The sequence below is a fragment of the Actinomadura kijaniata NBRC 14229 genome (genome assembly GCF_001552175.1).
In the GTDB taxonomy this organism is placed as follows: domain Bacteria; phylum Actinomycetota; class Actinomycetes; order Streptosporangiales; family Streptosporangiaceae; genus Spirillospora; species Spirillospora kijaniata.
In genome coordinates this window covers 1-46419 of the sequence record NZ_BCQR01000094.1, presented here as the reverse complement: position 1 = coordinate 46419, position 46419 = coordinate 1, and the positions used below count along the sequence as shown (strand labels likewise).

Sequence of the window (46419 nt, the reverse complement as noted above, 5' to 3'; positions counted from 1 at the left end):
GCGCCCGGGTCCGCGCCGGTCGCCGACAGGCCCGCGGCGGCGGCCACCGCCAGCAGCGCCACGGCCCCGGTCCCGGCCCCGGCCGCCATGAGCCTGCGCCGCCCGGCCTCCCCCGGCGACGCATTCTTGACCCACCGGTTCCAGCGGGCGGTGATTCCGGACGACGGCTTGGCGTGCCTGCCTCGGGCGTGTTTGGGGGGAGCTGAGGTCACGGCCAGCACTTTACTGCGCCTTTGCCGTACGTTAGCCCCAGTTCGGACAACCGGAACCCGCCGGGCCAGCGCCCCCATCCCGGGACGGCGGTGGCACTCTCACCATCAGGGGAGGTTCGCGACGAGCTCCGCGACGGGCAGGCGGCGCCCGGTGTAGAAGGGGACCTCCTCGCGGACGTGCCGCCGGGCCTCCGAGCCCCGCAGGTGCCGCATCAGGTCCACGATCCGGTGCAGCTCGTCGGCCTCGAACGCCAGCATCCACTCGTAGTCGCCCAGCGCGAACGACGCGACGGTGTTGGCCCGCACGTCGGGGTAGTCGCGCGCCATGTACCCGTGCTCGGCGAGCATCTTGCGGCGCTCCTCGTCGGGCAGCAGGTACCAGTCGTAGGACCGCACGAACGGGTACACGCACACGTACCCGCGCGCCTCCTCCTCGGCCAGGAACGCCGGGATGTGGCTCTTGTTGAACTCGGCGGGCCGGTGCAGCGCCATCTGCGACCACACCGGCTCGCTGGCGCGGCCCACGGCCGTGCGGCGGAACCGGCTGTAGGCGTCCTGCAGGTCGTCGGAGCTCGGCGCGTGCCACCAGACCATGTAGTCGGCGTCGGCGCGCAGGCCCTGCACGTCGTACACGCCGCGGACGACGACGTCCTTCTCGGCCACCTGGTGGAACAGGTCCTGGACCTCGGCCGCGTCCCCCTCGGTGATCCGCCCGGTGTCCCGCACCCGGAACACCGACCACATCGTGTAGCGGATGACCTGGTTGAGGTCGCGGGCCTTCGGCCGCTGCTTGTCAGCCGCCGGCTTCCCGGCGGGCTTCTCCGTCGCTCCCATGCCTCAATTCTCCCCGACCCCCCAGGTGGTCCAGCACCCGGGTGGCCGCGGCGCGCGCCGAGGCGATACAGGCCGGGACGCCGAGGCCGTCGTAGGCGGCCCCGGCGACGGTCAGGCCGGGCTGCGCGGCGACGGCGGCGCGGACGCGGGCGACGCGGTCGGCGTGGCCCACGTTGTACTGCGGCAGGCCGCCGCCCCAGCGCGTCACGCGGGTCTCCACCGGCAGTTCGGCGACGCGGGCGGTCACGGCCAGCTCGGTCATGGCGGCGGCCGTCAGCTCCTCGTCGGAGCGCTGGAGGGTGTGCTCCTCGCCGTAGCGGCCGATCGAGCAGCGCACCGCCAGCAGCTCCGGGGCGCGGTCGCGCAGGTGTGGCCACTTCACCGAGCTGAACGTGACCGCCTTCACGTCCCGGCCCTCCACGGCGGGCACCAGGTAGCCGCTGCCGCGCGGCAGGCGCGGGAAGGCGGTGGCCGGGTACACCAGCGTGACGATCGCCATGCTGGCGTAGTCGATGCGGGCCAGCTCGCGGGCGGCGGCGGGGACCTCCTCCGACAGCAGCCGGGCGGCGGGCGCGGCGGGCACCGCGACGACCACGGCGTCGGCGTCGACGTGTTCGGGGTCGCGGGCCGAGCCGACCGTCAGCCGCCAGCCGTCCGGGGTGCGGCGCAGCTCGCGGACCGTCGCGCCGGTCCGCACGGCGCCCCCGGCGGCCTCGACGTCGGCGGCGACCAGGTGCGGCAGCGTGCCGAGGCCGCCCGGCAGGGTCGCGAACACCGGCCCGGGGTCGGCGGGCGCGGCGGCGCGGATGCCCCGCACGGCGTTGATCAGCGACCGGTGGCCGCGCGCGGCGGTCGCCACGGCGGGCAGCGTCGCCTCGAACGAGAGCTGTTCGGCCCGCCCGGCGTACACGCCGCCCAGCAGCGGCTCGACCAAGCGGTCCACGACCTCGCGGCCCATCCGCGCGCCGATGAAGTCGGCCACCGACACGTCCGCGCCGCGCCGGGTCTCGGGCAGCACCAGGTCCAGCGGGACGCGGGCGAGCCCGGCCGGGGACAGCACCTGCGCGGAGGCCAGCGCCCGCAGGTCCGACGGCACGCCCATGACCTGCCCGGACGGCAGCCTGCGCAGCGCGCCGTGGCTGAGGATCGCCGAGGAGGTGGTGCCGGGGTTGACCAGGTCGTCGCCGTGGCCCAGCTCGCGGACCAGGTCCAGGGCCTCGGGGCGGCGGGCCAGCATCGACTCGGCGCCCTCGTCCACCGGCAGCCCGCCGACCTCGCTGACCTGGAGTTTCCCTCCGACGCGCGGCGACCCCTCCAGCACCGTCACCCGTACCCCGCCGCGGGCCAGCAGCCGCGCGGCGGCCAGCCCGGCGATGCCGCCGCCGATCACGACGACGTGGCCGGAGGCGTGCGGGGAGGTGGGTGGGAAGGTGGGCGCGGAGGTCATGCCTCCACCATGGCAGACGGGTCCCCCGGACCGGTAAACGGGTCGCCGTGACCCGTCCGCGCCCCTACCGTGCCCGGATCGCGACCGGCGCCCAGGAACGGTGACCTGCGCCACACCGTCGAACCGCCATGCGGACCGCGACCAAGACCATGACCATCCCGGGTGTGCTGCTGGCCCTGCTGCTGGCGGCCCTGCTGGCCGCGTGCAGCGGCGGCGGGGACTCGGCCTCCTCCGGGGCCCGGGCCCGCCCCGAGGCCCCGCGGACGGACGGCGGCGGGGCCGCGACCGGGCGGCCGGCGGCCGCGCCGGCGCGTTCGATCATCCACCGGGCCCAGCTCCGGGTCCGCGCCCCCGACGTGGACGCCGCCTCCGCCCGGGCCAAGCAGCTCACCGCGGCGGCGGGCGGCTACGTGGCCGACGAGCGGACCTCCACCCGCCCGGCGTCGGCGACCCTCACCCTCAGGATCCCCTCCGACCGGTATCCGGCGACCCTCGACCAGCTCGCCGCGCAGCTCGGCACCCGGCTGTCGCTGAGCCGGCAGTCCGAGGACGTCACCGGCGAGGTCGCCGACGTCGACAGCCGGGTGCGGTCGGCGCGCTCCACGCTCGACTCGTTCCGCAGGCTGCTCGGCCGGGCCGGCTCGATCGACGAGGTGATCAGGGTCGAGAAGGAGATCGCCGAACGCCAGGCCGACCTGGAGGCGCTCCAGGCCCGGCAGAAGGCGCTGCGGCAGGGCACCGGCCACGCCACCGTGACCGTCGAGATCGGCACGCCGCCCAGCACGCCGGTCGCCGAGCCCGACCGCAGGGGCTTCGTCGGCGGGCTGACGACCGGCTGGAACGCGTTCACCGCGTTCGTGTCGGCGGCGGCGACCGTGCTGGGCGTGCTGCTGCCGTTCCTGCTGCCGGTCGCGGTGGTCGGCGTCCCGGCGCGGATCCTGTGGCGGCGGACGCGGGCCCGGCGGTCGGCCGGGCCCGGGCGGGACGGCTAGCGGGCGCTCGCCTCGTGGACGAAGTCGGCGAGGCGGGCCAGCATGTCGGGGTCGGTGGAGGGCAGCACGCCGTGGCCGAGGTTGAACACGTGGCCCTCGGCGGTGCGTCCCCGGTCCAGCACGTCGCGGGCGCGGCGCTCCACGACCTCCCACGGCGCGAACAGCACCGCCGGGTCCAGGTTGCCCTGCAGGGCCTTGCCCGGCGGGACGCGCCGCACGGCCTCGTCCAGCGGCACCCGCCAGTCCACGCCGACCACGTCCGCGCCCGCCTCGCCCATCAGGCCCAGCAGCTCGCCGGTGCCGACGCCGAAGTGGATCCGCGGCACGCCCAGGTCGGCGACCTCGTCGAAGATGCGGCCGGTGTGCGGCAGCACCGACTCGCGGTAGTCCTGCGGGGCGACCGCGCCCACCCAGGAGTCGAACAGCTGGACCGCGCTGGCCCCGGCGGCGACCTGCACCTTCAGGAACGCGATCGTGATGTCGGCCAGCCGCTCCATCAGCGCGTGCCACAGCTCCGGCTCCCCGTACATGAGGGCCTTGGTGTGGTCGTGGTTCTTGGAGGGGCCGCCCTCGATCAGGTAGGAGGCCAGGGTGAACGGCGCGCCCGCGAACCCGATCAGCGGGGTGGACCCGAGCTCGCCCACCAGCCCGCCGACCGCCTCGGTGACGTAGGGCACGTCGTCCGGCTCCAGCGGGCGCAGCGTCGCCAGCCCGGCGGCGTCGCGGATCGGGTCGGCGATCACCGGGCCGACGCCGGGCTTGATGTCCAGGTCGATCCCGATCGCCTTGAGCGGCACCATGATGTCGCTGAAGAAGATCGCCGCGTCGACCGCGTACCGCCGCACCGGCTGCATCGTGATCTCGACGATCATGTCGGGCCGGGTGCAGGACTCCAGCATCGCCACGCCCTCGCGGACCCGCAGGTACTCCGGCAGCGACCGGCCCGCCTGCCGCATGAACCACACCGGGGTGTGCGGCACCGGCTGCCGCCGGCACGCGCGCAGGAACGGACTCCCGGCGAGTCCGGCGGATTCGTCTCGGCCCACGGTCGGCCCCTCAGCGTCAACAGCCACCCCACGATGGTCCCACGGTCACCCCCGTGGGGCGCACCGGCCCGGCCGGAGCGGCGGCGGAACGGGGCCGCCCCGCGTTTCCGAGAGTTCCCGAGTTCCGGACACGCCGAGCGAAGTCCCGCATTCTGTCACCGTCGCGTGCCAACGTGATCCGTGTCATAGCCGAGGGAGGTTCCGTGTACTGCTCCGCCTGCGGCGACGAACGCGTCTTCGAGCGGCCGCCCTGCCCCGACGGGCACGGCGCCGACTGCCCGGAGTGGATCTGCACCGACTGCGGCGCCGCCGTCCTGGTCGACCAGGGACCGGTGCGCGCCGCCTCCTCCCCTCGCCCGTCCCTGCCCACCACCCCCGCGTCCGGCCGGACCGCCGCCCGGCGGCCCCTCGCCTGACCGGCCGGATCTTGAGACGAAACCCTGTGCTGTGCCTGCATCCCCGCCCCCTCCCCCCGTCCTCGCGACCCGCCCGCCCCGCGCCCCGCGCCCTCCGGCCGGGCCGCCGATGATCCCCGAGCCGTTCGCGCGCGCCCGCGACACGCTGCGCGCCATCCTCGACGGCCCTCCGCTGCGCCCCGAGCTGGAGCTGGAGGACATGCCCGCGCCGCAGCGGCTGGCGCCCTACGCCGCCGCGCTGTCGGCCACCGTCTACCGCGAGGGGACCGGGCCGGGCGGCGACGGCACCGAGGAGACCGAGGTCGCCTCCGGGCGGCTGATCGTGCTCTACGACCCCGAGGGCCGGTCCGGCTGGACCGGCGGTTTCCGGATCGTCGCCTACATCCGCGCCGACCTGGACCCCGAGATCGCCGCCGATGAGCTGATCGGCTCGGTGGCCTGGTCCTGGCTGCTGGAGGCGCTGGAGCCCGCCGGGTACACCGGCGAGTCCGGGACGATCACCCGCGCGGTGTCGGAGTCGTTCGGCGACAAGGCCGGCGAGCCGCCCTCCACCGAGCTGGAGCTGCGCGCCTCCTGGTCCCCCGCCGCCGACGACCCGGCCGCCACGATCGCCGGGCACGTGGCCGCGTGGTGCGAGGTCATGGCCAGCACGGCGGGGCTCCCGCCGGTCGGCGTCAGCGTGCTGCCGGACCGCCCCGGCGGCGCCGGCCGCTGAGCGACGTACGGTAGGGAGCGTGGGTAGCACAGCGAAGGCGGCAGGGGAGAGCGCGCAGAACGTGGAAGTGTCCGACACGGCGGACCCGCCGCAGGAGGCCCCGCCACAGGGGGCCCCGGGGCAGGAGGTCCCGCAGCAGGAGGCGGCGTCCGCCGCGACGCCGTTGCTGGAACCGAGGGAGGGCGTGCCTCCGGTCGTGACGACGCCCGCGGAGCTGGACCGGGTGGTCGCCGCGTTCGCCGCGGGCACCGGCCCGGTCGCTGTGGACGCCGAGCGCGCCTCGGGCTACCGGTACGGGCAGCGCGCCTACCTGATCCAGTTGCGCCGGGCGGGCGCGGGCACCGCGTTGATCGACCCGGTGGCGGTGCCGGACCTGGCGGGGCTGGGCGCGGCGCTGGCCGACACCGAGATGGTGCTGCACGCCGCCAACCAGGACCTGCCCTGCCTGGCCGAGGTCGGGATCGTTCCACGCCGGCTGTTCGACACCGAGCTGGCGGGGCGGCTGCTGGGCTACCCGCGGGTGGGGCTCGGCTCGATGGTCGAGAACATCCTCGGGTTCTCCCTGGAGAAGGGCCACTCGGCGGCCGACTGGTCGACCCGGCCGCTGCCGGAGGACTGGCTGAAGTACGCGGCGCTGGACGTCGAGCTGCTGGTGGAGCTGCGCGACGCGCTCCACGAGAAGCTGGTGGAGACCGGCAAGCTGGACTGGGCGCTGGAGGAGTTCGCGGCGATCCTGGCGACGCCGCCCAAGCCGCCGCGCGCCGACCCGTGGCGGCGCACCTCGGGCATCCACCGCGTCCGCAACCGGCGCGGCCTGGCGGTCGTCCGGGAGCTCTGGCTGACCCGCGACCGCATCGCCCGGGAACGCGACCTGTCCCCCGGCCGGGTCCTCCAGGACGCCGCGATCGTGGAGCTGGCGGTCCGGCAGCCCCGCTCCCCGGCCGACCTGACCGAGATCCCCGCCATGCGCAACCGGGGCGCGCGGCGGCACCAGACCGCCTGGCTGAAGGCCGTCGCGCGGGCCCGCGCGCTGCCCGACCGGGCGCTGCCGGAGGCGAACCTGCCCGGCGACGGCCCGCCGCCCGCGCACCGCTGGGCCGAGCGCGACCCCGCCGCCGCCGAACGCCTCAAGGCCGCCCGCGCGGTCGTCGCGGCGCTGGCCGACGAGCACTCGCTGCCGACCGAGAACCTGATGCAGCCCGACTCGGTGCGGCGGCTGGCCTGGTCGCCGCCGCCGGAGGTGTCGGCGGCCGCGGTCGGCGCGGCCCTGCGGGAGATGGGCGCGCGGCCCTGGCAGGTGGCGCTGGTGGCGACGCCGATCGCCAAGGCGTTCCTGCGGCTGGAGAGCAAGGACCTGGGCTGAGGACGGTCCGCCCGCGCCCCTCTGCCGGGCCTGTGGAGCCCTACAGGTCCGGCAGGGGGTCGCGCGGCAGGCTGTCGCGGTCGAAGACCTCGGCGTCGGCGGCGTTGACCACCGCGACGTACTCGTCGTCGATCTCGAAGCTCGCCCCGGCGAACTCGAACGACGCGCCGCCGCCGGTCTCCACCGGACCCAGCCGGGTCCCGCGCCGGTAGCTGCCCCAGACCGTCTTGGGACGGCTGCGGCTCAGCGAGCCGGTGGACAGCACCGTGATCTGGTCGTCGGTGACGACGAACAGGAAACCCGAACCGCCGCCGTAGGTGGTCGCGGGGAAGAGGTAACGGATCTCGTCCTCTAGCCCGAGGAACTCGCGGACCCGGTCGCGCACCGGACGTGGCACCGGCATGGTGTGGGGCACCTCCCCCGGAGGATTCGGTCAGCTTCGACCGAACCAATCATGCCCCGACCGGTCAGACCGTGACCAGTCCGTCAGACCGCCGCCAGCGCCACGGTCGGCGCCAGCCGCGCCGCCCGCACCGCCGGGTACAGCCCCGCCACCACGCCGATCGCGACGGTCGCGGCGAGCGCCCCGCCGGGGGCCCACGGCGGCACGACCGGCGGCCACCCCCGGTACACCGCGAACGCGACGGTCACCGCCGCGCCGAGCAGCACCCCGGCGATGCCGCCGAGCCCCGACAGCAGCAGCGACTCGGCCAGGAACTGCGTGCGGACCTGGCCCCGCGTCGCGCCCAGGGCCCGGCGCAGCCCGATCTCCCGGCGGCGTTCCAGCACCGACACGACCATGGTGTTGGCGACGCCGACGCCGCCGACCAGCAGCGCGACCGCGCCCAGCCCGAGCAGCAGGCCGGTGAACGCGCCCGCCGCCGCGGCCTTGGCCGCCAGCGCGTCCGACGGCCGGGACACCTCGACCTCCTGGGGGTTCTCGGGGTTGACGGTGGCGGCCAGCACCGCGCGCACGTCCTCGACGGCGTCGTCGGCGGACCGTTCGTAGATGGTCGTGGGATGGCCCTCGAACCCCAGGTACCTCTTGGCGGCCTCCCAGCCGACCAGCGCGGACCGGTCGATCTCGGGGGCGAGCTCGGCGGTGCCGAGGACGCCGAGGACGGTGAACCAGCGCCCGCCGAGCCACACCTGGGTCCCGGGACGTTCCACGCCGAGCCGCCTGGCGGCCTCCGCGCCCAGCACGACGCCGGGGTGGCGGGAGTTGGCGGCGTTCAGCCAGGTGCCGTTGCGCATGCCGACGCCCAGCGTGCGGGGCAGGTCCTCGGTCGCGGCCTGGACGGCGATCCCGCCGGTGACGGACGCGGGGATGCGGTCGGTGCGCCGGACGGTCGCCTCGACGCTCCCGGTCGCGCCGACCGCCGTGACCGGCCCGATCCGGGCGACCATGGCCGGGGCCTTCTCGGGCAGCTTGGCGTCCTCCCCGAACAGGGTGTCGCCCGGCTTGACGGTCAGCAGGTTGGTGCCGAGCCGGTCCAGCCGCCGCAGCAGGTCGGCCTCGCTGGAGGAGGAGATCCCGATGACCGCGACCATGGTGGCGATGCCGATCGCGATCCCCAGCGCCGACAGCAGCGCCCGGGTGGGGCGCGCCCGCAGGCCCGCCAGCCCGACCCGCAGCACGTCGCGCCAGGTCATCCGTGCGGGGTTCATCGCGCCCCCACCTCCGTCCGGTCGCCGGCCCGCTCGTCGGCGACGATCAGTCCGTCGCGCACCCGGACCCGGCGCGGCGCGTGCGCGGCGACCTCGCCGTCATGGGTGATGATCGCGACGGTGGTGCCGGCCGCGTGCAGGTCGTCCAGCAGCCCGAGCACCTCGGCCCCCGACGCGCTGTCGAGGTTGCCGGTGGGCTCGTCGGCCAGCAGGAGGTCGGGTTCCCCGACCACGGCCCGCGCGACGGCGACGCGCTGCTGCTCGCCGCCGGACATCTGGTGGGGCCGGTGCCCCTTGCGGTGGCCGAGGCCGACCCGCTCCAGCGCCGCCGCCGCGCGTTCCCGGCGCTCCCGCGGCGGAACGCCCGCGTACAGCAGCCCGTCGGCGACGTTGTCCAGGGCGCTGACCCCGACGGCCAGGTGGAACTGCTGGAACACGAACCCGATGTGCCGGGCCCGCAGCGCCGACAGGGCCCGGTCGCCGAGCGCCCCGCCGGTCCCGTCGGCCACGGTGTGCCCGGCGATCCGCACGACGCCCGAGGTGGGCCGGTCCAGGGTGCCCACGATGTGCAGCAGCGTGGACTTGCCCGATCCCGACGGCCCCACGATCGCGACCATCTCCCCGGCCCGCACCGCCAGGTCCACCCCGCGCAGCGCCTCGACGCCCCCGTAGCTGCGGGTCACCCCGGCCAGTTCGACGATGCCGTCCTTCATTCCGCGGGCACCCCGACCTTCATGCCCTCGCGGAGGTCGCCTCCGCTGACCTCCACCCGTCCGCCGCCGAACACGCCGGTGGTGACGGGCACGATCCGCTTGGCCGCGCCCTCGACGACCTCGACGCCGAAGCCTCCCTCGCGCAGCGCGAGCAGCGCCTCCAGCGGCACCGACAGCACGTTCCGGCGGCGTTCGCTCTCCATGGTCACGCTCACCGGGGCCTGGTCGAGGTTCCCGGTCCGCGCGTTGCGGTCGAGGGTGATCTCGACGTCGATCGTGGTGGACTGGTCCTGCTGGTCGCCGCTCTTCTCGGCGACCGTCCCGATCTCGCTGATCCGCCCCTTGACGGTCCGGCCGCCGGGCAGCTCCACGGTGACCGGCGCACCCTTGCGGGCCATCTGCTGCTTGTCGGCGTCGAGGTCGACGTGCACCTGCCGCCGCGTTCCGCTGACGGTCAGGACGGGCTGCCCGGCCCCCGTGCGGGCGCCCTCGGGGGCCTTGACGGTCTTGACCCGCACGGCGCCCGGCAGGAACACGACCTGCGCGGGCGTGACGGCGCCGGTCTCCGCCAGGCCCCGGTCGTCCTGCCACTCCCGGACGGCGTCGGCGGTGACGGCGGTGAACTCGTCGTCCACCGTCAGGTCCTCGCCGTACCCGAGCGCGGCGAGGTTCTTCTCCAGCTGCCGCACGTCGGCGCCCTCCACCCCCTCCCGGAGGGTCCGGTACATGGGGGTGGAGCCGTACATCAGCGTGACGGGCTTGCCGTCGACCTTCAGCAGGGTCCTCCCCCGCGCGATGGCGTCGCCCTTGTCCGGCGCGGCGGTCACGGTCCCCGACGCGCCGGTGCGCACCTCGCTCTCCCCGTGGTAAGTGAGGGTGCCGTCCACGCTCTCGGTGTCGACGAGGTCCCCGCGTTCCACGGCCGCGGTCCCGGTCCGCATGGGCGCCTTGGCCTGCGGTTTCTCCCCGTCCCCCGCGAACGCGAACGCGGCCCCGCCCCCGGCGACGACGACCACGGCCGCCCCCACGACCACCGCGCGCCTCACCTCATCCGCCCGGGGGCCAGGTGCTGGCACGCCTTCTGCGCCTTCTCGGCGGTCGCGGGGTTGTCGCCGCGCTTCATCCGCAGCCGCATCCCCTCCCCCGGTTTGGGGTCGGGCATGTCGACGCCGTTCTGGCGCATGCACTGCGCGAACCTGACCATCTGGTCGTGCATCTTGGGGTCGTTGATGTCCGGCATCTCCCCGCCGGCCTTGAGGATCGGCTGGCACTTCTTCATGGCCGCCTCGGTCTTCCCCTCGTCCCCCTTCCGGCTCTTGATCTGCACGCCCCGCTCGCCGCTGGGGTCGGGCATGTCGACACCGTTCTGGCGCATGCACTGGGCGAACTTCAGCCGCGCGTCCTCCGGCTTGAGCGACGGCGACGCCGAGGCCCCCTTGCCCGGCCCCCCGGCACTGGCGACCCCGTCGCCGTCCTTCTTCCCACCACAGGCGGCGACCGAGGCCAACGCCACGACCCCCACGATCAACATCCGAACTCTCATGCGTCCCTCTCCGCCGAGACGGGTGCCCCGGCGAGAGCCATGAGATCCCCGGAGGGGTTAAACCTTGATTAGCTCGTGGCCCTGCCGGGCCGGAGGGTGGTCGCCAGGGGCCAGATCAGGCTGTAGACGAGGATCTTGGTGAGCGGGTTGAGCCAGACCAGGAGCGGGGCGCCCCGGTCAGGGCCGCCGACCAGCGCCACCAGGCCGAAGATCATGCCGGCGCTCACGGCGTAGGCCAGCAGGAACCGGAGCCAGGAGGTCCAGGCGTCCACCACGGCCGCGCGGCCGTGCGGGGCGGGGCGCGGCGCCGGTGCGGCCGCGCCGAAGCGGCGGGCGAACCTGGCGTCGGCCCAGCGGACGGTGCGGTGGCCGTAGACCACGGTGAGGCCGAGGTAGGCCGCCGACAGGCCGTGCCAGACGGTCGGCTCGGCGCCGTCCCTGATGCTCAGGACGGTGGCCCCCAGCAGGACGAGGTCGGTGAGCGGCACGCACGCCAGCAGCACGCCGCCCAGCGTCCGCCGGCCGGCGGCGTAGCGCGCGGCCAGGCCGCCGGCGAGGAAGACCCAGAACAGCACATCACAGGCGAGGATGACGGAGAGGATGGCGACGGCTCCCGGTGCGGCGGCTTGATCACCGTGATTCTGCACCGCCACCGGTGCCGCCCGTATCCGCCGCCGGGACCGGACCCTCGTACTGCTTTCGTAGGACCGTCCCCCACGGTCTAGGGGTGGTCGAGGCTCAGGGTGACGCCGAAGGTGGTCGGGGTGTTCTCGGTGGTGGTCAGGGGACGGGTGATCCTGGCGGTCTCCACGCAGACGAACCCGGTGTGGCCGTCGTCGGGCACGTCGGCCATCTCGGCGGAGAGCTTCGCGCCCGGGTTCCAGGCGACGGCGTCGCTGGCGTCGTGGTGGCGCACCCCGATGGTCCGGCCGAGGACCGGGTCGCGGACGAGGGCGACGTCCTGCGGGCGGGTGTAGATGCGGTCGACGTGGCCCGGGAACGTCAGGTCGCCCCGCTGGACGCCCTCCGCGCCGTCCCGCACCTTGTCGATGTAGTGGTCGCCCAGGCCGGAGACGCTCACCTGGCCGGCGGCCCCGACGCGGAAGTAGGAGTGCAGGGCGGCGGTGCTGGTGTGGTCGCCCTCGGCCGTCAGGGTGATCTCGCACTTTCGTCCCAGGGCGAAGCGGGCCGTCAGGGTGAAGTCGTGCGGCCACAGTTCGCGTGTCCGATCGTCGCTCCGCAGGGTGAGGGTCAGGTGGACGGCCTCGGCGGTCTCCTCGTGGGCGTCGAGCGTCCACGTGGTGATCCGGGCGAAGCCGTGGGACGGGCTGCTCACCGGGCCGAACCACGGCCAGCAGATCGGGACGCCGCCGCGCACGGCCTTCCCCGCGTGGAACGCGGAGGCGCCGCTCAGCCACAGCACGGGCTGCTCGCCCGCCGGCTGCCACGCGATGAGCTGGGCCCCCTGCAGGGTGAGGGCGGCTCTCGCCTCGGGGTGCTCGACCACGACCACCGGCAGGTCCGCCAGGCGGCGCAGGGTGAGGGAGGAGGACAGGCGCTCAAGGACCGGCAGGGAGAAGGCGTCCACGGTGTTTTCGGTCATCCGATGATTCTCCGCAGTCGGACGGGTCCGCGTCGAGCGAGGGTGGCGCGGCGTGGTGCAGAACTGCCAACTCCGGCGCCGTTCTCATGGTGATCAGTGCCGAAATTCACGGGGTTCGACGGTGGTTCGGCACGCGAGCTGGGCTGGTCCTCCCGGGGCGGGCCGACGGGGGGTTGCCGGGGGCCTGAACGCTGGCTTACCGTGTTCTCAATTTATAGGAAACCTTACTAATAGTTTCCGCTCGCGACTGACTCGGGGTTCGGGGGAGCACCACCGGTTTTCCCTACGCGCCACTGGAGTGGGTTTGCGCCGCCATCTCGCCCTCGCCCTTCTCGCCGTCCTGCTGTCCGCCCTCCTCGCGCCGGCCGGCGCCCGCGCCGACGCCGCGCCGACCGCGACGTTCACCAAGCCCACCGACTGGGGTTCGGGCTGGGAGGGCCGGTTCACCCTCACCAACGGGTCCGCCACCGCGATCAACGGCTGGCGGATCGAGTTCACCCTCCCGGCCGGGACCACCCTGGGCTCCTCCTGGGACGCCCAGCTCACCTCCGCCCCGCCCCGGTACACCTTCCGCAACCAGGGCTACAACGGCACGATCCCGCCCGGCGGCTCGGTCACGTTCGGGTTCCTGGGGAACGGGCCGGGCAGCCCGCAGGACTGCACCTTCAACGGCGCCCCCTGCACGGGTGCGCCCGGAGGGCTCGGCGCTCCCGGCGCTCCCACGGTCACCGCGCGGACGGACGCGTCGCTGACGCTGTCATGGACGGCGGGCAGCGGCTCCCCCAGCGGGTACCGCGTCTACGAGGGCTCCACGCTCCGGGCCACCGTCGGCGGCACCACCGCCACCCTGTCCGGGCTCGCGAAGTGCTCGACCCACACCTACACCGTCCGGGCCTACGACGCCGACGGCGAGTCCCCCGCAAGCACGGCCGTCACCGGCACCACCTCCGGCTGCGCGACCGGGCCGCTGCCCAGGCACTTCCTCACCGGCTACTGGCACAACTTCGAGAACGCCGCCCGCGAGCTGCGGTTGTCGGAGGTGCCGAACGAGTACGACCTGGTCGCCGTGTCGTTCGGCGAGGCCACCGCCAGGGCGGGCGAGGTCTCCTTCCGCGTCGACCCCGGCCTGTCGACCGCGCTCGGCGGCTACACCGACGCCCGGTTCAAGGCCGACGTGGCCGCGCTCAAGGCCAGGGGCAAGAAGGTCATCCTGTCGGTCGGCGGGGAGAAGGGCGCCATCCGGGTCGCCGACGCCGCCGCCGCGACGGCGTTCTCCACCAGCGTCCACGCGCTGATGGACGAGTACGGCTTCGACGGCGTCGACATCGACCTGGAGAACGGCCTCAACCCCACGTACATGGAACAGGCCCTGCGCCAGCTCCACGCCAGGACCGGGACCGGCCTCATCATCACGATGGCGCCGCAGACGATCGACATGCAGTCCACCGGCGGGTCCTACTTCCAGCTCGCGCTGAAGATCAAGGACATCCTCACCGTCGTCCACATGCAGTACTACAACTCCGGCGCGATGCTCGGCTGCGACCAGAAGGTGTACTCCCAGGGCAGCGTCGACTTCATGACCGCGCTGGCCTGCGTCCAGCTGGAGAACGGTCTGCGCCCCGACCAGGTGGCGCTGGGACTGCCCGCCGGGCCCGGGGCCGCCGGAGGCGGCGTCGTCGCGCCGTCGCTGGTCAACAACGCGCTGGACTGCCTGGCCAAGGGCACCTCGTGCGGCTCCTTCAAGCCCGCGCGCACCTATCCCGACATCCGCGGGGCGATGACGTGGTCCATCAACTGGGACGTCACCAACGGCGGCGGGTTCGCCCGCGCCGTCCGCCCGCACCTGGACACCCTGCCGTAGAGGAGCCGGTCATGCGCAGAATCTGGGTCCTGGCGGTCCTGGTCGCCGGGCTGCTGGTGGCGACCGGCCCGGCGCACGCGGAGAACGTGCTGTCCAACGGCGGGTTCGAGACCGGGTCGCTGTCCGGGTGGAGCTGCTCGGGCGGGTCGGTGGTGTCCTCGCCGGTGCGCACCGGATCGCACGCCCTCGCCGGAGGCGTCACCTCCGGCGACAACGCCAAGTGCACGCAGACGGTGAACGTGAAGCCCGGCACCGCCTACACGCTGTCGGCGTGGGTGCGCGGCAACTACGTCTACCTGGGCGTGACCGGCGGCTCGTCCACCTGGACGCCGTCGGCCGCCTCCTACACCAAGCTCACGCTCTCCTTCACCACCGCCGCCAACCAGACCTCGGCGCAGGTGTTCCTGCACGGCTGGTACGGCGCGGGCACCTACCACGCCGACGACGTCGAGCTGGACGGCCCCGGCGGCGGCCCCCAGCCGGGCGTCCCCGGCAAGCCCGGCACACCCCGCGCCACCACCGTCACCGACGACTCGGTCGCGTTGGCCTGGACGGCCGCGACCGGGACCGTGACCGGCTACCGCGTGTACGAGGGCTCCGGCGTCAAGGCCACGGTCACCGGCGCCAACGCCACGTTGTCGGGCCTGGCGGCGTGCAGCACCCACACCTACGCCGTCGCCGCCTACAACGACGCGGGCGAGTCGCCCAGGTCCGAACCCCTCACCGTCACCACCACCGGCTGCACCGACAGCGGCCTGCCCAAGCACGCCCTCATCGGCTACCTGCACGCCAGCTTCGCCAACGGCTCGGGCTACGTGCGGATGGCCGACGTTCCCCCGGCCTGGGACATCATCAACCTGGCGTTCGGCGAACCCACCTCGCCGACCTCCGGCGACATCCGCTTCGCGCCGTGCCCGGCGAGCGAGTGCCCGAACGTGGAGAGCGAGGCCGACCTCATCGCCGCGATCCGCGCCAAGCAGGCCCAGGGCAAGAAGGTCCTGATCTCGATCGGCGGCCAGAACGGGCAGGTGCGGCTCACCACCGCGGCCGCGCGCGACGCGTTCGTCCGGTCCGTCTCGTCGATCATCGACCGGTACGGGCTGGACGGCCTGGACGTGGACTTCGAGGGCCACTCGCTGTCGCTGGACCCCGGCGACACCGACTTCCGCAACCCCACCACCCCCGTCGTCGTCAACCTGATCTCGGCGTTGAGGACGCTCAAGGCCAGATACGGCGCGAAGTTCGTGCTGACGATGGCGCCCGAGACGTTCTTCGTCCAGGTCGGGCACCAGTTCTACGGCGGCGCCGGGGGCGGCGACCCGCGCACCGGCGCGTACCTGCCGGTGATCCACGCGATGCGCGACGCCCTGACGGTGCTGCACGTCCAGGACTACAACTCCGGCCCGGTGATGGGGCTGGACGGCCAGTACCACCAGATGGGCGGCGCGGACTTCCACATCGCGATGACCGACATGGTGAAGGCCGGGTTCCCGGTGGCGAACACCGGGCACACGTTCCCCGGCCTGCGCCCCGAGCAGATCGCGTTCGGCCTGCCCGCCGCCGTCAGCGCGGGCAACGGCCACACCCCGCCCGCGCAGGTGCACCAGGCCCTCAACTGCCTGGTCAAGGGACAGCAGTGCGGCTCCTACACCCTGCGCGGCGGCCCCTCCCCCGCGCTGCGCGGCCTGATGACCTGGTCCATCAACTGGGACCGCTACCACGGCTGGGAGTTCATGAACAGCCACGAGCCGTTCCTCAACGCCCTCCCCTGACCCCCGCCTCGCTCCCCCGAAGTAGGTGTTCGGCATGCGCCGACTGATCGGAGTCCTGCTCACCCTCGTCGTCGTCACGTCCCTCGCCACCGCTCCCGCCCGGGCCGCCGACCGGCTCACCGCCGTGTTCTCGCTGTCCGGCACCACCGGCAAGTACGTGGTCGGCAACCCCGGCACCGCCGCCGTCAGCGGCTGGACGCTCGTGTTCGAGCTGCCCGCCGGGGTGACCGCGGGCAACGCCCAGCACGCCGCCCTCACCCAGAACGGGACGCGGGTCACCCTCACCCCGGCCCACTACATCGACACCGTCCGCGCGGGCGGCAGCACCGAGCCCTACAGCCCGACGTTCTCGCTGAGCTCGGCCGTCCAGCCCACCAAGTGCACGCTGAACGGCGCCAACTGCGACGGCACCGGCGAACCGCCGCCCTCCTCGGCCGGGGTCACCGCCACCTACTCGGTCAGCGGCACGCGCGCCAGGTTCGTGGTCTCCAACAAGACCACCGCCGCGCTCAACGGCTGGTCGATCGTGTTCGACCTGCCCGACGGGGTCACCGCCTCCCAGGCCGACCACGGCTCCCTCACCCAGAGCGGACGCACCGTCACCCTCACGCCCGCCCACTACAACACCACCGTCGGCGCGGGAAGGACCACCGAGCCCTACAGCCCGACGTTCACCGTCAGCCGTTCCGGAGCCGAGCCCACGAGCTGCCGCGTCAACGACGCCAACTGCGACGGCTCCGCCGACAGGGCCCCCGGCGCGCCCACCGACCTGCGCTCCCCCGTGAAGACGACCAGAACGGTGTCCCTGACCTGGACCGCGGCCACCCCCGGCAGCCTCCCCGTCACCGCCTACGAGGTCTACAACGGTTCCGCCCTGGCCACCACCGTGCCCGAGACCGGCGCCACCGTCACCGGCCTGTCCCCGAACACCGAGTACACGTTCACGGTGAAGGCCCGCGACCGCAAGGGCGCCCTCTCCCCCGCCAGCGAACCCCTCAGGGTCAGGACCAACGACCCGGCCGACGACGCCCAGGCGCCCTCGGTCCCCGGCGGCCTGCGCGTCACCGGCAAGGACGCCTCCAGCGTCAAGCTCGCCTGGAACGCCTCCACCGACAACACCGGCGTGGCCAACTACGACGTCCTGCTGGACGGCAAGGTCGCCGCCACCGTCACCGGCACCACCGCGACGGTCGCGGGGCTGTCGCCCTCCACCGCCTACTCGTTCGCCGTCCGGGCCCGCGACCTGTACGACAACCTCTCGGCCGCCTCCCCGGCGGTCAGGGTGACCACCGACGACATCGTCACCGGCCACGCCCGCGTCGGATACTTCGTCCAGTGGGGCATCTACGGCCGCCAGTACTTCGTCCGCAACCTCGACACCACCGGGAACGCCGCCCGGCTGACCCACATCAACTACGCGTTCGGCAACATCCACCCGACCGAGCTGACCTGTCTCCAGGGCGTCACCAAGGGAACGACCTCCGACCCGCAGGATCCGAACCAGGGTGACGGGGCCGGGGACGCCGAGGCCGACTACGGGCGGCCGTTCAGCGCCGCCCAGTCGGTGGACGGGCAGGCCGACACCGGCTGGGAGAAGCTGCGCGGCAACTTCAACCAGCTCAGGAAGCTCAAGGCCAAGCACCCGCACCTGAAGGTGCTGATCTCCCTGGGCGGCTGGACCTACTCCAAGTACTTCTCCGACGTGGCCGCCACCGACGCCGCCCGCAAGAAGTTCGTCAGCTCCTGCATCGACGTCTACATCAAGGGCAACCTGCCGGTCTACAACGGCGCGGGCGGGCCGGGCTCGGCCGCCGGGGTCTTCGACGGCATCGACCTCGACTGGGAGTGGCCCGGCGCCGAGGGCCACCCGGGCAACCACGTCGGCCCGAACGACAAGGCCAACAACACCCTGCTGATCGCCGAGTTCCGCCGCCAGCTCGACGCGCTGACCAGGGAGACCGGCAGGCGCTACCAGCTCACCGCGTTCACCCCCGCCGACCCGGCGAAGATCGCCGCCGGCTGGGACCTGCCCCGGGTCGCCGAGCACCTGGACATCTTCAACGTCCAGGGCTACGACTTCCACGGCGCGGGCAGCGACAACTCCTGGGAGCCGAACCGCACCGGCCACCAGGGCAACCTGCACGCCGACGCCGACGACCCCTACCCGTTCCACTTCAGCGTCGAGAGCGCCGTGCGGACCTACCTGGACGCCGGCGTCCACCCCCGCAAGATCACCATCGGGCTGGCCTACTACGGGCGCGGCTGGCAGAACGTGGCCGACGGCGGCAGACGCGGCGAATGGCAGAGCGCGCGCGGCGCGGCCCCCGGCCAGTTCGCCGAGGAAGCCGGAACGCGCGGCTACGCCAACCTGCTGTCCGGCGTGCCCGGCTGCACGGTGGCGCACGACGAGCAGGCCGTCGCCACCTTCTGCTTCACCGGCGACAACGGCCAGTGGTGGAGCTTCGACGACCCCTGGTCGATCGGGAAGAAGACCGCCTGGCTGCGGAGCAAGGGCCTGCTCGGCGCCATGATCTGGGAGATGTCGGGCGACCCCGGCGTCCTCACCAGGGCCCTGGACGACGGGCTGCGGTAGCCCTCCCCGCGCGGGGCCGGTGCCAACCCGCCCACTCCCCGGCACCGGCCCCGTCCCCCTCGGCCATGGCCGAGGAGGACGGCGCCGCGGAGGTCACCGGGTCCTATCCCCGGCGCGGCTCGTAGGCGCGGGGCAGCCTCAGGTGGTTGGCGGCCATGACCCGGCGCAGGCGGTCGGGGTAGTCGGTGATGAGGCCGTCCACGCCGTCGTCGATGAGCTTCTGCATGGTGGGCTCGTCGTTCACGGTCCAGGGGATGACCTTCAGGCCCAGGCGGTGGGCGTCGGCGACCATCCTCCGCGTCACGTAGGGGCGGTAGCCGGGGTCGGTGACCTTGCCGTTCTGCGGGAAGCCGTGGACGGGCGAGAACGCGTCGGCCCCGAAGCCGCGGACCGCCTTCAGCGGGTCGCCGCCGAAGTCGTCGATGTCCAGGCCGCCGAGCCAGGGCGACGCGCCCGGCTGGCCGGTCTGCAGGAAGTCGTAGTTGGTGAGGGCGACCAGGGGCAGGCGCGGCTCCACCCGGCGCATCAGCATGAGCGCGCCCCAGTCGAAACTCTGGATCGTCACCTGGCGCAGCAGCCGGGCGCGGCGGACCTCCCCGGCCGTGACGCGGACGAACTGCTCGCGCGGCGCGGTCTCGTGCGGCGCCCCGGCCTCGACCTTGGTCTCGACGTTGAGCCTCACCCCGTACGCCCGGTACCGGTGGACCAGCCCGAACACCTCGCGCAGCAGCGGCATCCGCGCGCCCGGCGCCGCCCTCTGCCCGGGGTACTCGGCCAGCGTCTGCGAGCCGCAGTCCATCGTGCGCACCTGCGCCAGCGTCAGGGTGTTGATGTACTTGCCGACGTAGGGGAACTCGGGGTCGCCCGGCGTGGCCGGGGCGGTGTCCCGGCACTTGCGCGGATTGATCCGGCGGTCGTGGGTGACCACGGCCTGCCGGTCCTCGGTGATCTGCACGTCGAGCTCCAGCGTGCTGACGCCGAGCTCCAGCGCGTTGGCGAACGCGGGCAGGGTGCTCTCCACCACCAGCCCGAGCCCGCCCCGGTGCGCCTGGAGGTCGAAGGAACGCCGGTGCGCCGCGCTCGCCCCGTCCGCCGCGTGCGCCGGGACCGCCGCCATGACGGCCGTTCCCGCGAGCGCCGCGGCGACGGCCTGACGCCATCCGCTCATGAGGGGTACCCGCCCTTCCGTGATCGTTGCCCGGGCCACGATCCCGGCGGAAGGTGAGCCGCGGGCGAACCTCACGTGATCGTCCCCGGAACGGCCGCCGGACGCCGAGGGCGGAACGGCCTTCGGCCGCTTCCGGCCGCCGGGGCGTCAGGCCGCGCCGGAGTACAGGGCCGCCAGGAAGCGGACCAGCAGCGCCTCGCGGGTCTCGGGGGGCAGGGCGTCCAGGATCGCGTTGACGACGGCCATCTCCGGGTCGCCGCCGCCCGCCGGGTCCACGCCGACACCGGCGAGCAGCGCGGCGAAGTCGGCGTCGCCCATGGCGTCCAGGTCCATGGTGGCCAGCGCGTCGACCAGGTCGGCCGGGACGTCGGGCGGCCCGGCGGCGCGGGCGGCCGCGGCGGCGCCGGCCAGGGCCTCCAGCAGCGCGTCGATGTCGGTGACGCCGGTGAGGGTGAAGTGGAGGCTGGCGGGGACGCCCCGGTGGCTCGGCTGCGCCTGGAAGAACCAGCCCCGGGCGCGCGCCTGGTCGGCCAGCACGAACACGTCCAGCGCGGGGTCGTCGGAGGCGACGGCGACCAGCGGCACGGCGGGCTCGCCCAGCACGCGCAGCCCGGGGATGCCCGCCACCCCCGCGACCAGCGCGTCGGCGCAGCGCATCGCGGTCGCGGCCAGGTCCCGGTACCCCCGCGCGCCGACCGCGTTGAGGGTCGCCCAGGCCGCGGCCAGCGGGCCCGCGCTGCGGCTGCTCTGGACGGTCGCGTTGATGACGGGGTAGCCGGGCCACTCCGCCGAGGCGAAGTAGGCGTGCCGCCGCAGCGCCTCGTCGGCGTAGAGGACGACCGAGGCGCCCTTGGGGGCGTAGCCGTACTTGTGCAGGTCGCAGGAGATCGAGGTGACGCCGGGCACCGACAGGTCGAACGGCGGCACCGCGCGTCCGGTCTCGCGCAGCCACGGCAGGACCCAGCCGCCGACGCAGGCGTCCACATGGCACGGGACGCCGGCCTCGGCGGCGACGGCGGCGATCTCCGGGACCGGGTCGATGACGCCCTGGGGGTAGGACGGGGCCGAGGCGACGACCAGCGCGGTCCGGGGCGTCAGGGCGGCGCGCACCGCCTCCGGGCCCGCCCGGAACGTCACCGGGTCGACCGGGACGGGCACGGTCTCCAGGCCCAGGTAGTGCGCGGCCTTGTGGAACGCCGGGTGCGCCGTCACCGGCAGGACGAGCTGGGGCCTGCCGTCCACCGGGCGGACGTCGCGGGCGGACTTGACCGCCAGCATGATCGATTCGGTGCCGCCGCTGGTGAAGATGCCGGGGGTGGCCGGTCCGCCGCCCAGGCGTTCGGCGACGGCGGCGACGACCCGCCGTTCCAGCGCGACGATGCTGGGGAAGGCCGTGGGGTCCAGGCAGTTGACCTCCAGCATCTCCAGCTGGGCGGCGGCGGCCAGGTCGTGCACGGCGGCCCGCCCGGTGTCGTAGACGTAGGCGGTGACCCGGCCGCCGCGCACGGGCAGGTCCGCCTCGCGCAGGCGGGCCAGGTCGGCGAGGACGTCCGCGGCGGGGCGCCCCTGTTCGGGCAGCGCGTGTTCAGGTGGCATGGCGGCGGTGCTCTCCCGTGGGTCGGTGGGCGGCGAGGCGGCGGTAGGCCAGCAGCGGGGGAACGCTCAGCAGCAGGAGCGCGGCGGGCACGAGGGTGAACCCGGCGGTGAGACCGGCCAGGGCCGTGTCCGGCTGCCGCACGGGGGTGTCCAGGTCGGAGGAGCGGAACGACGTCACCGCCAGGACCAGCGCGAACACGCCGGGCCCGAGGGCCATCGCGCCGGTCTCGGCGGCCGTCCACAGCCCGGTGAACGCGCCGGACTGCGCGTGCCCGGTGCGGGCGGCGTCGGCGTGCACGGTCTCGGGCAGCAGCGACAGCGGCAGCAGCTGGACCGCCGCGTAGCAGACGCCGACCAGCGCGGTCAGCGCCAGCACCGGGACGACGGCCCCGGCGGTGACGGCGGGCCACAGCGCGGCGTCCGCCGCGGCGAACGCCGCCACCGCCGCCAGGTAGCAGCGGACCTGGCCGTGGCGGCGCGCCAGCATCCGCCACAGCGGGACGGCGACCGCGCTCGGCCCGACCAGGCACACGAACATCACCGAGGTCAGGCCGGGATCGTCCAGCCGGTAGGCCGCCGCGTAGGGCGCGCCGGCCAGCATGACCGCCACGGCCAGCGACTGCGCGGTGAACGCGCCGAGCAGCGCGAAGAACGGGCGGTTGCCGCGGGCGGTGCGCCACGCGGCGGCCGGGCCGAGCGGCCGCGGTCCCGGCCGCGACGGGATCCAGCGGGTGGCCAGCGCGGCGGCGGCCATCGCCGCGCCCATGACGAGGCCGACGACCACGCCCATCAGCGCGTATCCGGCGCGTCCTCCCCCGGCGGCGGCCGCCAGGGCGGGCGCCAGGCCGCCCGCCAGCAGGATGCCGGCGGTCAGGCAGACGACGCGCCACGCCATCGCGCGGCCGCGCTCGCCCGGCTCGTCGGAGATCTCGGCGGGCAGCGCCACGTACGGCACCTGGAAGCACGCGAACGCGGTCGCCGCCAGCAGGAACGTCACCCCCGCCCAGCCCGCCGCGAACCCCGGCGCGTCGACCGGGACGGCGAACATGGCGGCGAACGGCACCGGCAGCGCCACGGCCCCGGCCAGCAGCAGCCGGGTGCGCCGCCCGGTCCGCACCGCCTCCCGGTCGCTGACCGCGCCGACCAGCGGGTTCAGCAGCACGTCCCACGCCTTGGGCACGACGAGCACGGCGCCCGCGACGGCGGCGGAGACCCCCATGACGTCGGTGAGGTAGTAGAGGAGCAGCAGGCCGGGGACGGTCGAGAACACGCCGGTGCCGACCGAGCCGACGCCGTACCCCAGCAGCCGGCGGCGCGGCAGGGCCGCCGTCGCCCCGCCCGCCGTCACTCCACCGCCCCGTCCAGCCGCAGCCCGGCGGCGACCATGCGGCGCAGGTGGGAACGGAACCGGACCAGCGCGGCGGGGTCGTCGATCCGGCGCCGCCGCCCCGCGGCGTCCAGGACGCCGCCGCGGCAGAAGCCGTGGGTGCACCAGATGACGCTCCACACGACGTACTCCACGTCCACCTCGCCGCCGACCACCCCGCCGACCGCCTCGGTGACCAGGTCCATCAGGGACCGCACGTAGCGGCCCTCCAGGTCGGCGATGTCGGCGGCGTCCGACAGCCAGCGGCGCATCCACAGCGCGGGGATCTCGGGGTGGGCGACGCAGAAGTCGATGTAGCGGTCCAGGAGCCGCAGCACGCCGTCGGCGTCGGGGGTCAGCTCGGCGACGGCCGCCTCCAGCGCGGAGCGCTCCCGCTGGTGGGCGCGTTCCATGACGGCCAGGTACAGGTCGCGCTTGCCGCCCACGTGGTAGGCGACGGTGGCGATGTTGAGCCCGGCGGCCTCGGCGATCAGGCGGGTGGAGGCCCCGTCGTACCCCAGGTCGGCGAACAGCCGGGTGGCCGCGTCGAGGATGCGCTCGCGGCCGGAGTCGCTGGTCATGAAGGAACGCTAGAACGCCGTTCGATCATCCGTCAATCGTTTGATGGAGAAGATCGAAAACACTGTCCGGAGGCGTCGGCTCCGGCGTGGAACGGGTGTCAGCCGCTCAGGTACAGGTGGCCGTCGGTCACCTCGGCCATGCGCAGGGCCATGCGCAGGATGTTCATCCGGGTCAGCAGGTGGTCCAGCAGAGGGGTCTCGTAGTGGCGCCTCCCGGCGATGACCGGGATCACCCCGTCGTCGGGGACCGAGGTCTGCCAGTCGCGGGCCAGGGCGTTCAGCTCCTCGGCGAACGCCGCCAGCTCGTGGTGCCCCACCGTCAGCTCCCCGTCGGACAGGCGCGCCAGGAGGGGCAGGCCGAGGCGTTCGGCGGGCTCCACCCAGTGGCGCATCACCGTGCCGTGGGCTCCCAGCGGATGCTCGTAAAGCTCTGTCTCCCGTTGGCCGGGGCCGCGGGGAGTGCCGTGAACAGCCAGGTCGAACGACATGCCGGACAGGCTAGGGCGTGCCGGAATCCGGGCGCGACGCGTTTTCCGGGCGGGAGGGGGCCGACGCGTCGCGGCGCGTGCGCGCGTGGAGCAGGCGTGTGCGCAGGACGGCCATCGCGCCGACGCGGTTGCGGTGGGTCGTTCCCTGGTCCTCGCAGACCACGACGGTCCCCGTGGGCAGGTGGGTGATCCGCACGGTGCGGTTCCCCCCGGGGTCCGGCACGCCGCAGCCGCGCAGCCGGAGGAACTCCTCGACCCGCACGTCCTCGTCCGGGACGCGGACGGGATCGAAGGACAGCGCCATCGGCAGCACCTCCACCCGCACCCCCGGACCGGACGGGCGGGAGCCGTCCTCGCCCGCCAGCCACCCGAACGCGCCGGGCCCGCCGATCCGCATCGTCACGGAGCGGACGGCCCACTCCCCCATCCCCCGGTCGTAGGTGCGCGCCGGTCGGCCCGCCCGTCTCGCGCGTTCCAGGTAGTCCTGCCAGAGCTCGTACGCCCGGCGCTCGCTCTCGCCGGGGTCCGCCGTGACGGTCACGAGCGCCTCGCGTTCGGCGTACTCGCCGGGCGCCTCGCCGGGCAGGGCGCGGAGGCGTTCCTCCAGCGCCGCCAGCTCCGCGCGGCACTCGGCCGCCAGCGCCTCGCCCTCGGCCAGCTCCAGCAGCTCGGTGAGCTCGGCCCTCTCCGCGCGCAGCCCGTCGAACTCGTCCAGGAGCGCCCGGACGCGCCGCAGCCGGAACGCGACGATCTCGGCGGCGCTTCAATGCGCGGGATCGGACAGCAATCCCGCCAGCCGGGCGGCCTCCGCGCGCAGAAGTCCGTCGTCCATGCCCCCACCCTAGAAGGTCGTTCGCGCCACCCGCGTGAACGGGCCGGGGAACGGAACTCTTAGCAGCCAAGGAACAATCGCCCGTCCGGTTTGGTGGCCCGGATGCGTGGCGGCGGGCTGGAGCGCGCTCCATGATCCTCCCCATGAAGCCCCTCCCCCGCCTCGCACTGGCCGCCCTGCCGCTCCTCGCCCTGCCCGGCGCCCCTCCCCTGCCCGCCCGGGCGGACGCGCCCCCGCCCCCCGGCACCCACACCCGCACCATCGCCATGGGCCGGTGGCAACGTCCCTACCTGCTGCACGTCCCCGAGGGCCGTCCGGCGCGGGGGCGGCTTCCGCTGGTGGTCGCGCTGCACGGCGGGCTCAACGACGCCGCGTACCTGACACGGCAGAGCCGCCTGAACGACCAGGCCGACCGGCACGGATTCGCCGTGGCCTATCCCAACGGGCTGCTGGGCACCTGGAACGCGGGCGGCTGCTGCTCGGTCGCGCGCGTGGCCGGGGTGGACGACGTCGGCTACCTCGACCGGCTCCTCGACACGCTCGTCCGGGAGGGGCTGGCCGACCCGCGCCGGGTGTACCTGACCGGGTTCTCCAACGGCGGCGGCATGGCCTACCGGTACGCCTGCGAGCGCCCCGGGCGCGTCGCCGCCGTCGGCGTGGTGTCCGGGTCGCTGGCCAGCCACTGCCGTCCGCGTGAGCGGGTGTCGGTGCTGGCCTTCCACGGCACCGCCGACTTCTCGGTCCCCTACCACGGCGGCGGCAACCTCGACTTCGACGTCAGGGTCCCGTTCCTGCCGGTGCGGTGGGTCATGGACATCTGGCGGCGGCTCAACGGCCTGCCCGCGCTGGCGCGCCCCTACCTGGACCGGGGGCGCACCCGCTGCCGGACCACCGGCCGTGGCCCGGACGGGACCGAGGTCGCGCTGTGCACCGTGGACGGCGGCGGCCACGAGTGGCCCACGGCCACCGGCCGGGCGGGTGTCGACGGCAGCGCCGTCCTGTGGCGCTTCTTCCGCGCCCACCCCCGGCCGCCCGCCGCGCCCGGCGGCTGAGCGGCCGCGCGGCCCCGCATGATCGTGGAGGGGTCGCCGGCGGTCTCTGGAGTCCGGTGACAAAACCCGGCGGGCGGTTTCGCCGTCGCGCCCAGAGACCGCCGGGGCGGGCGTCACGATAATTCGTGCGGTGCCCGATCCCCCTTCGCACCCCGAGGACGCCCGGCTCGTCGACGCGTTGCGGGCGCGGCGGCCCGAGGCCGTCGGACAGGTCTACAACGTGCACGGGCCGCCGTTGATCGGTTACGCCGACGCGCTGCTCGGCGACCGGGACGCGGCGGTGGAGGCCGTGCGGGCCGCGCTGCTGCGGGCCGGCGCCGCGCCGCGGGCCGTTCCCGAAGCCGGTGAGCTGCGCGAATGGCTGCACGACCTGGTCCGGCGCGAGTCGCTCGAACGCGTCCTCGGCGGCGCGCCCCCTCCCCCGCCGCCTCCGCCCGTGGCTCCGGTGGACGCACCCACGCTGGCCGACCTCGCCGGGCCCGGCCCGGAGCCGCCGCACCCCGGGCCCGCTCGGCGCGGACGGCGACGTCTGGGGCTGGTCGGCGCGGCCGCGGCCGCGGCGCTGGTGACGTGCGCCGCGTTCCTGCTGCTTTTCGACGCGTCCGCGCCCCGGCGGCCACCGGCCGGGGACAGGGCCCTGACGCCGCCGACACCGGTCGTCACCACGCCCGCGCCCTCCCCCACCGCGACGGCCTCCCCCTCGGCCTCCCTGGCTCCCAAGCCCTCGGCCATCCCCTCGAAGCGGCCGGGCAGGCCCCGCGACGAGCGGCGCCGCGCCCCGCGCGGACGGCTCGCGGTCGGCGACGCCGGATGCCGGGGGATCGGGGTCGCGGGCCTGCCCCGCACCTGCCGGATCACGCTCACCGCGCGCGGCGGGCCCGTCCGCTGGTCCGTCTCCTCGGTGTCGGGGCGGGTCTCCGCCTCCGGCGGCGGGCGGCTGGGCGGCGGCGACTCCGCGTCCGTGCGCGTCACCGTATGGCCCTCGGTCCGCTGCTACGTCGGCGGCCGGGGCTCCGGCGCCGTGCGGTTCTCCCCCGGCGGGACCGCCCGGATCTCCTACACCTGCTGGCGGCGCTGACATGCTGGCATCCTGTTCCGCATGGGTGTGCGTGATCAGTGGCGGGAGAGCCGGGAGCGGGCGGCGGCCGAGGCCGAGGAGAGGAGACGGCTGGAAGGCCAGGCCGAGGGCGTCTACCTGTCGACGCTGCCGACGGGCCCGCACGCCTTCGAGGAGATCGGCGTCATGTGGGGCGAACGCGCCGACGAGCCGGACGCCGCCCTGCGGGAGCTGCGGCTGACCGCTTTGGGCCAGGACTGCGACGGCGTGCTCGGCGTCGGGCTCTGCGGGGTCACCGAGCCCGATCCGTACAACAGCCATTTCACCCGCGGGCGCTTCGTCGCCTACGGCACCGGGGTCCGCTGGATCGACGGCTGACGTCCCGCCTTACCTCCGTTTAACGCCCCCACCGCCATGCTCACGCCCATGCGGGTGCTGGTGGTTGAGGATGAACGGGTGCTGGCCGACGCCATCGCCGAGGGACTGCGCGAGGAGGCGATGGCGGTCGACGTCGTCTACGACGGGGACGCGGCGCTGGAGCGGGCCTCCCACACCGGCTACGACGTGATCGTGCTGGACCGGGACCTGCCGGTCGTGCACGGCGACGAGGTGTGCCGGGAGCTGGCCGCCCGGAGCGAGCCCGGACGGATCCTGATGCTGACGGCCGCCGGGGACGTCAGCGACCGGGTGGACGGGCTGGCGCTGGGCGCCGACGACTACCTGCCCAAGCCGTTCGTGTTCGGGGAGCTGGTGGCGCGGGTGCGGGCGCTCGGGCGGCGGTCCCGGCCCCCGGTGCCGCCGGTGCTGGAGCGCTCCGGGATCCGCCTGGACCCGCACCGCCGGACCGTGACGCGCGACGGGGCCGAGGTGCGGCTCACCCGCAAGGAGTTCGCGGTGCTGGAGGAGCTGCTGCGCGCCGAGGGCGGGGTCGTCAGCGCCGAACGCCTCCTGGAACGCGCCTGGGACGAGCATCTGGACCCGTTCAGCAACATCGTCCGGGTGACGATGGCGACGCTGCGCCGCAAGCTCGGCGAGCCACCGGTGATCGAGACCGTCACCGGGGCGGGGTACCGGCTGTGACGCGGCCGACGGTGAACCGGCTGAGCGTGCGGACCCGGCTGACCCTGGTCTACGGGTCGCTGTTCCTGGCCACCGCCGGCGTGCTCGTCGCGGTGACGTACCTGCTGACCAGGCGGACGCTGGACAAGCATTTCGCGCCGAAGGCGGTCCGGATCAGCGCCCGGGAGATCGGGCCGCTGCCCCCGACCCCCGAGCAGGTGGAGGTCCTGCGGGAACAGGCCGAGCAGCAGATCGCCGAGCAGAAGGCCCAGGCGCTCCAGCAGATCCTGCACAGCTCGCTGGCGGTGATGGTGGTGCTCTGCCTGTCGGCCCTGCTGATCGGATACCTCGTCGCGGGGCGGCTGCTGCGGCCGCTGCACACCGTGACCGCCACCGCGCGGCGGCTGTCGGAGAGCACCCTGCACGAGCGGATCGCGCTGGACGGCCCGCAGGACGAGATCAAGGACCTGGCCGACACGTTCGACCGGATGCTGGACCGGCTGCACCGGGCGTTCGACGCGCAGCGCCGGTTCGTCGCCAACGCCTCGCACGAGCTGCGCACCCCCCTGACGATCAACCGGACGGTGCTGGAGGTCGCGCTGGCCAGCTCCAAGAACCCGCCCGAGACCAAGGCCCTGGCGGACGTGCTGCTGGGCAACACCGCCCGCCACGAACGCCTCATCGAGGGCCTGCTGCTGCTCGCCCGCTCCGAGCGCGAGCCGCGGGACGTGACCGACACCGCCCTGCCCGACGTCGCCCGCAGCGCCCTCGACCAGGTCGAGCACCTGGCCGACGGCGTGGAGGTGAGCACGCGGCTGGGCGAGGCCACCGTCTTGGGCGACCCGGTGCTGCTGGAGCGCTGCGCCGTCAACCTGCTGGAGAACGCCCTCAAGTACAACCTGCCCGAGGACGGGCGCGTCTGGCTGTCCACCGGCCGGGAGAACGGCGCGGCCGTGCTGCGCGTGGCCAACACCGGGCGGCCCGTGCCCGCCTACGAGATCGGGACGCTCTTCGAGCCGTTCCGGCGGCTGCGCGGCGACCGGGTCCGGTCCGCCGAGGGCGCGGGATTGGGCCTGTCGATCGTGCGGGCGGTCGCGCACGCGCACGGCGGGACGGTCGAGGCGGTCCCGCGCGCCGACGGCGGCCTGGAGGTCACCGTCCGTCTGCCCGCGCGGTGAGCAGCCGGGGCACGATCTTGCCGACGGCGTTGCGCGGCAGCTCGGCCAGGAAGTGGACGTCGCGGGGCACCGCGTGGCGGGCCAGGGCCGCCTGGACGTGGGCGCGGACGGTGTCGGCGTCCAGGTCCGCGCCGGGGCGCGGCACGACGAACGCCGCCGGGCGCTGCCCCCACGCGGGGTCGGGGACGCCGACCACCGCGACCTCGTGCACGCCGGGCAGCCGCAGGATGGCGTCCTCCACGTCGCGGGGCACGACGTTCTCCCCGCCCGAGACGATCATCCCGTCCCGGCGGCCGTCCACGAACAGCAGGCCCCGGTGGTCGACGTGGCCGAGGTCGCCGGTCGCCAGCAGGCCGTCGCGGACCTCCACCGGATCGCCGCCGGTGTACCCCTCGAAGATCATTTCGTTGGCGGCGTGGATGTGCCCGATGGTGGACCGCCCCACCGGGCGGCCCGCCGCGTCCAGGATCGCGAGGGTGGTGTTGCGCGGCGGGCGGCCCGCCGTGCGCGGGTCCCGCCGCAGGTCGCGCGGGGTGGCGATCGACACCCAGGACGCCTCGGTGGAGCCGTAGACGTTGTAGACGACGTCGCCGAACGCGTCCATGAACCGCGTGGCCAGGTCGCCGGGCAGCGGGCCGCCGCTCAGCGCCATGATCCGCAGTCCGGAGGCGTCGTGGGCGGCGCGGACCTCCGCGGGCAGGTCCAGCAGGCGCCGGGCCATCACCGGGACGGCGAACACGGCCGCCTCGCGGGCGGCGGCGACGGCGCGCAGGGTCCGTTCGGGGTCGAAGCGGCGGTGCAGCACCACCGGGCAGCGCAGCGCCCACGCCATCTGCAGCGCCGCGTAGCCCCAGGTGTGGAACAGCGGGGCCTCGATGACCGCCGTGTGCCGGGTGCGCAGCGGGAGCCGCGAGGTCATCGAGGCCAGCGGCCGGATGCCGGGCCGGGCCGGGCGGCGCGCGCCCTTCGGGCGGCCGGTCGTGCCCGAGCTGAGCATCACCGTGCGCGACAGCACCGGCGGCGGGTCGAGCCGCGCCCGCGGAACGGCCCGCACGATCTGCTCCAGGGTCGGCGCGCCGGGGGCGGGCGGCCGGTCGGCCCACACCACCGCGCGCCGCAGCGCGACCGGCACCTCCGCCAGCACCGGGGCGAACTCGGCGTCGGCGACCAGCAGGCCCGGGCGCATCTCGCCGAGCACCGCCCGGGTGCGCTCCCCGCCGAAGCCGGTGTTGAGCAGCACGACCTCCACGCCGCGCTTGCTGCACGCCACCAGCGTCTCGGCCATGCCCCGGTGGTTGCGGCACAGCACGGCGACGCGGGGCCGGGGGCCGGTCAGCGGCAGCCCGGCGGCCAGCCGGGCGGTGCGGTCGTCGAGTTCGGCGAACGTCAGCGCGCCCGCGTCGTCGACGAGCGCGGTCCGGTCCGGGTCGCGGGCGGCGGCCGCCGCGACGGTCCCGGCCAGGGTGGTCCCCCAGCGGCGCAGTTCGCCCAGGTGGGCGGGGATCCGCCGGCGCGGGCCCGCCAGCACCAGGCCGCTGCGCAGCAGCAGCGACGCCAGATCGCGGGCATGGCCGGCCCGTCGTCGGGGTCCCGGGCGGTAGACGGGTCGCGCGTGCGCCACCTTGCCTCCTGGGGAGACTCCTCCGGAGCGTTGCGCACACGGTACTTACGTGACCGTAGGTTCACAAGGGCGTGGCGCGTCCCGGCCCGATGTCAGTGGTTACTGACGAGTAGTATTTCCGGTTACCAGCGAGTAGCATCCTGCTCGTGGGTACTCGTGCCGTCCGCACCGCTCGGGCGGCACGGGGCTCAACACCACCGACCACCCCAGAGGGAGGACGACCCGTGCCTCGCACCGCACGTGACGTCGTGTTCGTCGACGGCGTCCGCACGCCGTTCGGCAAGGCGGGCCCCAAGGGCCTGTACGCCGAGACCCGCGCCGATGACCTGGTCGTGCGGGCCATCCGCGAGCTGATGCGCCGCAACCCGTCCCTCCCGCCGGAGCGGGTGGACGAGGTCGCGGTGGCCGCCACCACCCAGACCGGCGACCAGGGCCTGACCATCGGCCGCTCCGCCGCCGTGCTGGCCGGGCTGCCCAAGTCCGTCCCCGGCTACGCCATCGACCGCATGTGCGCCGGCGCGATGACCGCCGTCACCACCACCGCCGCCGGGATCTCGTTCGGCTCCTACGACGTGGTGATCGCCGGTGGTGTCGAGCACATGGGCCGCCACCCGATGGGCGAGGGCGTCGACCCCAACCCGCGCTTCCTGGCCGACCGGCTCGTGGACCCGACCGCGCTGGTGATGGGCTCGACCGCCGAGAACCTGCACGACCGGTTCCCGCAGATCACCAAGGACCGCGCCGACGCCTACGCGGTGCGCAGCCAGCAGAAGGTCGCCGCCGCCTACGCCGCCGGGAAGATCCAGCCGGACCTGGTGCCGACCGCGATCCGGTCCGCCGAGAAGGGCTGGGGCCTGGCCACCGAGGACGAGCCGCCGCGGCCGGGCACCACCCTGGAGGACCTGGCCAAGCTGAAGACCCCGTTCCGCGTGGCGGGCAACGTCACCGCCGGCAACGCCGCGGGCCTGAACGACGGCGCGACCGCGTGCCTGCTGGCCGCCGAGGACGTCGCCGCCGAGCTCGGCCTGACCCCGAAGATGCGCCTGGTGGACTTCTCGTTCGCCGGCGTCGAGCCGGAGGTCATGGGCGTCGGCCCCGTCCCGGCCACCGAGAAGCTCCTGGCCCGCAACTCGCTGACCATGGACGACATCGGCCTCATCGAGATCAACGAGGCGTTCGCCGTCCAGGTGCTGGCCTTCCTGGAGCACTTCAAGATCGCCGACGACGACCCGCGCGTGAACCCCTGGGGCGGCGCCATCGCCCTCGGCCACCCGCTGGCCTCCTCCGGCGTCCGGCTGATGAACCAGCTCTCTCGCCTGTTCGAGGAGCGCACCGACGTCCGTTACGGCCTGACCACCATGTGCGTCGGCATGGGCATGGGCGGCACCGTGCTGTGGGAGAACGTGAACTGGGAGGGTGCCAAGTGAGCACCGACATCAAGAGCATCTTCGCCGGCGAGGTGGCCACCCACGCTCGCGTACGCGACGTGAAGCTGCCCCACGGCGCGGGCACCCTGGCCCTCATCACCCTCGACAACGGCCACGACCACACCAAGCCGAACACCTTCGGCCCGGGCGGCCTGACCGAGCTGAACGAGGCCATCGACGCGATCGCCGGGCGCGACGACATCGTGGCCGTCGGCGTCACCGGCAAGCCGTTCATCTTCGCGGTCGGCGCGGACCTCAAGGGCGTCCCGCTCGTCCGGCGGCGCGAGGACGCCCTCGCGATCGGCAGGCTCGGCCACGACGTGTTCCGCCGCCTGGGCGAGCTGAAGGTCCCCTCCTTCGCCTACGTCAACGGCGCGGCCATGGGCGGCGGCGTGGAGATCGCCCTCCACTGCACCTACCGCACCATCTCCGCCGGCGTCCCGGCGCTGTCGCTGCCGGAGGCGTTCCTCGGCCTGGTCCCGGGCTGGGGCGGCACCTACCTGCTGCCGAACCTGATCGGCGCCGAGAAGGCCCTCAAGGTCATCATCGAGAACCCGCTCGCCCAGAACCGGCAGCTGAAGGGCAAGCAGGCGTTCGAGCTGGGCATCGCCGACGCGATCTTCGACTCGGCCGACTTCCTGGAGGAGTCCCTGGCCTGGACCGCCCGCGTCCTCAAGGGCGAGATCGAGGTCGTGCGGCCCGCGGTCGACAAGGGCGAGGCGTGGGACAACGCCGTCAACATGGCCCGCTGGACCGTGGACGGCAAGCTGCACGGCGCCGCCCCGTCCTACGTGCGCGCCATCGAGCTGGTCGCCGCCGCCAAGGACCGCTCGCGCGACGAGGGCTTCGCCGCCGAGGACGAGGCGCTGGCCGACCTCATCATGGGCGACGAGCTGCGCGCCGGGCTGTACGCGTTCGACCTCACCCAGAAGCGCGCCAAGCGCCCCGCCGGCGCGCCGGACAAGGCCCTGGCCCGCAAGGTCACCAAGGTCGGCGTCGTCGGCGCGGGCCTGATGGCCTCGCAGCTGGCGCTGCTGTTCGCCCGCCGCCTGGAGGTCCCGGTCGTGCTGACCGACCTGGACCAGGAGCGCCTGGACAAGGGCGTCGGCTACGCGCACGGCGAGATCGACAAGCTGCTGTCCAAGGGCCGGGTCTCCCCCGACAAGGCCAACCGCCTCAAGGCCCTCATCTCCGGCTCGCTGACCAAGGACGCGTTCGCCGACGCCGACTTCGTCATCGAGGCCGTCTTCGAGGAGATGAGCGTCAAGCAGAAGGTGTTCGCCGAGCTGGAGGAGCACGTCTCCCCCGAGTGCGTCCTGGCGACCAACACCTCCTCGCTGTCGGTCAGCGAGATGGCGTCCGAGCTCAGGCACCCCGAGCGGGTCGTGGGCTTCCACTTCTTCAACCCGGTCGCGGTGCTGCCGCTGCTGGAGATCGTCCGCGGCGAGCGGACCGACGACGCGGCGCTGGCCACCGCGTTCGCGGTCGGCAAGCAGCTGAAGAAGTCCTGCGTGCTGGTCAAGGACGCCCCGGCGTTCGTGGTCAACCGCATCCTGCTGCGCCTGATGGCCGAGATCATCCAGACGGTGGACGAGGGCACCCCGATCGAGGTGGCCGAGCGCGCCGCCGCGCCGCTGGGCCTGCCGATGCCGCCGTTCGTGCTGATGGGCCTGGTCGGCCCGGCGATCGCGCTGCACGTCAACGAGACGCTGCACGGCGCGTTCCCCGACCGCTTCCCGCTGTCGGAGAAGTTCGCCAAGTTCGTCGCGGCCGACAAGCGGGGCGTCTACCTGCCCGACTTCACCCTCGACCCCGAGGCCGTGGAGCTGTTCGGCGGAGGCGACCGGCCCTCCACCGAGGAGCAGGTCCTGGAGCGGGCGCTGAACGCGCTCGCCCAGGAGATCGGGCTCATGCTCGACGAGGGCGTGGTGTCGGCTCCGCAGGACATCGACCTGTGCATGATCCTGGGCGCGGGCTGGCCGTTCCACCTGGGCGGCATCACCCCGTACCTGGACCGCGCGGGTGTCAGCGAGCGGGTCAACGGCTCCCGCTTCCTGGAGCCCGGCGTCGCGTCGCTGGCGAGGTGACGCGGCGCGCCGTGAGGTGACGCGGCACCAGCCGTCCGCGCGGGGACCCGGCAGCCCGCCTTCGGGCCCGCGCGGCACCAACTCCCCCGGTCATGCGGGGTGGCGGTGAGGGGAAGGGGGCGTCCCGGATTTCCGGGGCGCCCCCTTTCGGCCTTAGGGTCTGTTTTTGGTCACGGCCGGGTTTCGGCTGCTCCACCGAGGGTGATCATTCACCCGTCGTCGTCGTTCCCGGAAGTGACCACGTTCCGCAGTCAACCCGCCACCCCCGAGGAGCCAGAGGTGAACCTGTTCCGGACCAAATCGGTCGAGCAGTCGATCCAGGACACGGAGGAACCGGAGCACAGGCTGCGCCGGGACCTCTCGGCCCTCGACCTGACCGTCTTCGGCGTCGGCGTCATCATCGGCACCGGCATCTTCGTGCTCACCGGGCAGGTCGCCAGGGACAAGGCCGGGCCCGCCGTGGCCCTGTCGTTCGTCCTCGCCGCGGTCGTCTGCGGCCTGGCGGCCCTGTGCTACGCCGAGTTCTCCTCGACCGTCCCGGTCGCGGGCTCGGCCTACACCTTCTCCTACGCCACGCTCGGCGAGTTCCCCGCCTGGATCATCGGCTGGGACCTGATCCTGGAACTGGCGCTCGGCGCGGCGGTGGTGTCGGTCGGCTGGTCGGGCTACTTCGTCTCCATGCTCGACAACGTGGGGATCACGGTGCCGCCGGCGCTGGCCAATCCACCGGGCGTCGAGAACGGGATCGTCAACATCCCCGCGATCGTGCTGGTGCTGCTGGTCACCGGCCTGCTGATCCTCGGCGTGAAGGTCTCCTCGCGGTTCAACGCCGTCATCGTCACCGTCAAGCTCGCGGTCGTCCTGCTGGTCATCGTCGCGGGCCTGTTCTTCGTCAAGGGCGCCAACTACACGCCGTTCATCCCCGAGGCGAAGTCCAGCCCATCGGTGCAGGGCGTCGCCGCCCCGCTGATGCAGGAGCTGTTCGGCATCACCCCGGTCAGCTACGGCTGGCTCGGCGTCTTCGCCGCCGTCGCGATCGTCTTCTTCGCCTACATCGGTTTCGACATCGTCGCCACGGCCGCCGAGGAGGCCCGCCGACCGCAGCGCGACCTGCCCATCGGCCTGATCGGCTCGCTGGTCATCACCGCGATCCTGTACGCGGCGGTGTCCCTGGTCGTGGTCGGCATGCAGCACTACACCCAGCTCAGCAGCGCCGCGCCGCTGGCCGACGCGTTCAAGGCGGTCGGGCAGCCGGTGTTCGCCACGATCATCAGCGTGGGCGCCGTCGCCGGTCTCACCACCGTCGTGCTGATCCTGCTGCTGGGCCAGAGCCGGGTGTTCTTCGCGATGAGCCGCGACGGGCTGCTGCCGTCCTGGCTGGCCGCCGTGCACCCCAGGTACGGGACGCCGTACCGCTCGACCCTGATCATGGGCACGATCGTGGCGGTGCTCGCCGGGTTCATCCCGCTGGCCAAGCTCGCCGAACTGGTCAACATCGGCACGCTGTTCGCGTTCCTGGTCGTGTCGGTCGGCGTGGTCATCCTGCGCCGCACCCGGCCCGACCTGCCCCGCGCGTTCCGCACCCCGCTGGTCCCGCTGGTGCCGATCCTGTCGGTGCTGGCCTGCCTGTTCGTCATGCTGAACCTGCCGGTCGAGACCTGGCTGCGGTTCCTGGCCTGGATGGCCCTGGGCGCGATCCTGTACTTCGCCTACGGCGCCCGCAACAGCCGCCTCCGCGACCGGCCCACCGGGCACGTCCCCTTCACCAAGGGCTGACGGCCACCGGGGCGGCACGCCGATGAAAGGGCACTGTGACCTCGCTCACAGTGCCCTTTCCGTCATGACGTGGGCACAATGGCGCGCATGACAGCCCCTGTGCGCGTCGCGGTGATCGGCTCGGGTCCGGCGGGGCTGTACGCCGCCGAGGCCCTCGTCAAACAGGCCGACGGGAACGTCCGCGTCGACGTGCTCGACCGGCTGCCGACGCCCTACGGGCTGGTCCGGTACGGGGTCGCGCCCGACCACCCCTCCATCAAGTCCATCGCCCGCTACCTGCAGAAGGTGCTGGAGCATCCGGCCGTCCGGTTCTTCGGGGGCGTGGAGCTCGGGCGGGACGTCACCCGCGAGGAGCTGCTCGACTGCTACGACGCGGTGGTCTACGCGACCGGCGCGATGGTGGACCGGCGGATGGGGATCCCCGGCGAGGACCTGCCGGGCAGCGTCGCCGCGACCGACTTCGTCAACTGGTACTGCGGCCACCCCGACGCCGCCGACCACGTCTTCGACCTGTCGGCCGAGGAGGTCGCGGTCATCGGCGTGGGGAACGTCGCCGTGGACGTCGTGCGGATCCTCGCCCGCACACCCGAGGAGCTGCGGCACACCGACGTCCCCGAGCACGTGCTGGAGGCGCTGGGACGCAGCCGGGTCCGGCGCGTCCACATGATCGGGCGGCGGGGCCCTGCGCAGGCCAAGTTCACCACCAAGGAGCTGCGGGAGCTCGGCGCCCTGCCCAACTCCGAGATCCATGTGCGCCCCGAGGACATGGAGCTGGACCCGGCCGGCGCGGCGGTCGCCGAGAGCGACCGGCACGTGCGCGGCAACATCAAGGTGCTGCGGGAGTGGACCGGCCCGCCCGCCGGGGACCGGCCCCGCCGCATCGACGTGCGGTTCTGGCGGGCCCCCGCCGAGATCCTCGGCTCCACCCGCGTCGAGGGCCTGCGGCTGGAGGTCACCCGGCTCGGCGAGGACGGGCGGCTCGTCAGGACCGGGGAGTCCGAGACCCTGCCCGTCGGGCTGGTGCTGCGGTCGGTCGGCTACCAGAGCGTGCCGCTGGCGGGGGTGCCGTTCGACGAGCGCGCCCACGTCGTCCCCAACGCCGGCGGCCGCGTCCTCGGCCCGGACGGCGCGCCGGTCCCCCGCGAGTACGTCGCCGGATGGATCAAGCGGGGCCCGACCGGGGTCGTCGGCACCAACAAGTCCGACGCCGCCGAGACCGTCCGCCACCTGCTGGAGGACCACGCCGCCGGGACCTGGCCCGAGCCCGACCGCAAGATCGAGGAGCTGTTCGAGGCGCGCTGCCTGCCCGTGGTGACCTACGCCGACTGGCTCAACCTGGACGCCGCCGAGATCGCCCTGGCCCGCTCCCTGGACCGCGGCGAACGCGTCAAGCTCGCCCGCTGGGAGGCCATGCGCCGCGCCTGCCACCCTTCGTGACCGCGCCCGCCCGCCGTGACAGGCCGTACGAAACCACCGAAGAGACGGCGTGGCCCGGCGCTTCCCTCCGAATCGGCGTGACCTTCCAGGCCGTATCCGGCAAACGGCCGGGCCCACCGGGACCAGCCGCCGGGAAACCATGACGCGACGGTGACCGGAGCGCTACGGTGCGCGTGTGACCGGCGGTCCAGAGCTGTACGGATTCCCCCCGCCCGGCCTGCTGCCCGATCTCAGGTGGCTCGGCCCGGACTACGTCTCCGTACTCGTCTACGACCTGACGCAGGGCTTGCTGCGCCAGGACCCCGGCACGCACGTGATGGGCGTGCGGTGCGAAGGCGAGCCGGAGATGCAGGCGACGGTCGACCCGGCCGGGGTGATCCGCGCCCACGACGCGACCTTCCCGCTCCAGCTGTTCGTCCAGGACGGCGCCGGGCGGCCCTGGCGGCTACGCGGACGCTGGACCTACTCGGGCCGCGACCTGGGCACCCCCGCGGCGTCCATCACCCACTTCTGGCACCTGCTGTCCGCCGAGGGAGTGTGAGTGCCCGCGCGGGACGCGCGGGCACCCGACGGCTCGCTACTCGGTGGGCGCGGGGGTCCTGGGCGCGGCGTGCGGGGCGACCTTCAGCACGGCGGCGGTGATGTCGCGGGCCAGGCCCTGCGGCGTCAGGCCCAGGTCCTCCAGGATCATCGCGCGCTTGGCGTGGTCCAGGAACTCCTGCGGGATGCCGTAGGTGCGGACCGGGACGTCGGTCTCGCCGTCGCGCAGCAGGCGCGCGACCGCGTCGCCGACCGCGCCGACGCGGCCGTTGTCCTCCACGACCGCGACCAGCGAGTGCTGGGCGGCCAGGTCCACCAGCGCCGGGTCCAGCGGCTTGACGAAGCGCGGGTCCACGACGGTGACGCCGATGCCCTGCGCGGCGATCAGCTCGGCCGCGGCGACCGCCGGGGTCGCCATCGCGCCGGCGGCCACCAGCAGCACGCGGGTGCCGTTGGAGCCGTCGTGGCGGGCCAGCACGTCCATCGCGCCGACCTTGTCGATCGCCTCGATGTCCTCGGCGACCGGGCCCTTGGGGAAGCGCAGCGCGGTCGGCCCGTCCTTGATCGACACGCACTCGCGCAGCAGCTCGGCGACGCGGGCGCCGTCGCGCGGGACGGCGACGCGCATGCCCGGCACCAGCGACAGGATCGACAGGTCCCACATGCCGTTGTGGCTGGCGCCGTCGTCGCCGGTGACCCCGGCGCGGTCCAGCACGAACGTCACCGCCTGGCCGTGCAGCGCCACGTCCATCAGGACCTGGTCGAACGCCCGGTTCAGGAACGTGGCGTAGATCGCCACGACCGGGTGCAGGCCGCCCATCGCCAGCCCGGCGGCGGAGGTGACGGCGTGCTGCTCGGCGATGCCGACGTCGTAGATCCGGTCGGGGTGGGCCGCGGCGAACTCGGCCAGGCCCACCGGGTGCAGCATGGCGGCGGTGATGCCGACCACGTCGGGGCGCTCGGCGCCGATCCGGACCATCTCCTCGGAGAACACGTTGGTCCAGATGCGGCCCTTGGGCTTCTGCACGCCGGTCGCGCGGTCGTAGGGGCCGGGCGAGTGGAACTGCTCCTCGTCGTCCTGCTCGGCCGGGGTGTAGCCGCAGCCCTTGCGGGTGATGCAGTGCACGATCACCGGGCCGCCGAAGTCGTGGGCCTTGCGCAGCGCGTGCTCGACCGCCTGCTCGTCGTGGCCGTCGATCGGGCCGACGTACTTCAGGCCGAGGTCCTCGAACATCGCCTGGGGCTGGAGGATGTCCTTCAGGCCCTTCTTGATGCCGTGCAGCGCCTCGTAGGCGACGTTGCCGACGACCGGGGTCTTCGGCAGGTTCCGCTTGACCAGTTCGAGGGCGTGCTCGTAGGTCGGGGTCACCCGCAGGCCGGCCAGGTGGCTGGCCAGGCCGCCGATGGTCGGCGAGTAGGAGCGGCCGTTGTCGTTGACGACGATGATGACGCGACGGTCCTTGCCGTCGGCGATGTTGTTGAGGGCCTCCCAGCACATGCCGCCGGTCAGCGCGCCGTCACCGACCACCGGGACGACCACCCGGTCGCCCTCGCCGTTCAGCTCGAACGCCTTGGCCAGCCCGTCGGCGTAGGACAGGGCCGTGGAGGCGTGCGAGTTCTCGATGACGTCGTGCTCGGACTCGGCCCGGCTGGGGTAGCCGGAGATGCCGCCGCGCTGCTTGAGCAGGCTGAAGTCCTGCCGCCCGGTCAGCAGCTTGTGCACGTAGGCCTGGTGCCCCGTGTCGAAGAGGATCTTGTCGCGCGGCGAGTCGAAGACCCGGTGCAGCGCGATGGTCAGCTCGACCACGCCGAGGTTGGGGCCGAGGTGCCCACCGGTCTTGGCGACCGCGTCCACCAGGAATTCCCTGATCTCGTCCGCGAGCTGCGGCAGTTGCGCGGCGTCCAGTCGTTTGAGGTCCTCCGGCCCCTTGAGCGACTTCAGCAGGCTCACGCGTTTCAACTCCTCCATCGGGGGCCCGGTACCCCCGCTCGTCGGACCGCTCCGAGTTTAGTCCCGGTTTGCCCGCGCCGTGCCGGGGCTCGCGGGCCTCCGCCGACCCGCACGACATTCCCGTACCGTCCCCACACCGTCCGCACATCGTGTTCGACAGACAGGAGGCGCATGAGCGTCGAGGAGATCGTGCTGCTCAACGAGGCCGATGAGGCGATCGGCACCGCTCCCAAACTCTCCAGCCATCATGCCCACACCCCCTACCACTTGGCCTTTTCCTCCTACGTGGTCAATCCGGAAGGCAAGGTGCTCATCACCCGCAGGGCACTGAGCAAGCGGACGTTCCCCGGCGTGTGGACGGGGAGCTGCTGCGGCCATCCCGGCCCCGGCGAGGGGCTGCGCGACGCGGTGGCGCGGCGGCTGCGCGACGAGCTGGGTGTGACGGTGGACACGATCACCTCCGTCCTGCCCGGGTTCCGGTACCGCGCCACGGCCGCCGACGGGACGGTGGAGCACGAACGCTGCCCCGTGGTCCGCGCCACGACCTCCCGGACCTCCCTGGCCCTCGACCCCGACGAGGTCGAGGAGGCGCGGTGGTGGACGTGGGAGGAGTGCGTGGCGCTGGTGGACCACCCCGACTCCTCCCCCTGGTACCGCCTCCAGATGGCCGAGCTGGTCCCGCTGGGACCGCCGCTGGAGTGGCCCGACGCGGGCGTGGCGGATCTGCCCCCGGCGCTCACCTGGTGAACGCGGCCGGGCCACGGCGGGGCGCGCTCCCCCGCCGCGGCCCGGCGCCCGCGCCCCGCAGACCTTCGTAACCTCCAGATCTCGGTTCCTTATGGCCTGTTGACCGCCGCAACGGATGAACGGACGCTTGTTTCTCACGGGCACCGAAGGGACGGGCGATGCTTGGACGTGCAACCGGACGACGGGCGGTCGCGGCCGTCGCCGCCGTGCTCCTGGGCGGGACGCTGGGCCTGGCGGCCTGCGGCGGAGGCGACGACGGCGGCGGCAAGGGCGGCGGCGACGCCTCCAGGGTCGAGGTGTTCTCCTGGTGGACCGGTCCCGGTGAGGCCGACGGGCTCGCCGCCATGATCGAGGAGTTCAAGCGCAGGAACCCCGGCACCCAGGTCGTCAACGCCGCCATCGCGGGCGGCTCGGGGACCCAGGCGCAGGCGGTGCTGGCCAGCCGCCTGCAGAACCGCAAGCCGCCGGACTCGTTCCAGGGCCACGCGGGCGCCGAGCTGCTCGACTACATCAAGGCCGGGCAGATCGAGCCGCTGGACTCCTTCTACGACGAGAACAACCTGCGGTCGACCTACCCGCAGCAGCTCCTCCAGCAGATCACCTACCAGGGCAGGATCTACTCGGTGCCGGTGAACATCCACCGCTCCAACATCCTCTGGTACAACCCGGGGATCCTGAAGGACGCGGGGCTGTCCGGGCCGCCGAAGACGATCGCCGAGTTCAAGACCGCGCTGAAGACGGTCAAGGACAGGACCGGGAAGGTGCCGCTGTCGCTGGGCGCGCAGTGGACCGCCGACCACCTGCTGGAGAACGTGCTGCTCGGCGTCCTCGGCGCCGACGCCTACAACGCGCTGTGGAAGCCGGGCGCGGACTGGTCCAGCCCGACGGTCACCGCCGCCCTCAACGACTTCGCCGAGATCATGAAGTACACCACCGCCGAGGCCGCCTCCACCGACTGGCAGGGCGCCTCCAAGGCCGTGGTGGACGGCAAGGCCGCGTTCAACATCATGGGCGACTGGGCCTACGGCTACTACGTCAACCCCGCCCCGAACGGCCTCGGCAAGAAGGTCGACACCGACTTCGGGTACGCTCCCGCGCCCGGCACCGACGGCACCTACATGTGGCTGTCGGACAGCTTCACCCTCCCCAAGGGCGCGCCGCACCGCGGCGGGGCGCTGGCCTGGCTGAAGGTCGCCGCCAGCAAGGAAGGCCAGGACCTGTTCAACCCCAAGAAGGGCTCGATCCCGGCGCGCAAGGACGCCGACAGGTCCCTCTACAAGGGGTACCTGGAATACGCGTTCAACGAGTGGAACAAGCCCGGCGTCAAGCTGGCCGGATCGTTCTGGCACGGCGTGTACGCCAGCAAGAAGTGGCACACCGACATCGACACCGCGGTGGGCCTGTTCCTCCAGAGCAAGGACGTCGGCAAACTCCAGTCCGCCCTGGTGAACGCGGCGAAGAACAACGCCCAGTAATGGCGCGCGGGAACGCGGGGGTGCGGCGGCTTCCGGGCGGACGGGCGCCGCGGTGGCTGCCCGGGCTGCTGCTGGTCGCGCCCTCGATCCTGGCGATCGGCCTGTTCGTGTACGGGCTGATCTTCTGGAACCTGCGGGTGGCGGTCAGCGGCAGGCACGACGAGGTGACCCCGTACGGGTTCGACAGGGGGCGCAACTTCGTCGACCTGTGGGACGACCCGAGCTGGCCGCCCGCCGTGCGGCACGCCCTGCTGTTCACGGTGGTGTTCGTGGGCGGGGCGCTGCTGCTGGGGGCGCTGCTGGCTTTCCTGATGGAGAAGGGCATCGCCGCCGAGGCCGGGTTCCGGGCGGTGTACCTGTTCCCGATGGCGATCTCGTTCATCGCCGCCGGGGTGGTGTGGCGGTGGCTGATGAACCCCGCACCGCCCGAACGCGCCGTCGGCCTCAACCAGCTCTTCGGCGACCTCGGCCTGGACGCCTTGGCCAACGACTGGTGGCAGAACCCCACCTGGGGCATGGCCGCGATGGCGATCCCGGCGATCTGGCAGATGTCGGGGTACGTGATGGCGCTGTACCTGGCCGGGTTCCGAGGCGTCCCGGACGAGCTGCGGGAGGCGGCCCGGGTGGACGGGGCCTCGGAGTGGCAGGTCTACCGGTACGTGGTGTTCCCGCAGCTGCGGCCGGTGACGCTGTCGGCGCTGATCATCCTGGGGCACATCTCGCTGAAGGTGTTCGACCTGATCATGGCGATCGCGGGCAAGCAGATCATCACCTATGTCCCGGCGATCGCGACCTACGTGGAGGTGTTCGACCGGCATGACCCGGCCAACGGCGCCACCATCGCGACCTACCTGCTGCTGGCGGTGGCGCTGCTGGTGATCCCCTACCTCGTCTGGTCCGTGCGGGCGGAGCGCGTCCGGTGAGGGCCTCCCCGGTGGGGCGGACGGTCCGGTTCGCGGTGCTGCTGGCGTTCCTGGTCGTGTTCCTGATCCCGGTGTACGTGCTGGTGGTGACCAGCTTCAAGCCGCTGGACGAGGCCGACCCGGCGGCGGCGTGGGAGCTGCCGTCGAACTGGAGCCTGGACGGCTGGAGCGGCGCGTGGGAGACGTTGCGGCCGGGGCTGGCCAACAGCTTCAAGATCGCGGTGACGGGGTCGCTGATCGCGGCGGCGCTGGGGTCGCTGAACGGCTACGTGCTGTCCAAGTGGCGCTTCCCCGGCTCGGACGCGGTGTTCACGCTGTTCCTGTTCGGGATGTTCATCCCCTACCAGGCCGTCATGATCCCGCTGGCCGGGCTGCTGACGCGGATGGAGCTGGCCGGGACCATCCGGGGGCTCGTGCTGGCGCACGTGGTGTACGGCATCCCGATCTGCACGCTGATCTTCCGGAACTACTACGTGACCATCCCGAACGAGCTGATCGAGGCGGCGCGGGTGGACGGCGCGGGCCTGCTGCGCACCTACTCCTCGATCGTGCTGCCGGTGTCGGGCCCGGCGTTCGCGGTCACGCTGATCTGGCAGTTCACCTCGCTGTGGAACGACTTCCTGTTCGCGGTGTTCCTCGGCGCGCCCGACTCCTGGCCGGTCACGGTGATGCTGAACAACACCGCCGGGTCGGGCGCGGTCGCGGTGCAGTACAACCAGCAGATGGCGGCGGCGCTGCTGGCGTCGCTGCCCACGCTGGTGGTGTACCTGCTGCTGGGCCGGTTCTTCATGCGGGGGCTGATGGCCGGGGCGCTCAAGGGGTGACCGGCCCCGGATAAGCGGGCGCTGACTTTTTTCGGCCGAACCCCTTCACCGCCGGATGCGTGATCACTACACTGCGCGATGGGAGCACCACGTTCCCCGCCGCCCCCGCCCGTCACGGCGGCCCCGTTGTCCCGACCACTCCGGTACCGGACGTCAACCCCGGTGCCGCCTCGGACGTCACACCGGTGACCGAGGTATCCGCGCCACCCCCCGGCAAGGAGCCACATGGGCATCAGACGACTCGCCGCCCTCGGCGCCGTCTCCGGCGCCACGCTGCTCGGGGCCGCCGCCCCGGCCACGGCGGCTCCCCACCCCCCGCAGAACGGCCCGGGCGACCAGCCGGTCGGCCCGCCGCGCATCAAGGCGCAGCCGAACCCGTTCCGGCCCGGCGACAACCTCAACCTCCAGGTCACCGGCTGCGAGGAGGAGCCGAAGGCCAACGGCCCCCGCAACGAGATCTTCTTCAAGGGCGAGCCGGCCTCGTTCGACGACGAGGGCGGCGGCGTGTGGACCGCCATCGCCTCCACCCGCACCGACCTGAAGCCGGGCCGCGCCTACGTCACCGAGTTCTTCTGCGTGACCCCCAAGGGACCGGCGGGCTTCACGCTGCGCGCCACCGTCGCGGGCAAGCCCAAGCCGCCGGACGACGGGCCGCCCGGGGACGGCGACGGCCCCGGCGGGCCGCCCGCCGACCCCCGCTTCCGCTTCGACCACGGCGACGTGCGGCTGACGACCCGCCGCGCCGAGCCCGGCCGGACCGTCGGGATCCGGGTGACCTGCCCGAGCAGGGTGCGCGCGTACTCGGCGTCGTTCAGCAGCCAGCCGCGCATGGAGTGGGTCCAGAAGAACAGGTGGGAGGGCGTCGGCCGGTACAGGACGCACCTGCCGTCGATCGTGCGGCTGACGGTGGAGTGCGTCGGGTACGGCAAGGTGTCGTTCAGCACCGAGCCGGGCCGCCCCGAAGTGGACGACGGCGGGCCCACCATCCCGCGCGGCGCGCCCGACACCGGCGACGGCAGCACCCTGTCCCGTTCCGGCGGCGGGTCCGCCGACGCCGCCGGACCGCTGGCGGCCTCACTGGTCGCGCTGGCCGGCGCGGGCCTGGCGCTGCGCCGCCGCACCGCCCGGGAGGACGGCTGATGGTGGCCGCGGGCCGTCGCGCGGCGGCCTGCGGTCTGCTGCTGGCCCTGCTCGCCGGAGCGACCGCCGCGTGCGGCGGAGAGGACTACGACGGCGGCCCGATCGACCCGGGCGGGCCGGCCGCCGCCGCGCCCGCCGCCGCCGTCCGGCCGCTCCCCCGGTCGCTGCCCGAACGCATCGAGATCCCCCGGCTCGGCGTCTCCGCGCCCGTCAGCGAACTCGGCCTGAAACCCGACGGCCGGATCGAGGAGCCGCCGCTCAGCCGGCCGAACCTGACCGGCTGGTGGAAGAAGGGACCCACCCCCGGCGAGGGCGGCCCCTCGGTGATCCTCGGACATGTCGACGCGATGCGGAAACCCGCCGTCTTCCACCGGCTCAAGGAGCTGAAGCGAGGCGACCGCGTGAAGGTGACGCGCCGGGACCGGACGACGGCGACGTTCGCGGTCGAACGCGTCGAACAGGTGGCGAAATCGTCGTTCCCCGGCGAGAAGGTGTATGCCGAGGACATCGACTACGCGGCGCTGCGTCTGGTGACGTGCGGCGGGTCGTTCGACGCGGGTACGGGCCACTATCGCGACAATGTCATCGTCTATTCCCGTATGGTGGCCAACTGACCGTGCCGCACCGGACGTTCCGGCGCGGCCGACTGACGCGCGGGTGGAGCCGGCGCCGGGAACCGGACGTCGCCCCTCACGCGTTGCGGTCACGAGGGAGACCCATGGCGAGCACGGGAGGTGACGGCGTGCAGGCGATCAGTGTTCAGCAGCCCTGGGCCTTCGCGATCGCCAGGGGCGGCAAGAGCGTCTGCAACCAGCCCCTGCCCACCGCCTACCGCGGCCCGGTCCTGATCCACGCCTCGATGCGGGTCGACCTCAAGGCGTGCGACTCGCCCCTGGTGCAGCGGGCGGGCTGGAACCCGCGCGACCCCCTGGCCACGCTCGGCGCGGTGATCGCCGTGGCGGAGGTCGTGGACGTGTGCTCCGCCCCGGCGACCAACGGCTCCTGCGACTGCGGCCCGTGGGCCGAGCCCGGGACCTACCACTGGAAGCTGGCGGAGGTCCTGCCGTTGCCGCGCCCGGTGGTGGCGCTGGGACGGCCGGGGCTGTGGGAGCCACAGCCGACCCTGGTCACCGAGGTCCGCACGATGCTGGCCGCCACCGCGGCCCTGCACCGCTCTTAGGGCGCTTCTGATGGATCACCAGGATCATCCCGCAGGTCCCGTGGCAGCGCCGCGGATCGTCGCTCGCGGATCCGCTGTCACGCCGGTCACGGCAGTGCCGTCCGCCGGGACCTCTCAAGATTCATCGGAAACGCCC

Annotated in this window: 43 protein-coding genes; 24 read left to right on the top strand and 19 right to left on the bottom strand. The window is 73.7% G+C overall.

Annotated features, from left to right (window positions below):
• From AKI01S_RS50895 to hemG, 3 genes are all read right to left on the bottom strand, one after another.
• A partial coding sequence (locus AKI01S_RS50895) for a hypothetical protein (protein WP_157420184.1) occupies window positions 1-212 on the bottom strand: 212 nt, incomplete at its 3' end.
• A gap of 105 nt (window positions 213-317) precedes the next feature.
• A complete protein-coding gene (hemQ, locus tag AKI01S_RS27600) occupies window positions 318-1046 on the bottom strand; it encodes a hydrogen peroxide-dependent heme synthase (protein ID WP_067824323.1) in 729 nt (242 codons plus the stop codon).
• Window positions 1006-2493, bottom strand: coding sequence for a protoporphyrinogen oxidase (gene hemG, locus AKI01S_RS27595; RefSeq protein WP_067824321.1), 1488 nt, complete (start codon window positions 2491-2493; stop codon window positions 1006-1008). The genes hemQ and hemG overlap by 41 nt, the downstream gene beginning before the upstream one ends.
• 128 nt (window positions 2494-2621) lie before the next feature.
• Between hemG and AKI01S_RS27590 the strand changes: the two genes are divergently transcribed.
• Window positions 2622-3485 (top strand): DUF4349 domain-containing protein, encoded by an 864-nt coding sequence (locus tag AKI01S_RS27590; protein ID WP_067824317.1) that lies wholly within the window; start codon window positions 2622-2624, stop codon window positions 3483-3485.
• Here the strand turns inward: AKI01S_RS27590 and hemE are convergent.
• Window positions 3482-4489, bottom strand: coding sequence for a uroporphyrinogen decarboxylase (hemE, locus tag AKI01S_RS27585; RefSeq protein ID WP_281186149.1), 1008 nt, complete (start codon window positions 4487-4489; stop codon window positions 3482-3484). The two genes, AKI01S_RS27590 and hemE, sit on opposite strands and share 4 nt — an antisense overlap.
• Window positions 4490-4734: 245 nt before the next feature.
• Here hemE and AKI01S_RS27580 point away from each other — a divergent pair, with 245 nt between their 5' ends.
• The 3 genes from AKI01S_RS27580 (at window position 4735) to AKI01S_RS27570 (ending at window position 7025) form a co-directional block, all read left to right on the top strand.
• Window positions 4735-4947 carry a hypothetical protein gene (locus tag AKI01S_RS27580; protein WP_067824312.1) on the top strand — a complete coding sequence of 71 codons (213 nt, stop codon included), beginning with the start codon at window positions 4735-4737 and terminating at the stop codon, window positions 4945-4947.
• 109 nt (window positions 4948-5056) lie between these two features.
• Window positions 5057-5662, top strand: coding sequence for a DUF3000 domain-containing protein (locus AKI01S_RS27575; RefSeq protein ID WP_067824308.1), 606 nt, complete (start codon window positions 5057-5059; stop codon window positions 5660-5662).
• Window positions 5663-5825: 163 nt separating this feature from the next.
• Window positions 5826-7025: a ribonuclease D gene (locus AKI01S_RS27570; protein WP_067824340.1), complete on the top strand. Its 1200-nt coding sequence runs from the start codon at window positions 5826-5828 to the stop codon at window positions 7023-7025.
• Window positions 7026-7065: 40 nt separating this feature from the next.
• Here AKI01S_RS27570 and AKI01S_RS27565 read toward each other — a convergent pair whose 3' ends face one another.
• The 7 genes from AKI01S_RS27565 to AKI01S_RS27535 all read right to left on the bottom strand — a co-directional run bounded on the left by AKI01S_RS27565 (window position 7066) and on the right by AKI01S_RS27535 (window position 12552).
• Complete coding sequence (locus AKI01S_RS27565; RefSeq protein WP_067824304.1) at window positions 7066-7428, bottom strand: hypothetical protein; 363 nt, start codon at window positions 7426-7428, stop codon at window positions 7066-7068.
• Window positions 7429-7511: 83 nt separating this feature from the next.
• Complete coding sequence (locus AKI01S_RS27560) at window positions 7512-8693, bottom strand: ABC transporter permease (RefSeq protein ID WP_067824301.1); 1182 nt, start codon at window positions 8691-8693, stop codon at window positions 7512-7514.
• Window positions 8690-9406, bottom strand: a complete 717-nt coding sequence (locus AKI01S_RS27555) for an ABC transporter ATP-binding protein (protein WP_067824295.1) — start codon at window positions 9404-9406, stop codon at window positions 8690-8692. Before AKI01S_RS27555 ends, AKI01S_RS27560 begins: the two co-directional genes overlap by 4 nt.
• Window positions 9403-10440 carry an efflux RND transporter periplasmic adaptor subunit gene (locus AKI01S_RS27550; RefSeq protein ID WP_084000305.1) on the bottom strand — a complete coding sequence of 346 codons (1038 nt, stop codon included), beginning with the start codon at window positions 10438-10440 and terminating at the stop codon, window positions 9403-9405. The genes AKI01S_RS27555 and AKI01S_RS27550 overlap by 4 nt, the downstream gene beginning before the upstream one ends.
• Before the next feature lie 8 nt (window positions 10441-10448).
• On the bottom strand, window positions 10449-10949 hold the full coding sequence (locus AKI01S_RS27545; RefSeq protein ID WP_067824287.1) for a hypothetical protein: 501 nt from the start codon (window positions 10947-10949) through the stop codon (window positions 10449-10451).
• Window positions 10950-11017: 68 nt separating this feature from the next.
• The gene (locus AKI01S_RS27540) at window positions 11018-11524 is read right to left on the bottom strand and encodes a hypothetical protein (protein WP_084000304.1); all 507 of its coding nucleotides are present in this window, start codon (window positions 11522-11524) and stop codon (window positions 11018-11020) included.
• Between the two features lie 146 nt (window positions 11525-11670).
• Complete coding sequence (locus AKI01S_RS27535) at window positions 11671-12552, bottom strand: D-hexose-6-phosphate mutarotase (protein ID WP_067824285.1); 882 nt, start codon at window positions 12550-12552, stop codon at window positions 11671-11673.
• Between the two features lie 304 nt (window positions 12553-12856).
• Between AKI01S_RS27535 and AKI01S_RS50890 the strand changes: the two genes are divergently transcribed.
• The 3 genes from AKI01S_RS50890 to AKI01S_RS54360 are packed head-to-tail and all read left to right on the top strand — an operon-like array spanning window position 12857 to window position 18778.
• Entirely contained in the window at window positions 12857-14413 is a 1557-nt protein-coding gene (locus AKI01S_RS50890) for a chitinase (protein ID WP_218009823.1), read from the top strand.
• Between the two features lie 11 nt (window positions 14414-14424).
• Window positions 14425-16185: a chitinase gene (locus AKI01S_RS27525; RefSeq protein WP_067824282.1), complete on the top strand. Its 1761-nt coding sequence runs from the start codon at window positions 14425-14427 to the stop codon at window positions 16183-16185.
• A 34-nt stretch (window positions 16186-16219) separates the two neighbouring features.
• The gene (locus AKI01S_RS54360; protein WP_084000309.1) at window positions 16220-18778 is read left to right on the top strand and encodes a glycosyl hydrolase family 18 protein; all 2559 of its coding nucleotides are present in this window, start codon (window positions 16220-16222) and stop codon (window positions 18776-18778) included.
• A gap of 103 nt (window positions 18779-18881) precedes the next feature.
• Here the strand turns inward: AKI01S_RS54360 and AKI01S_RS27515 are convergent, their stop codons facing one another.
• The 6 genes from AKI01S_RS27515 to AKI01S_RS27490 all read right to left on the bottom strand — a co-directional run bounded on the left by AKI01S_RS27515 (window position 18882) and on the right by AKI01S_RS27490 (window position 24713).
• Window positions 18882-19946 (bottom strand): glycerophosphodiester phosphodiesterase family protein, encoded by a 1065-nt coding sequence (locus tag AKI01S_RS27515; protein WP_067824278.1) that lies wholly within the window; start codon window positions 19944-19946, stop codon window positions 18882-18884.
• Window positions 19947-20093: 147 nt separating this feature from the next.
• A complete protein-coding gene (locus tag AKI01S_RS27510) occupies window positions 20094-21542 on the bottom strand; it encodes a pyridoxal phosphate-dependent decarboxylase family protein (RefSeq protein ID WP_067824275.1) in 1449 nt (482 codons plus the stop codon).
• Entirely contained in the window at window positions 21532-22890 is a 1359-nt protein-coding gene (locus tag AKI01S_RS27505) for an MFS transporter (RefSeq protein ID WP_067824272.1), read from the bottom strand. The genes AKI01S_RS27510 and AKI01S_RS27505 overlap by 11 nt, the downstream gene beginning before the upstream one ends.
• On the bottom strand, window positions 22887-23489 hold the full coding sequence (locus AKI01S_RS27500; protein ID WP_067824268.1) for a TetR/AcrR family transcriptional regulator: 603 nt from the start codon (window positions 23487-23489) through the stop codon (window positions 22887-22889). Before AKI01S_RS27500 ends, AKI01S_RS27505 begins: the two co-directional genes overlap by 4 nt.
• A 98-nt stretch (window positions 23490-23587) precedes the next feature.
• Window positions 23588-23977, bottom strand: a complete 390-nt coding sequence (locus AKI01S_RS27495) for a hypothetical protein (RefSeq protein WP_157420182.1) — start codon at window positions 23975-23977, stop codon at window positions 23588-23590.
• Between the two features lie 10 nt (window positions 23978-23987).
• Window positions 23988-24713 carry a PCRF domain-containing protein gene (locus AKI01S_RS27490; protein ID WP_281186148.1) on the bottom strand — a complete coding sequence of 242 codons (726 nt, stop codon included), beginning with the start codon at window positions 24711-24713 and terminating at the stop codon, window positions 23988-23990.
• 239 nt (window positions 24714-24952) lie between these two features.
• On the opposite strand from AKI01S_RS27490, the gene AKI01S_RS27485 reads away from it, so the two are divergent.
• The 5 genes from AKI01S_RS27485 to AKI01S_RS27465 all read left to right on the top strand — a co-directional run bounded on the left by AKI01S_RS27485 (window position 24953) and on the right by AKI01S_RS27465 (window position 29155).
• Window positions 24953-25861 (top strand): CE1 family esterase, encoded by a 909-nt coding sequence (locus tag AKI01S_RS27485; protein ID WP_067824255.1) that lies wholly within the window; start codon window positions 24953-24955, stop codon window positions 25859-25861.
• Window positions 25862-25991: 130 nt separating this feature from the next.
• On the top strand, window positions 25992-26939 hold the full coding sequence (locus tag AKI01S_RS27480) for an RNA polymerase sigma factor (RefSeq protein WP_067824253.1): 948 nt from the start codon (window positions 25992-25994) through the stop codon (window positions 26937-26939).
• A gap of 21 nt (window positions 26940-26960) precedes the next feature.
• Window positions 26961-27296 (top strand): hypothetical protein, encoded by a 336-nt coding sequence (locus AKI01S_RS27475; protein ID WP_067824251.1) that lies wholly within the window; start codon window positions 26961-26963, stop codon window positions 27294-27296.
• Window positions 27297-27344: 48 nt separating this feature from the next.
• Window positions 27345-27998, top strand: coding sequence for a response regulator transcription factor (locus AKI01S_RS27470; protein ID WP_067824333.1), 654 nt, complete (start codon window positions 27345-27347; stop codon window positions 27996-27998).
• A complete protein-coding gene (locus tag AKI01S_RS27465) occupies window positions 27995-29155 on the top strand; it encodes a sensor histidine kinase (protein ID WP_245681802.1) in 1161 nt (386 codons plus the stop codon). Before AKI01S_RS27470 ends, AKI01S_RS27465 begins: the two co-directional genes overlap by 4 nt.
• Here the strand turns inward: AKI01S_RS27465 and AKI01S_RS27460 are convergent.
• Window positions 29130-30776, bottom strand: coding sequence for an AMP-binding protein (locus AKI01S_RS27460; RefSeq protein ID WP_067824249.1), 1647 nt, complete (start codon window positions 30774-30776; stop codon window positions 29130-29132). The genes AKI01S_RS27465 and AKI01S_RS27460 overlap by 26 nt on opposite strands.
• Window positions 30777-31000: 224 nt before the next feature.
• On the opposite strand from AKI01S_RS27460, the gene AKI01S_RS27455 reads away from it, so the two are divergent.
• The 5 genes from AKI01S_RS27455 (at window position 31001) to AKI01S_RS27435 (ending at window position 38044) form a co-directional block, all read left to right on the top strand.
• Entirely contained in the window at window positions 31001-32203 is a 1203-nt protein-coding gene (locus AKI01S_RS27455) for a thiolase family protein (RefSeq protein ID WP_067824248.1), read from the top strand.
• Window positions 32200-34290, top strand: coding sequence for a 3-hydroxyacyl-CoA dehydrogenase NAD-binding domain-containing protein (locus AKI01S_RS27450; protein ID WP_067824246.1), 2091 nt, complete (start codon window positions 32200-32202; stop codon window positions 34288-34290). Before AKI01S_RS27455 ends, AKI01S_RS27450 begins: the two co-directional genes overlap by 4 nt.
• A gap of 279 nt (window positions 34291-34569) precedes the next feature.
• The gene (locus tag AKI01S_RS27445) at window positions 34570-36066 is read left to right on the top strand and encodes an amino acid permease (protein WP_067824243.1); all 1497 of its coding nucleotides are present in this window, start codon (window positions 34570-34572) and stop codon (window positions 36064-36066) included.
• An 87-nt stretch (window positions 36067-36153) separates the two neighbouring features.
• Window positions 36154-37503, top strand: a complete 1350-nt coding sequence (locus AKI01S_RS27440) for an FAD-dependent oxidoreductase (protein WP_067824329.1) — start codon at window positions 36154-36156, stop codon at window positions 37501-37503.
• 175 nt (window positions 37504-37678) lie between these two features.
• The gene (locus tag AKI01S_RS27435; RefSeq protein ID WP_067824240.1) at window positions 37679-38044 is read left to right on the top strand and encodes a hypothetical protein; all 366 of its coding nucleotides are present in this window, start codon (window positions 37679-37681) and stop codon (window positions 38042-38044) included.
• A gap of 36 nt (window positions 38045-38080) precedes the next feature.
• Here AKI01S_RS27435 and dxs read toward each other — a convergent pair whose 3' ends face one another.
• The gene (gene dxs / locus AKI01S_RS27430) at window positions 38081-39994 is read right to left on the bottom strand and encodes a 1-deoxy-D-xylulose-5-phosphate synthase (RefSeq protein ID WP_067824327.1); all 1914 of its coding nucleotides are present in this window, start codon (window positions 39992-39994) and stop codon (window positions 38081-38083) included.
• A gap of 171 nt (window positions 39995-40165) precedes the next feature.
• Between dxs and idi the strand changes: the two genes are divergently transcribed.
• From idi to AKI01S_RS27395, 7 genes are all read left to right on the top strand, one after another.
• Window positions 40166-40741 carry an isopentenyl-diphosphate Delta-isomerase gene (idi, locus tag AKI01S_RS27425; RefSeq protein ID WP_067824237.1) on the top strand — a complete coding sequence of 192 codons (576 nt, stop codon included), beginning with the start codon at window positions 40166-40168 and terminating at the stop codon, window positions 40739-40741.
• 158 nt (window positions 40742-40899) lie between these two features.
• Entirely contained in the window at window positions 40900-42216 is a 1317-nt protein-coding gene (locus AKI01S_RS27420; RefSeq protein WP_067824233.1) for an ABC transporter substrate-binding protein, read from the top strand.
• Entirely contained in the window at window positions 42216-43139 is a 924-nt protein-coding gene (locus AKI01S_RS27415; RefSeq protein ID WP_067824230.1) for a carbohydrate ABC transporter permease, read from the top strand. Before AKI01S_RS27420 ends, AKI01S_RS27415 begins: the two co-directional genes overlap by 1 nt.
• Entirely contained in the window at window positions 43136-43963 is an 828-nt protein-coding gene (locus tag AKI01S_RS27410) for a carbohydrate ABC transporter permease (protein WP_245681801.1), read from the top strand. Before AKI01S_RS27415 ends, AKI01S_RS27410 begins: the two co-directional genes overlap by 4 nt.
• A gap of 225 nt (window positions 43964-44188) precedes the next feature.
• Window positions 44189-45103, top strand: a complete 915-nt coding sequence (locus AKI01S_RS27405) for a hypothetical protein (RefSeq protein ID WP_084000302.1) — start codon at window positions 44189-44191, stop codon at window positions 45101-45103.
• Window positions 45103-45717: a class F sortase gene (locus AKI01S_RS27400; RefSeq protein ID WP_067824224.1), complete on the top strand. Its 615-nt coding sequence runs from the start codon at window positions 45103-45105 to the stop codon at window positions 45715-45717. Before AKI01S_RS27405 ends, AKI01S_RS27400 begins: the two co-directional genes overlap by 1 nt.
• A gap of 104 nt (window positions 45718-45821) precedes the next feature.
• Complete coding sequence (locus AKI01S_RS27395; protein WP_067824220.1) at window positions 45822-46283, top strand: ASCH domain-containing protein; 462 nt, start codon at window positions 45822-45824, stop codon at window positions 46281-46283.
• Window positions 46284-46419 lie beyond the last annotated feature (136 nt).

Bases quoted from the DNA above. Each gene is read 5' to 3' on its own strand.
- hemQ (WP_067824323.1), bottom strand. From the start codon at position 1,046: ATGGGAGCGACGGAGAAGCCCGCCGGGAAGCCGGCGGCTGACAAGCAG.
- hemG (WP_067824321.1), bottom strand. From the start codon at position 2,493: ATGACCTCCGCGCCCACCTTCCCACCCACCTCCCCGCACGCCTCCGGC.
- AKI01S_RS27590 (WP_067824317.1), top strand. From the start codon at position 2,622: ATGCGGACCGCGACCAAGACCATGACCATCCCGGGTGTGCTGCTGGCC.
- AKI01S_RS27575 (WP_067824308.1), top strand. From the start codon at position 5,057: ATGATCCCCGAGCCGTTCGCGCGCGCCCGCGACACGCTGCGCGCCATC.
- AKI01S_RS27565 (WP_067824304.1), bottom strand. From the start codon at position 7,428: ATGCCGGTGCCACGTCCGGTGCGCGACCGGGTCCGCGAGTTCCTCGGG.
- AKI01S_RS27560 (WP_067824301.1), bottom strand. From the start codon at position 8,693: ATGAACCCCGCACGGATGACCTGGCGCGACGTGCTGCGGGTCGGGCTG.
- AKI01S_RS27555 (WP_067824295.1), bottom strand. From the start codon at position 9,406: ATGAAGGACGGCATCGTCGAACTGGCCGGGGTGACCCGCAGCTACGGG.
- AKI01S_RS27545 (WP_067824287.1), bottom strand. From the start codon at position 10,949: ATGAGAGTTCGGATGTTGATCGTGGGGGTCGTGGCGTTGGCCTCGGTC.
- AKI01S_RS27535 (WP_067824285.1), bottom strand. From the start codon at position 12,552: ATGACCGAAAACACCGTGGACGCCTTCTCCCTGCCGGTCCTTGAGCGC.
- AKI01S_RS27525 (WP_067824282.1), top strand. From the start codon at position 14,425: ATGCGCAGAATCTGGGTCCTGGCGGTCCTGGTCGCCGGGCTGCTGGTG.
- AKI01S_RS54360 (WP_084000309.1), top strand. From the start codon at position 16,220: ATGCGCCGACTGATCGGAGTCCTGCTCACCCTCGTCGTCGTCACGTCC.
- AKI01S_RS27515 (WP_067824278.1), bottom strand. From the start codon at position 19,946: ATGAGCGGATGGCGTCAGGCCGTCGCCGCGGCGCTCGCGGGAACGGCC.
- AKI01S_RS27510 (WP_067824275.1), bottom strand. From the start codon at position 21,542: ATGCCACCTGAACACGCGCTGCCCGAACAGGGGCGCCCCGCCGCGGAC.
- AKI01S_RS27500 (WP_067824268.1), bottom strand. From the start codon at position 23,489: ATGACCAGCGACTCCGGCCGCGAGCGCATCCTCGACGCGGCCACCCGG.
- AKI01S_RS27495 (WP_157420182.1), bottom strand. From the start codon at position 23,977: ATGTCGTTCGACCTGGCTGTTCACGGCACTCCCCGCGGCCCCGGCCAA.
- AKI01S_RS27485 (WP_067824255.1), top strand. From the start codon at position 24,953: ATGAAGCCCCTCCCCCGCCTCGCACTGGCCGCCCTGCCGCTCCTCGCC.
- AKI01S_RS27475 (WP_067824251.1), top strand. From the start codon at position 26,961: ATGGGTGTGCGTGATCAGTGGCGGGAGAGCCGGGAGCGGGCGGCGGCC.
- AKI01S_RS27470 (WP_067824333.1), top strand. From the start codon at position 27,345: ATGCGGGTGCTGGTGGTTGAGGATGAACGGGTGCTGGCCGACGCCATC.
- AKI01S_RS27440 (WP_067824329.1), top strand. From the start codon at position 36,154: ATGACAGCCCCTGTGCGCGTCGCGGTGATCGGCTCGGGTCCGGCGGGG.
- idi (WP_067824237.1), top strand. From the start codon at position 40,166: ATGAGCGTCGAGGAGATCGTGCTGCTCAACGAGGCCGATGAGGCGATC.
- AKI01S_RS27420 (WP_067824233.1), top strand. From the start codon at position 40,900: ATGCTTGGACGTGCAACCGGACGACGGGCGGTCGCGGCCGTCGCCGCC.
- AKI01S_RS27415 (WP_067824230.1), top strand. From the start codon at position 42,216: ATGGCGCGCGGGAACGCGGGGGTGCGGCGGCTTCCGGGCGGACGGGCG.
- AKI01S_RS27405 (WP_084000302.1), top strand. From the start codon at position 44,189: ATGGGCATCAGACGACTCGCCGCCCTCGGCGCCGTCTCCGGCGCCACG.
- AKI01S_RS27400 (WP_067824224.1), top strand. From the start codon at position 45,103: ATGGTGGCCGCGGGCCGTCGCGCGGCGGCCTGCGGTCTGCTGCTGGCC.
- AKI01S_RS27395 (WP_067824220.1), top strand. From the start codon at position 45,822: ATGGCGAGCACGGGAGGTGACGGCGTGCAGGCGATCAGTGTTCAGCAG.